Raw genomic sequence first — 57,671 nt, 5'->3', positions numbered from 1 at the left:
GCGAAAGACGGGTGAGAAACCCGTCCTCCGGAAGACCAAGGGTTCCAGGGTCAAGCTAATCTGCCCTGGGTAAGTCGGGACCTAAGGCGAGGCCGACAGGCGTAGTCGATGGACAACGGGTTGATATTCCCGTACCGGCGGTAAACCGTCAAAGACCTAACCAGTAGTGCTAAGCAAACCTAAGCCGGCCGGATCCTTCGGGTGATGGCTGGTGGTGGCTGCGAACCCGAACTGGGGTGGTGAGCGTGAGGTGTGACGCAGGAAGGTAGATGGTCCCGGGCGATGGTTGTCCCGGGCTAAGCATGTAGCCTGCGGGATAGGCAAATCCGTCCCGCGTGAAGGGTGAGATGCGATGGGGACCCGTATGGGGAAGTCATTGATCCTATGCTGCCGAGAAAAGCATCGACGTGAGGTTTGCTGTTGCCCGTACCCCAAACCGACTCAGGTGGTCAGGTAGAGAATACTCAGGAGATCGAGATAATCATGGTGAAGGAACTCGGCAAAATGCCCCCGTAACTTCGGGAGAAGGGGGGCCACCCGCTTATTAGGATTTACTCCGAAAGGGTGTGGTGGCCGCAGAGACCAGTGGGAAGCGACTGTTTACTAAAAACACAGGTCCGTGCCAACACGCAAGTGGATGTATACGGACTGACGCCTGCCCGGTGCTGGAAGGTTAAGAGGAGAGGTCAGACTTCGGTCGAAGCTTTGAATTTAAGCCCCAGTAAACGGCGGTGGTAACTATAACCATCCTAAGGTAGCGAAATTCCTTGTCGGGTAAGTTCCGACCTGCACGAATGGCGTAACGACTTCCCAGCTGTCTCCACCGTGAACTCGGCGAAATTGCAGTACGAGTAAAGATGCTCGTTACGCGCAGAAGGACGGAAAGACCCCGTGACCTTTACTACAGCTTGGTATTGGTGTTCGGTGTGGCTTGTGTAGGATAGGTGGGAGACTGTGAAGCAGGGACGCTAGTTCTTGTGGAGTCATTGTTGAAATACCACTCTGGTCATATTGGATATCTAACTACGGACCCTGATCGGGTTCTGGGACAGTGCCTGGTGGGTAGTTTAACTGGGGCGGTTGCCTCCCAAAAAGTAACGGAGGCGCCCAAAGGTTCCCTCAACCTGGTTGGCAATCAGGTGGCGAGTGTAAGTGCACAAGGGAGCTTGACTGTGAGACTGACAGGTCGAGCAGGGACGAAAGTCGGGACTAGTGATCCGGCAGTGGCTTGTGGAAGCGCTGTCGCTCAACGGATAAAAGGTACCTCGGGGATAACAGGCTGATCTTGCCCAAGAGTCCATATCGACGGCATGGTTTGGCACCTCGATGTCGGCTCGTCGCATCCTGGGGCTGGAGTTGGTCCCAAGGGTTGGGCTGTTCGCCCATTAAAGCGGTACGCGAGCTGGGTTTAGAACGTCGTGAGACAGTTCGGTCCCTATCCTCTGCGCGCGTTGGAGATTTGAGAGGATCTGACCCTAGTACGAGAGGACCGGGTTGGACGGACCTCTGGTGTGCCAGTTGTTCTGCCAAGGGCATGGCTGGTTGGCTACGTTCGGGATGGATAACCGCTGAAAGCATCTAAGCGGGAAGCCGGCCTCGAGATGAGATCTCCCTACACCTTTGAGTGTGTGAGGCTCCCAGTAGATGACTGGGTTGATAGGCCAGATGTGGAAGCACGGCAACGTGTGGAGCTGACTGGTACTAATAAGCCGACGACTTGATTTCCACCCCACCCACGTGTGGGGACATGAGTAGAGCAAATGTAACGATGATCGCGTCCACTTTGTGGTTCTTGACGTACGGCCACACCACACCCCCACACTTTTTTGGGGGCGGGGTGGCCACATGTTAATAGAGTTACGGCGGCCATAGCGTCAGGGAAACGCCCGGACACATTCCGAACCCGGAAGCTAAGACTGACTGCGCCGATGGTACTGCACTCGGGAGGGTGTGGGAGAGTAGGACACCGCCGGACACCTTTTCATCGAGGGTCGTACGAGACCGCCACAGCCGGCAGTCACGTACGACCCTCGACCCATTTCAGGAGGGTTTTCCTGCAGCCCGCTCCGTTCGGGGCAACGTTGTCAGGGGTCTCTCTGTAGAATGGACAGGGGCAAAAACCACCAGAACGACGACCAACTCAATGTGAAAGCGGGCCGCCTATGGGAGCGATGATGGGCATGCTGCTCGTCCTCGCTCTTGCTGCCTCCGTCGCTCACCCGGTCGTCAAACGGCTCGGCCGCCGCTCGTTCATCGGCCTCAGCCTGCTCATGGCCGCCACTTTCGTCGCGGTCCTCATTATCTCCCTTCCCGTGTTCACCGGGGAGATCATCGTCGAGCAGCTGCCCTGGATCCCCGAGCTAGGCCTCACGCTCACGCTGCGCCTCGACGCGCTCTCTGCCCTCTTCGCGTTGCTCGTCACGGGCGCGGGCTCGCTCGTGCTGCTCTACTGCACGAGCTACTTCGAGGACGACGACATCGGGCTGCCCCGCTTCGCCGGGGTATTCATGGGTTTCGCGGCCTCCATGCTCGGACTCGTGCTCGCCGACGACGTCTACCTCCTCTTCATCTTCTGGGAAGGAACGACGGTGTTCTCGTTCCTCCTCATCGGCCACGTCACCCGGCTCCGCACCGCGAACTCCGCTGCCCTGCAGGCCCTCATGGTCACCGTCTCGGGCGGCCTCGCCATGTTCGTCGGCTTCGTCCTGCTCGCACGTGCGGCGGGCACCCCGCTGCTGTCCGAGATCGTTGCCCACCCGCCGCAGGGCGCGCTCGGCGCCACCGCGGCGTTCCTCGTGCTCGCGGGCGCGCTCTCGAAGTCCGCGATCTTCCCCTTCCACTTCTGGCTCCCCGGCGCCATGGCCGCCCCCACGCCGGTCAGCGCATACCTGCACGCCGCAGCGATGGTGAAGGCCGGGATCTACCTGATCCTGCGCGTGATCCCCGCCTTCGGCGACGTGCCGGGCTTCCGCGAGACGATCGTCATCCTCGGCGCCATCACCATGATCAACGGGGGAGTGCGCGCCCTCAGGCAGTACGACATCAAACTCATCGTCGCCCATGGCACGGTCAGCCAGCTGGGCCTCCTCGCGATGGTCGTCGGCGTCGGCGACCCGCGAACGAGCTTCGCCGGCATCGTGCTGCTCTTCGCGCACGCCCTCGCCAAGGCCCCGCTCTTCCTCTCCGTCGGAATCATCGATCACGCCACGGGAACCCGCGACCTCCGCAAGCTCTGCGGTCTCGGCAGACGGCTCCCCGTCCTCGCGGTGCTCACCACGATCGCTGCGGCATCCATGGCGGGCGTCCCCCCGCTCGTCGGCTTCGTCGCGAAGGAAGCCGCGCTCATGGAGCTGATCGAGGTCGGCAACGCATCGGGGCTGGCCACGCTCGTGTTCTGGGTGACGCTCGCCGGAAGCGTCCTCACGGTCGGCTACATGGGCCGATTCCTGTGGGGTGCCTTCGGCATGAAGGCCGACACAGAGGTGTGCGCGGTCGTCCACCCGCCCGAAGGAAAGATCCTGATCGCGCCCGTCGTCTTCGTCGTGCTCACGGTCGTCGCCGGCGTCGGAGCCACCTTCTTCGACAGCCTCTTCCTCGCGACGATCGCGGAGGAGCCGGGCAGAGAGCCCGAGCATCTCGCGCTCTGGCACGGTGTCACGTCCGCGCTCATCGCCTCGCTCAGCGTACTCGTGCTCGGCACGCTGCTCGCGGTCGCGGCGTCGCGACTGCGGCCCCGCCTGCCCGTCATCTCGGAGCGCTGGTCGGCCTCCCACGCGTACTGGGTCCTCACCCACTGGATCGACGTGCTCGCCGTGCGACTCACCGCGCTCACCCAGCGCGGTTCGCTGCCGTTCTACCTCGCGGTGATCCTGATCGTGGTCGTCATCGCCCTGGGCGGCACCGTCCTCACCAACGACCTCTGGCCCGACGAATACGTCGTCGCCACCTCGCCGGTGCAGGTGCCGATCGCGCTCGTGATGATCCTCGCGACCGTGTTCTCGCTCCGCGCGAAGACGAGGTTCCAGGCTGTCGTCCTCGTCGGCATCACCGGGTACGGGATGGCTGCGCTCTTCGCGACGCACGGGGCACCCGATCTCGCGCTGACGCAGGTGCTCGTCGAAACGGTGACGCTGATCGCGTTCGTCCTCGTGATCCGACGCCTCCCGCAGCGCCTCGGCCGTCGCGCCACGCGGAAGGTGCGGTGGGCGCGACTCGCGATCGGCGCCGGTGTCGGGCTCGTCATGGGAGTCGTCGCCGTGATCGCGCTGGGCTCCCGCATCGCCGACCCCATCTCGCTGCAACTCCCCGAGCTCGCAGCGGCCGGGGGACACGGCAAGAACGTCGTCAACGTGATGCTCGTCGACATCCGAGGCTGGGACACCATGGGCGAGCTCTCGGTCATCCTCGCCGCGGCCACCGGCGTCGCCTCGCTCGTCTTCCTCAGCACCCGCGCAGACTTCCGGCCGAAGCTCACTCGACGCGACGCCCGCACCCAGGCCCGAGAGCACCTGCTCCGCGTCGCCGACCCGCAGGATCCCGCGACCCGGGTTTCGTGGCTGCTCGCCGGTCGCAGGCTCGATCCCGCGCGACGCTCCATCATGCTCGAGGTTGTCGTTCGGCTCGTGTTCCACGCGCTCATCATCCTGTCCCTGTATCTGCTGTTCACCGGCCACAATTCGCCGGGCGGCGGGTTCGCTGGCGGCCTCGTCGCCGGCCTCGCCCTCGTCGCGCGCTACCTCGCTGGCGGCCGGCACGAGCTCCGCGCAACGGTTCCGCTCGACGCGGGTCGGATCCTCGGCACCGGCCTGTCCATCGCGGTCACCATGGCCGTCCTCCCGCTGTTCTTCGGGCAGTCCGCGCTCAGCTCCGCGTGGGTCGACGCCGACCTCGGCATTTTCGGAACCCTGCCCCTCGTCACTTCGACGCTGTTCGACATCGGCGTCTACCTCGTCGTCTTCGGCCTGATCCTCGACGTGCTCCGCAGCCTCGGCGCGGAGATCGACGAGCACGAGGAGGCCGAGGTCGCCTCCTTCGAAGAGGAAGAGGTGAGCGCGCAGTGACTATGCCCCTCGTTCTCGTCGCCGTGATGGTCGTCATGTACGCCTGCGGCGTGTATCTCCTGCTCGATCGCACCCTCACGCGACTCCTGCTCGGCTTCCTCCTCGTGGGCAACGCGACCAACCTGCTCATCTTCCTGATGAGCGGCAGCTTTGGCGCGGCGCCGATCGTGGGCGATGCGGAACCGTCGGAGATGAGCGACCCGCTTCCGCAGGCGTTCATCCTCACCGCGATCGTCATCACCTTCGGCGTCTCGGCGTTCTTCCTGGCGCTCATTTACCGCACGTGGCGTCTCGCTCACGATCGCGACGACACGGTGCAGGACGACGAGGCGGATCTCGAGCTTGGGGCCACGGAGTCGCTCACGACCGAGGAGCTCACCGACCTCGACCTCGAGGACACCCCCGAAACTGGCGACGACAGCGACGTCGAGGCCCGACAGGGTGCCGAGGGGGAGTCCGACGACGAGGCCGACACCGACGGTGACGCCCGCGGGGGTGCTCGCGAGGACGGCCGCGCCGTGCTCGCAACCGCGGGCCTCCGGGCCGCAGCTCCCGGAGCCGCGGGACTCAGCGCCGCAGCTCTCCGTGCCGCAGCTCCCGGTACGGCAGACCTCGATTCCGCAGCTCCCGGTTCGGCTGGCCCCGGATCGGCGGTGCCCGGTACAGCAGGCCCGCGTGGAGCCGAGGGAAACCCGGACCCGGGCCGCCCCTCCTCTCGGGAAACCGGGGGCGCAGCGCCCGCGCCGCCGCCACCCAAGTCCACTGACGCACGAGACCACGAAGGGGGAGACCGATGATCTGGCTCGTTCCCCTCGTCGTCCTCGTCCCGCTCGTGGGCGCGGCCCTCGCGCTCGCGCTTCCCGGGCACCGGCGCGCCCAGCAGGGCATCACGCTCGTCGCGCTCGGGGGAGTCGTCGTACTGAGCCTGGTGCTGGTCTGGCTCGTCGACGCCGGCGGGCCGCTGATCATGGAGGTCGGCGGCTGGGGCGCCCCGTTCGGAATCGCGCTCGTCGTCGACCGCGTGTCGGCGCTGATGCTCACGGTGTCCTCGATCGTGCTGCTCGCGGTGTTCCTGTTCTCGATCGGCCAGGGCCTCGCCGACGGCGACGAGGACACCCCGGTCTCGATCTACTATCCGACCTACCTCGTACTCGGCGCCGGCGTGTTCAACGCGTTTATCGCAGGCGACCTCTTCAACCTTTACGTGGGCTTCGAGATCCTGCTCGTCGCGAGCTATGTGCTGATCACCCTCGGCGGGACCGCTGCGCGCATCCGGGCCGGCGTGACCTACGTCGTGGTTTCACTCGTCTCGTCGATTCTGTTCCTCGCAGCGATCGGCATGATCTACGGGGCGACGGGGACGGTCAACATGGCCCAGCTCACCGTGCGCATCGCCGAGCTCCCGCAGGACACGCAGTTGCTCCTGAACCTCGCCCTGCTCATCGCGTTCGGGATCAAGGCCGCCGTCTTCCCGCTGTCCTTCTGGCTCCCCGACTCGTATCCCACGGCGCCGGCGCCCGTCACCGCGGTGTTCGCGGGCCTGCTGACGAAGGTGGGCGTCTACGCGATCATTCGCACCCAGACCCAGCTGTTCCCCGACTCGAGCGTCGACACGCTCCTGCTGGTGATCGCCGGACTCACCATGCTGATCGGCATCCTGGGCGCCGTAGCCCAGCTCGACATCAAGCGATTGCTGTCGTTCACCCTGATCAGCCACATCGGCTACATGATCTTCGGCATCGGGATGGCGAACGCGGCCGGCTTCGCCGCCACGATCTACTACATCATGCACCACATCATCGTGCAGACGACGCTGTTCCTCGCGGTCGGTCTTCTCGAGCGACAGGGCGGCACGACCTCGCTCGCGAGCCTGCGCGGCATGCTCCGCGCCTCGCCCGTGATCGCGGTCCTCTTCTTCATCCCGATGCTCAACCTCGGCGGAATCCCGCCGTTCTCGGGATTCATCGGCAAGCTCGGGCTCTTCGTCACCGCCGCCGACGTCGGCGGTCCCGCCGCGTACTGGCTGATCGGGATCGGTGCGCTGACCTCGCTGCTCACGCTCTACGCGCTCGCCCGCGCGTGGGTGCTCGCCTTCTGGCGGGCGCGACCCCGCGCGGTCGCGCCCAAGCGCGCGGCACACGATCCCGAAGCCGGGAGGCTGGAGGCCACTGGCGCCCGTGACGCCGCGAGCGCGGCGGGGCCGGCGGACGCCGCGGGTGCGAGCGAGGCAACCGGCGTCCTGTCCGTGAGCGACCACCCGCCGACCACCGGCACCTTCGGAGGGGCTCCGGATCGGAACGGCCGCCCCGCACCGAGCACCGAGGCGCTGAAGCTGCGCGCCAGGGAAGAGGCGATGCTCGATCGGCTGCAGGACGCTCCCGACGCTCAGCCCACCCAGGAGCAGAAAGCGATTCCCGGGCTCATGACCGGTGCGACCGCGGGAATGGTGATCGTGAGTATCGCGCTGACCGTCTTCGCGGGGCCGCTCTACGCGTACGCCACCCGAGCCGGCGATGACCTCGCCAACTCCGGCAGGCTTGCGGCGCTCGTGCTCGGCGAGAGCCCAGGCGAGCTCCCGGGCGGGAGCGGAACGACGCGAACGGGGGCCGCCGAATGAGCGAGCGACTCGCGAACACCGGAACCGATGCTCCGCGCTCGGCCAGACGGCTCGAGTGGGGTGTCCGGTTGCACGAGATCCCGCTCCTGATCGGGCTCGTCATCCTGTGGATGATGCTGTGGCGCGAGGTGTCCGCCATGTCCGTCGTGAGCGGCGTGCTGATTGCCGTCGTCGTCATGCGTGTCTTCTACCTCCCGCCCGTTGAACTGGCCGGACGATTCAACCCGTGGTACGCGCTGCAGTACGTCGGCTCCTTCCTCTGGTGGCTCTCCGTCGCCTCGTGGCAGGTGGCCTGGATCGCCGTCAAGCCTGGCCGGCCGCCCACCTGCTCGATCATCGCGGTGCGCCTGCGCACCCGGTCGGACTTCATCATCACCCTTGTCGGGATCACGATCTCCCTGATCCCGGGGTCGCTCGTGGCCGAGATCGACCGCTTCGAATCGACGCTCTACCTCCACGTGCTCGACACCGAGACCCAGAAGGATCTCACGGCCATGCGCAGGCAGGTGCGGCGGATCGAGGAAATGCTGATCCGCGCCATCGGATCGAAGGACGAAGTGAGGAGCCTCGGATGAGCACGTTCACCACAGTCGCACTCATCGTGGCCGGCGTCGGGCTCTCCGTCGCGGCGCTCGCCGCGCTCGTTCGGATCGTGCGAGGGCCGACGATTCTCGACCGCATGGTCGCGTCCGACGTGCTCCTCACGACGCTCATGCTGGTCGTCGGGGCCGACATGATCCTCCGGCATCACACGGACACGATCCCGCTCATGACGGTGATCGCCGCTACCGCGACGCTCGCGACGATCGTCGTCGCGCGCTTCGTGAAACGCAAGGCGGAAGTCGCGGAGGGCGCCGCGACCGCCTCGCACGACGCAGCGACGAGAAGGGTGGCCGGGGATGTTTGAGCAGATCATGGATATCGCCGCGATCGTCTGCATCGTGCTCGCGGGGGTGCTCTCGGCCGCCGCCGGGATCGGCCTCCTGCGCTTCCCCGACGCCCTCAGCCGCCTGCACGCGGCCACGAAGCCGCAGATCTTCGGGCTCCTCCTGATCATCGCGGGAATCGCGCTCGAACAGCGCTCCTTCTCGACGCTCCTCGGGCTCGTGCCGGTCTTCATCTTCCAGGCGCTGACGGCGCCGATCGCCGCCCACATGGTCGGGCGAGCCGCCTATCGCACGGGTCAGCTCGACACCGACACCCTCCTCGTCGACGAGCTCGGTCCCGCGATCGACCGCAGCGACTCGCTGTACCGCTAGGGGAGCGCCACGGCGCGCGCCTCGAGGTTCGGCCCCGTGGGTCCGTGGAGCCGTGGGCCAGTGGACCCGTTGACCCGCTGACCGCGCCGGCCATGCAGGGGCGGTATGCCGCCGCCGATACACGCGGGGCGCACAGTGACGGGGCCCGGCCGCAGGAGAAGTGCGGCCGGGCCCCGTCAGTTCGAACGGTCCGGGTCGGAACCCGGATCCGGGTCAGGCATCCACGAGGTACCGGCTGTAGGCCGGGACCGTGAGGAAGGTCGGGAAGTCGTCGCCCAGCGCGACGTCCGCGAACAGCTCTGCGGCATCGTCGTAGCGATCCCCGTCGAAGCGGTCGAAACCGGCGAGCGCCTCGGCGACGAGCTCGGCAACCCACTGCTTCGTGATCCGGGTGCCCTCCGCGGTGGACTGATCCTGGTGGATCCACTGCCAGATCTGGGAGCGGCTGATCTCAGCCGTCGCGGCGTCCTCCATCAGGTTGTCGATGGCTACGGCGCCGTTCCCGCGCAGCCACGCCTCGATGTAGCGGAGCCCGATCGAGACGTTCTCCCGCACGCCAGCCTCGGTGATCTCGCGGCCGATGTGGACATTGAGCAGGTCGGCAGCGGTGACGGTGACGTCGTCGCGCTGGCGCTCGACCTGGTTCGGTCGATCGCCGAGCACCGCGTCGAACTCGGCCTGCGCCACGGGGATCAGGTCGGGGTGTGCGACCCAGGTGCCGTCGAAGCCGTCGTTCGCCTCGCGGTTCTTGTCGGCGCTGACCTTCTCCTCCGCCAGCCGGGTAACCTCGGGGTCGCGCCGGTTCGGGATGAACGCGCTCATGCCGCCGATCGCGTGCGCGCCGCGCTTGTGGCAGGTCTTCACGAGGAGTTCGGTGTAGGCCCGCATGAAGGGGACCGTCATCGTGACCTCGCTGCGGTCCGGGAGCACGAAGCGGGCGCCGCGGCCGCGGTAGTTCTTGATGATCGAGAAGATGTAGTCCCAGCGGCCGGCGTTGAGGCCCGCGATGTGATCCCGCATCACGTACAGGATCTCCTCCATCTCGAAGGCCGCGGGGAGGGTCTCGATGAGGACGGTCGCGCGGATCGTGCCGTGATCGAGGCCGAGCGCCTGCTCGGTGTAGGTGAAGACGTCGTCCCAGAGCTTCGCTTCCTCGCTCGACTCGAGCTTGGCGATGTAGAAGTAGGGGCCGCGGCCGCTGGCGACGAGCTCGCGTGCGTTGTGGAACGCGTAGAGGCCGAAGTCGACGAGGCTGCCGGAGGCCGCGCCGGACTGCCCGTGCGCGTCGACGAAGCGGATGTGCTTCTCGACAAGGTGCCAGCCGCGGGGCCGCATCACGATGGTCGGCGTGCGCTCGGCCGTGATCCGGTATTCCTTGCCCTCGGGGCTCGTGTACTCGAGCTGGCCTCGGATCGCGTCGAACAGGGACAGCTGGCCCTCGATGACGTTGTGCCAGGTGGGGCTCGTCGCGTCCTCCTGGTCGGCGAGCCAGACGCGGGCGCCTGAGTTCATCGCGTTGATCGTCATCTTGGGATCGGTGGGGCCGGTGATCTCCACGCGACGGTCCTCGAGACCGGGGCCCGCTCCGGCGACCTTCCACTCCGCGTCCTCGCGGATTGCACGCGTGTCCTCGCGGAAGCGGGGATCGCGGCCGTTGCCGATCTCGTACCGGCGGCGCTGCCGGTCGGCGAGGCGCTCGTGACGGCTGCTGGCGAAGCGATCGTGCAGTTCGGTGAGGAACTGGAGCGCCTCGGGCGTGAGGATCTCGTCGCTGCGGCCGAACGGGCGTCCGGTCACTTCGATGCGGGGGCCGAATGCGGGGGTGGCGGTCCGGATGCGCTGCGGTGCCGCCTGCGTGGTGGTCATGATCTGTTCCTTAGCTCCTGCCCGGGAGGGCGTCGGTTTCGGTGGTGTTTCCATCCTCAGGGGTCCCGAGGGGCCGATCCCGGCGTTTCGCGGGGTGAATTTCTGGGATTCTTCTGCTTGTCGGAAATTTCACGTTCTGGCACCATGGAGTCATGACGCTCCTCGAGACCATGCACACCCCGGGTCAGCACGGCGGGCCCGGCGATACCGACCCGGAGTCGGAGGGCGATGCCCTCACGCTCGGTCGTCGCATTCGCGAGCGGCGCGCCCAGCTCGGGCTCACGCTCGATCAGCTGGCGGCGGCGGTCGATCGCGCGCCATCCCAGCTGTCCGCGATCGAGAACGGCAAGCGTGAACCGCGTCTCCCGCTCCTGCGCGCGCTCGCGAGCGCGCTCGACGTGACGGTGGACGAACTGCTCCTCGACGAGGCCCCGAGCGAGCGGGCCGCCCTGGAGATCGCGGTCGAGCGCGCGCAGCGGGGCGCCGTGTTCCGCTCGCTCGGAATCCAGCCGATCCGCGTCTCGAAGGCCACGAACGACGAGACACTGAAGGCGATCCTCGGCCTGCACCAGGAGGTCGAGCGGCTGCACGGCGAGCGGGCGGCCACCCCGGAAGAGGCGCGCCGCGCGAACACCGAGCTGCGGGCCGAGATGCGCGTCGCCGGCAACTACTACCCGGAGCTCGAGCGGGCAGCGTCGCAGCTGCTCGAGAGCGTGGGGTATTCCGGCGGTCCGGTTTCCCAGCAGGCCATCGCGACCGTCGCCGAGAAGCTCGGCTTCTCGCTGCACTACGTCGCAAACCTCCCGCATTCGACCCGCTCGGTGATCGACCGCAGGAACGGACGGATCTACCTGAGCAGCAATCTGCCGTCGCGCGACGCCCGCGCCCCGATCCTGCGGGCGATCGCGAGCCTTGTGTGCGGTCACGAGGAGCCGCGCAACTACGGGGACTTCCTGCGCCAGCGCGTAGAGGCGAACTATCTTGCCGGAGCGGTTCTCCTTCCCGAGGAGTCCTCGGTCGAGCTGCTGTCCGCCGCCAAGAAGGAGCGGCAGATCTCGATGGAGGACCTGCGCGATGCGTTCGGCGTGTCCTACGAGATGGCGGCGCACCGCTTCACGAATCTCGCGACCGAACGGCTCGACCTCGTTGTTCACTTCATGAAGGCGCACGAGTCCGGGACGCTCATCAAGGCCTACGAAAACGACGGGGTGCGCTTCCCCTCGGACGCGCTCGGCAACTTCGAGGGCGCAATGGTCTGCCGCAATTGGACGGCACGAACCGTGTTCGCGCAGCCGGACCGGTTCAATCCCTGGTATCAGTACACGGACATGGCCGCGGGCGGCACCTACTGGTGCACCTCGCGCGTGGAGAAGGCCAAGGAGGGCCTGTACTCGGTGAGCGTTGGCGTGCGCTTCGAGGACGTGAAGTGGTTCCGGGGCAGGGAGACGCCGCACCGCACGAAGTCCTTCTGCCCGGACGATCGGTGCTGCCGTCGGGCCTCCAGCGATCTCACCAGGAAGTGGGAGTCCGCTGCGTGGCCGGAGGCCGCGACCCCCACGAGTCTGCTCGCCGCGCTTCCGACCGGCACCTTCCCCGGGGTGGACTCCCACGAGGTGTACGCCTTCCTCGAGGCCCAAGAACGTCTCGCCTGACCAGGGATTCTCCCTCTGGCGGGGGATCGGGAGTTGCGACGCGCCCGCCAGGGAGCCAACTCCGTTCCGGGGATGCACTCCCCAGGTGGTCTGCGATAGCGTAGATATGGATGGGTCAACCGGCCCGAAGACGCCCCGAGATTAGGAATGGTGAGGACGTGAACGCTGAGAATCATGCCCGTCGCGCCGACAACACCGAGGCGCGTGCCACGCAGCAGTTCCGTGAGGATCTGGGCGCCCTGATCCGCGCCCACGCGACCGACCTCTCCGTCGATGAGCTCGAAGCCGTCGAGGCGCTGCCCTCGGGCGCCGCGCTGCTCGTGGTGCGCAGGGGCCCCGATCTCGGTGCTCGCTTCCTGCTTGACCAGGATTCCACGGTTGCGGGGCGTCACCCGGCCGTCGACATCTTCCTCGACGACGTCACGGTTTCGCGTCGCCACGCCGAGTTCAAGCGCACGGGCACGCGCTTCTCGGTCGTCGACCTCGGCTCGCTGAACGGCACGTTCTGCGACGGCCAGCGCATCGACGGCGAGGTCGTGCTGGAGGACGGCACCGAGGTGCAGGTCGGAAAGTTCCGCTTTACCTTCTTCCCCTCGCGCTTCGATCTGGGCGAGGGAGCGTAGCGTGGCGGCCGAACCGGCCCGCCAGCAATCGAACGCCCTCCTCAGCATCGGACAGGTGCTCGCGCGGTTGCAGGATGACTTCGGCGACCTGACGCCGTCGAAGCTCCGCTTCCTGGAGGAGCAGGGTCTCGTGACCCCCGAGCGGACGAAGTCCGGCTACCGCAAGTTCTCGCAGGCCAACATCGAGCGCATCCGGCTCGTGCTGACCCTGCAGCGGGATCACTATCTGCCGCTGCGCGTCATCGCCGAGCTGCTCGAGGAGTTGGATCAGGGCAAAGACCCGATCATTCCCGGCGCATCGCCGCGGAGCGCGTCGAGCATTCTCGCGCCCCGGCGCGTGCTCAGCAGCGAGGAGCTGCGCCGCAGCACCGGCGCGAGCGCGCGCTTTCTCGGCGAGACGATCGCCGCGGGCCTGCTGCCGGCTGCCGAGGTGTTCCCGCACGACTGCGTTGCCCAGCTCACGGCCCTCATGAAGCTGGCTGAGCGCGGCATTACGCCGAGGCATCTGCGCGCGTTCCGCGTCGCGGCCGAGCGGGACGCCGAGCTCATCTCGCACGCGGTTTCGACGCGCGGGGTGAAGAGCACGACGCCGCACGGCGCAGAGGACTCGATGGAACTCGCCGGGTACCTCGAGACGGTTCGCTCCGGCGTGTTGCGTCGGCGCGTGTCGGGGGCCTGAACCGCCGGTTTTTTGGCGTGATTTCAACCTTAAAGTTCTACTAGAGGTCGACACGTTGAAAGTGGACCTCGTCGGTCGTTGCACGGGGGACTGGTGCTCGGTACCGTTGAGTGTGTTCGGCGCTCCGCGCCGTCGAGAAAGGGAGCCCGATGGAGAACGATCAGCGTCCGCACGATGAGGCGGGATCGGCTTCGATCGCTGACGATCTCCTGTTTGACGACGGCCTGCCGAAGCCCAACCAGGACGGCGGCTTCAAGGGCGCCACTGCGGCCCGCGCGGCGGGCATCAGCTACCGCCAGCTCGACTACTGGGCCCGCACCGGGCTCGTGGAGCCGACCGTGCGCGGGGCGAACGGCTCCGGCTCGCAGCGTCTCTATGGCTTCCGCGACATCCTGGTGCTGAAGCTCGTCAAGCGGCTCCTCGACACGGGCATCTCGCTGCAGCAGATCCGCACTGCGGTGGCGCAGCTCCACGAGGCGGGCGTCCACGACCTCTCCCAGACCACGCTCATGAGCGACGGCGCCGGCGTCTACCTGTGCACCTCGAGCGACGAGGTCATCGACCTCGTGAGCCGCGGCCAGGGTGTCTTCGGGATCGCCGTCGGCAAGGTGCTTCGCGAGGTCGAGACATCGCTCGTCGACATGGACGAGCATCGCATGGACGGTCAGGCCGAGAGCGGGCACGACGAGCTCGCAGCGCGCCGCAAGGGTCGCAAGAAGATCTCCTGATCGCTCACCGGCGCTGATCCCGCTCCCCGCTGGGGCGCTGGTCGGCCAAGAAGCGGGGCAGCGCAGCAACGCTGGATCGCCCGGCGTTCGTTGCGCCGACGCGCGCCGGAAACGCGAAACGGCCCGGCGCACCCAGAGGGTGGCCGGGCCGTTTCCCAGCGCGGGGCGCCGGAGTCTAGGCGTCCGCGACCGTGGCGCCGCGGGGCTTCGCGCCCTCTGCGCGCTCGGCGTCCATGCCCGCGGAGCGGAGCACGCGATCGAGCACGAGGTCGAAGTTCCCCGCCATCTCCTGCGAGGCCTCTCCCGGCCACATGTGCACGGGCTTCGCCGCGCCCTGCGCCTGCTGCAGCGAGGGGCGCTCGGGGAGCTGGGGGTTGAGGACGAGCGGGCCGAACATCTCGCGCAGCTCGCGCGTGCGGAACTGGTGCTCCATGGAGTTCGGCTGGGTGCGGTTGATGAGAATGCCGAGCGGCTGCAGGCGGGGGCTCACGCCGCGACGGATCTCCTCGATCGCGCGAAGCGCGCGGTCGGTCGCGGCGACGGCGAAGAGGCTCGGCTCCGAGACGACGAGGACGCGGTCACTCGCGGCCCAGGCCGTGCGGGTGAGCGCGTTGAGCGACGGCGCGCAGTCGATGAGCACGAGGTCGTACTCGGACTCGACCGTGGCGAGCGCTTCCTCGAGCTTCCAGATGTCACGGGTCGACGGGTGCGGGCCGTCGAAGTTGATGGCTGACGGGCTGCCCACGAGCAGGTCGATCGTGCCGCCCTCGTGATACTCGTTCCAGCCGCTATGGGCGATGGCCGAGCGCACCGTCTTCTCCTTGGGGCTCTCCAGGACGTCGGCGACGTTCGCGTAGCCCTCCGGATTCACTGCGAGGCCGGTCGAGACATCCGACTGGGGATCGAAGTCCACGACCAGGGTTCGCAGCCCGCGGGAGAATGCCGCGGATGCGAGGCCGAGCGTCACGGTCGTCTTGCCGACGCCGCCCTTGAGGGAACTCACACTCAATACATGCACGCCACGAGTTTAGTCGATTTCGCTATGTAAACGCTTGAAGTGAGTGGTTTGCCGCGGATAAATCGCCGATCCGGATGTTAATCCGAAACGGAGTCCAAGCCGAAGATGCTGCGGAATTCGGCGGGAATTCCGCGGGTGGGACTGCCGGTGAGACGTTTGGATGTATCTTGATATCGAATCACTTGACGGTCTGGGCAACCGCTGAAGTTCACGACGCAGAGAGGGTCACCCTATGTTCAAGAAGGTTCTGGTCGCGAATCGTGGTGAGATCGCGATCCGCGCGTTCCGCGCCGCGCACGAGCTCGGAGCGAAGACGGTCGCGGTCTTTCCCTATGAGGATCGCAATTCGCTGCACCGGCTCAAGGCCGACGAGGCGTATCTGATCGGCACCGAGGGACACCCCGTTCGCGCCTATCTCGACATCGCGGAGATCGTTCGCGTTGCGGTCGAGGCCGGCTGCGACGCCATCTATCCCGGCTACGGATTCCTTTCGGAGAATCCCGGCCTCGCCTCGGCCGCGGAGGCCGCAGGTATCCGCTTCATCGGCCCGGGGAAGCGGGCGCTCGAGATGGCGGGCAACAAGGTCGCAGCGAAGGAGCACGCGATCGCCGCGGGAGTTCCCGTGCTGAGGTCGACGCCGCCGTCGACGGATATCGACGCCCTGCTCTCCGGCGCCGACGAGATCGGCTTCCCGGTGTTCGCGAAAGCGGTTGCCGGCGGCGGCGGTCGCGGCATGCGTCGCGTCGAGCGCGCCGAGGATCTGCGGGAGGCGCTCGAGTCGGCCATGCGCGAGGCGGAGTCCGCGTTCGGCGATCCCACCATGTTCATCGAGCAGGCGGTGCTGCGGCCCCGTCACATCGAGGTGCAGGTTCTCGCGGACGCTGCTGGCGCGACGGTGCACCTCTTCGAGCGCGACTGCTCCGTGCAGCGCCGCCACCAGAAGGTCGTCGAGATCGCCCCGGCACCCAACCTCTCCCAGGAGAAGCGGGACGAGCTGACGCGCGACGCGATCGCGTTCGCGCGGTCCATCGGGTACGAGAACGCCGGCACGGTCGAGTTTCTGCTCGACACCGCGGGGGAGCGCGCGGGCGAGCACGTATTCATCGAGATGAACCCGCGGATCCAGGTCGAGCACACGGTGACGGAGGAGGTCACCGACGTCGATCTCGTGCGCGCGCAGATGATGATCGCGGCGGGCGCATCGCTCGCGGAGATCGGTCTCACGCAGGACGAGATCGTGCTGCGCGGCGCGGCACTGCAGTGCCGGATCACGACGGAGGATCCCGCGAACGGCTTCCGCCCCGACCTGGGCCGGATCACCGCGTACCGCTCGCCGGGCGGCGGCGGCGTGCGCCTCGACGGCGGCACGATCAACGCTGGCGCCCAGATCAGCCCGCACTTCGACTCGATGCTCGCGAAGCTGACCTGCCGCGGCCGCTCCTTCGAGGACGCCGTCGTGCGGGCGAGGCGCGCCCTCGCGGAGTTCCGGATCCGCGGCGTCGCGACGAACATCCCGTTCCTGCAGGCCGTGCTCGCCGACCCGGACTTCCAGGCCGGGGACGTGTCGACTGCCTTCATCGAGGAGCGGCCCGAGCTGCTCGAGATGAACAAGCCGAAGGATCGCGCGACGCGGATCCTGCAGCACGTCGCCAACGTCACGGTGAACCAGCCGAACGGGGAGCGCCCGAACCGCGCCGATCCCGCGCGGAAGCTTCCCACGGGAGTCGACCTCTCGGCGCCGGCCCCCGCCGGTCAGCGGCAGCGGCTGCTCGAGCTCGGCCCGGACGGATACGCGCGCGCCCTGCGCGAGCAGAAGGCCCTCGCGGTCACGGAGACCACGTTCCGCGACGCGCACCAGTCGCTGCTCGCGACGCGGGTGCGCACGAAGGACCTGGTCCGGATCGCGCCGTACGTTGCGCGGATGACGCCGGAGCTGTGGTCGGTCGAGGCCTGGGGCGGGGCGACCTACGACGTCGCGCTGCGCTTCCTCGGGGAGGACCCGTGGGAGCGGCTGGCGGCGCTGCGGGAGGCGATGCCGAACATCCCCATCCAGATGCTGCTCCGCGGACAGAACACGGTCGGGTACACGCCGTATCCGGCGCGCGTCGCCGAGGCGTTCGTTGCGGAGGCCGCTGCGACGGGCGTTGACGTGTTCCGCATCTTCGACGCGCTCAACGACGTCAAGCAGATGCGGGTCGCGATCGACGCGGTGCGCGCCTCGGGGACCGCGGTCGCCGAGGTCGCGATGTCGTACACCGGCAACCTGCTGTCGCCGGGCGAGGACAAGTACACGCTCGACTACTACCTGGGCCTCGCCGAGGAGATCGTCGACGCCGGCGCGCACGTGCTCGCGATCAAGGACATGGCGGGGCTCCTGCGCCCGGCCGCTGCGGCGAAGCTCGTCACCGCCCTGCGCGAGCGCTTCGACCTCCCCGTGCACCTGCACACGCACGACACCCCGGGCGGCCAGCTCGCGACGCTCCTCGCGGCCGCGCAGGCGGGCGTCGACGCGGTCGACGCGGCATCCGCCCCGATGTCGGGCACGACGAGCCAGCCCTCGCTCGGCGGACTCGTCGCCGCGCTCGCCGACACGGATCGCGACACCGGGCTCTCGCAGGACGCCGTGTTCGCGCTCGAACCGTACTGGGACGCCGTGCGCTCCGTGTACAAGCCCTTCGAGTCGGGGCTGCCGAGCCCGACCGGGCGCGTCTACGCGCACGAGATCCCCGGCGGGCAGCTGTCGAACCTGCGCCAGCAGGCGATCGCGCTCGGCCTCGCGGACGACTTCGAGAAGATCGAGGACATGTACGCGGCCGCCGACCGGATCCTCGGCCGGATCCCGAAGGTGACGCCGTCGTCGAAGGTCGTCGGCGATCTCGCGCTGCACCTCGCGGCCGTCGACGCCGATCCTGCCGATTTCGAGGCGAACCCGGGCAACTACGACATCCCGGATTCGGTCGTCGGCTTCCTCGCTGGCGAGCTCGGCGAGATTCCGGGTGGCTGGCCCGAGCCGTTCCGCAGCCGCGTCCTCGCGGGTCGTGCGCCCAACATCGCCGTCGCGCCCCTCGCGGACGCCGACGCCGAGCTCCTCTCGGAGCCTGGGCGCACCCGCCAGAACACGCTCAACCGCCTGCTCTTCCCTGAGCCGACCAGGGCATTCCTGGACGCGCGCGAGAAGTTCGGGGAGCTCTCCGTGCTCGACACCCCCGACTACCTGTACGGGCTCGAACCCGGCGCCGAGCACGCGATCGACCTCGCCAGGGGCGTCCGCATCTACGTGGGCCTCGAGGCGATCGGTGAGGCCGACGACAAGGGCGTGCGCACCGTGATGGTGCGGGTCAACGGCCAGCTCAGGCAGGTGTTCGTGAAGGACGCTTCGATCCAGGTCGATGCACCCCAGGCGGAGAAGGCCGACCGCACCAATCCCGGCCATGTCGCCGCGCCGTTCTCGGGCACGGTCACGATCAAGGCGGGTGCGGGAGACGTCGTCGACTCCGGCCAGCCCGTCGCCACGATCGAGGCGATGAAGATGGAGGCGGCGATCACCGCACCCGTGGCTGGTAAGGTCGAGCGCGTCGCGTTCACGGGGACCCGCTCGGTCGAAGCGGGAGACCTCATCGCAGTGATCGCGTGACGTCCTCGGTGCGGCCCGCGTCTCGGCGCGGACCGCACCGCTGCTCGCCGCACGGAAGGAACACTCATGGCGATTCGGGAGATCCGAGTCTTCGGCGACCCGGTGCTGCGCACCGTGTGCGATCCGATCGAGACCATCGACGATGGCGTGCGCGCGCTCGTCGCCGACCTCGTTGACACGGTGGCCTTCGACGGCCGTGCCGGGCTGGCCTCCACGCAGATCGGCTACACCCAGCGCGCCTTCAGTCTCCACATCGACGGCGCGGTGAGCTACATCCTGAACCCGGAGATCGTCGCGCTCGAGGGCGACCCCGTCCCCACGGGCGAGGGTTGCCTCTCCGTGCCCGATCTGTGGTTCGACGTCGATCGCTACCCGCGCGCGACGGTCCGCGGGATCGACCTCGACGGCAAGGAGATCGTGATCTCCGGCGAGGGCCTGCTCGCGCAGGCTCTGCAGCACGAGTGCGACCATCTCGACGGCAAGCTCTACATCTCGCGGCTCGACCGCGAGACCCGCGGCGAGGCGATGCGGGCGATCCGCACCTCCAGCTGGTTCTGATCGGGCGTTCCCGCTCGAAGAAACGGAACAGGCCCCTGGCTCAGTGCGAGCCGGGGGCCTGTTCCGTTGCGCCGCGGGTCGGCCGGAGCGGCTGGACTAGGGCGTCTGCAGCGCCTCCGTGCTGGGGTTCTCGCCGTAGATGGCGGCGATCTCGCCCGCGAAGTCGCGGAGGATGTTGTCGCGCTTGATGCTCATCTTCGGGGTCAGATGGCCGTTCGCCTCGAAGAAGTCGGTCGGGAGGATCACGAACTTGCGAATCGACTCGGCGCGGGAAACGTACTTGTTGCCCTCGTCGATCGCGCTCTGCACCTCGGCGAGCACCTTCGGATTCCGCGAGGCCTCTTCGATCGACATGTTGGGATCCTCGCCAGCGTTGTTCAACCAGGCGGGGAGCATCTCCGTGTCGAGCGTCACGAGTGCCGCGATGAACGGCTTCTGGTCGCCGACGACGACGACCTGGCTGATGATCGTGTTCGCGCGGATCGGGTCCTCGAGCGCGGCGGGGGAGACATTCTTGCCGCCGGCGGTGACGATGATCTCCTTCTTGCGGCCCGTGATCGTGAGGTAGCCGTCGGCGTCGAGGGATCCCAGATCGCCGGTCTTGAAGAAGCCGTCCTCGGTGAAGACGGCCTTCGTGGCCTCGGGGTTCTCCCAGTACTCCTTGAAGACGTCGATGCCCTTGACTTCGATCTCGCCGTCCTCGGCAATCCGGATCGTGTGGCCGGGGAGAGCCGGGCCCACGGTGCCGATCTTGAACTTGTCCGGCAGGTTGACGGACACGGGGGCCGTCGTCTCGGTGAGGCCGTAGCCCTCGAGGATCTTCACGCCCAGGCTGCGGTAGAAGTGGCCGAGGTAGTGGCTGAGCGGCGCCGACCCCGAGACCGCGTACTTCACGCGGCCGCCGAGCTTCTCACGGAGCTTCGCGTAGACGAGCTTGTCGAACAGCTTGAACTTGATCCCGAGCATGAACGGAACCTTGCCGGCGTCGAGCGCCTCGGAGTGCTGCACCGCGACCCGCGCTGCGGCGCGGAAGATCTTGCCCTTGCCATCGGCTTCGGTGGACTGCTCGGCCGAGTTGTAGACCTTCTCGAACACGCGCGGAACGGCGAGCAGGAAGGTCGGGCGGAAGGTGCCGAGCGCGGGGAGCAGCTGGGTCGTGTCGGCCTGGTGCCCGACGCGCACACCGGAGTGCACGGCGAGCACGGAGATGAAGCGCGCGAAGACGTGCGCGAGGGTGACGAACAGCAGGGTCGAGGAGCCGGGCTGCTGCACGACTTCGCTGAGCGCGCCCGCGGCGTTGCGGGCGAGGTCGACGAAGTTCGAGTGGGTGAGCACGCAGCCCTTGGGGCGGCCGGTCGAGCCGGAGGTGTAGATGAGCGTGGCGATGTCGGAGCCGACGGCGATGTTGCGGCGACGCTCGATCTCCTCGTCGCTGACGTCCGCGCCGAGGGCGCGCAGCTCGGCGAGCGCTCCCTCGTCCATGCGCCAGCTGAGCGTGACGTTCTTCGCCTCCTGGCGCAGCTCCTCAAAGCGATCAGCGTGATCCTTCGTCTCGGTGAGCATGGCGCGCGCGCCGGAGTTCTCGACGATCCAGTGGATCTGGAGCGGCGAGGAAGTCTCGTAGACGGGGACCATGACGGCGCCCGCGTAGTGGAGGGCAAAGTCCACGAGCGTCCACTCGTAGCTCGTCTTGCACATGAAGGCGACGCGCTCGCCCGGCTCGATTCCGGCGGCGGCGAAGCCCTTGGCGAGCTCGATCACCTGGCGGCGGAACTCCGTCGCGGTGATGTCGGCCCAGCCCTGGCCATCCGGGACCGCGAAGATCGCGCGATCGGGGGTGGCGGCGACGCGCTGCTCGAGCAGGTCGGTGATGTTGTCCTCGGGGACGGATGGAATGAGAACAGGGGTCTCAGTCTGTTGCACGGGAGCTCCTTTGATACCTCGTGTACCGGTCGCAATCTGCGCGCTGCAACGCGCGGCATATGAAATGAGCCTATCTGTATGCGTGTCACGGGGTGCTGAGCGGCTATTCTGGTTCCTCGTCGAGAGGAAAACGCCGACCGTGCTCTATTGGATCTTTAAACACCTGATCATCGGGCCGTTTTTGAAAACGTTGTACCGCCCGTGGGTGGAGGGTGCCGAGAACATTCCGGCTTCCGGACCGGTAATTATTGTCGGAAATCACCTTTCGGTCATCGATTCGTTCTTCATGCCCCTCATGGTGGACCGTCGCGTGTACTTCCTGGCGAAGAGCGACTACTTCACCGGAAAAGGCCTGAAGGGATGGCTGGTCAAGACCTTTATGACCGCCGTCGGACAGCTGCCGATCGACCGCTCAGGCGGAAAAGCCTCCGAGGCCTCGCTCAACACGGGCCTGAGCGTCCTCGATCGTGGGGATGTGCTGGGAATCTACCCGGAGGGCACGCGCAGCCCCGATGCGCGCCTGTACCGGGGCCGGACCGGCGTCGCTCGGCTCGTGCTCGAGTCGGGCGCTGTGGTCGTGCCGATCGTCATGATCGACACCGAGAAGGCGATGCCGATTGGCGCCAAGTTCCCGAAGCTCCGCCGCATCGGCACCGTGATCGGCAAGCCCCTCGACTTCTCCCGCTTCGCGGGGATGAGCGCCGACCGTTTCGTGCTGCGCAGCGTGACCGACGAGATCATGCTCGAGATTCAGAAGCTCAGCGGCCAGGAATACGTCGACGTCTACGCGTCGAGCGTGCGCGCCAAAGCCGCCTAGGCGGCCCGCGAGCCAGCGCCCGCGCCGGTTCGCGGAGCGCGGAACAGCGGCGTCTCCCGGCCTAGTAGGCTGGAAAGGTCGCGGCGCACCGCCGATCGACGCAGAAAACGACCCGAGGGATCGAAGATGACGAGCCAGATCGACGAGACAGCAGCAGCGCGCCTGATCGCCGAGCTCGATCGCTATCGCGAGCTGCCAGCGAAGCAGCAGCCGAGCTGGCCGGACGCCGCGGCCGTCGAGCGCGCAGGGGAGGACCTCGCACTGCAGCCGCCGCTCGTCTTCGCCGGCGAGGCGGACCAGCTCCGCGAGCGCCTGGCCTCCGCTGCGCGCGGTGAGGCTTTCCTGCTGCAGGGCGGCGACTGCGCCGAGACCTTCGAGGCGGCCACTGCGGACAAGATCCGCGACCGCGTGAAGACGCTGCTCCAGATGGCCGTCGTGCTCACGTACGGCGCATCGACCCCCGTGATCAAGGTGGGTCGCATGGCCGGGCAGTTCGCGAAGCCGCGCTCGAGCGACTCCGAGACCCGCGAGGGGGTCACGCTGCCGGCCTACCGCGGCGACCTCGTCAACGGCTACGACTTCACCGAGGAGTCCCGCACCGCCGATCCGTCGCGCCTCGTGCAGGGCTACCACGTCTCCGCCTCGACGCTGAACCTCATTCGCGCGTTCACGCAGGGCGGTTTCGCCGACCTGCGCCAGGTGCACGCGTGGAATCGCGGCTTCGTGTCGAACCCGGCCAACCAGCGCTACGAGTCGCTGGCCGCCGAGATCGATCGCGCCCTGAAGTTCATGGACGCCTGCGGGGTGGATCACACGGCACTCACGCAGACCGAGTTCTACGTCAGCCACGAGGCGCTGCTGCTCGACTACGAGCGCCCGCTCACCCGCATCGACTCGCGGACGGGCGAGCTCTACGACACCTCGGCGCACATGCTCTGGATCGGGGAGCGGACCCGCGATCTCGACGGGGCCCACGTGGAGTTCCTGTCGCACGTCCGCAACCCGATCGGGGTGAAGCTCGGCCCGACGGCGACCGTTGACGATGCGCTGCGGCTCATCGACAAGCTCGATCCCGAGCGCGAGCCGGGCCGCCTCACCTTCATCACTCGCATGGGTGCCGGCAAGATCCGCGACGTGCTGCCGGGGCTGCTCGAGGGCGTTCGCGATGCGGGGGCGACCCCGCTGTGGATCACCGATCCGATGCACGGCAACGGCATCACCACGGCGACGGGGTACAAGACGCGCCGCTTCGACGACGTGATGGACGAGCTCCTCGGGTTCTTCGAGTCGCACCGCGCCGCGGGCACCGTGCCCGGCGGGATCCACGTTGAGCTCACCGGCGACGACGTGACCGAGTGCCTCGGCGGCTCCGAGAACATCGACGAGGCCACGCTCGCGACCCGCTACGAGTCGGTCTGCGACCCGAGGCTCAACCACATGCAGTCGCTCGAGCTCGCGTTCCGGGTGGCCGAAGAACTCAAGCGTTTTTCCCGCTGATCAGGGGGAGTGAGGGGCGCCGCGCGGGTTCGCGCGGCGCCCCTGCGCGTTTCTCGCGCGTGAGCGGGCGCGACGCGCTTCGTTTTGCGCTGCCGGCTCCTGCGAGGACGGTGCGGCGCGGGGTCGGGAGATCCCGACGCTAGAGCGAGATCGTGCTCTTGACGCGGATCTCGGCGCCCTTCGGCGCGCGCTTGCCAGCACCGGGGTCCGTTCCGGTCGCCTTCGCGAAGTCCCTCAGCGCGTCGGGGACGAGCGTCGAAGGCTTGAACCCGGCGCCGGAGAGGATGTTCATCGCCTCCTGCAGCGGCTTTCCCGCGACATCGGGGATGTCGAACAGCTCGGGGCCGAGCGAGATCTGCAGGCCGACGGTGTCGCCCACCCGCACGGTCTCGGAGAGGGGCACGATGCCGATGACGGAGCCCTTCTTCACGGTGTCGCTGTAGGCCTCGGTGTTGTGTTCGGGGGCGTGCTCGAGGCCGGCCTCGCGCAGCTTCGAGGCCGCCTGCTCCGGAGAGCTGCCGGTGACGTCGGGGAACCCGCCGGCGGAGACGATGAGATCGATCCGCCCCTTCTCGGAGTAGGTCTCGCCGAGCCCGTTGCCGTCGGCGTCGAGCGCCGCCAGCACGGTGCCCTTCTGCTGATCGGAGAATCGCTCCTCGATGACCTTGCCGAAGGTGAAGCCCTGCGAGCCGATGAGCTCCTGCGCTTTCGGCTGCGCGAGCCCGACGATCGTGGGGACGGCGAGCTGGCGCGGGCCAGTGGACTTGCAGACGCGCACGGTCGCCCCGCGATCGAGGCGGGTGCCCTCGCCCGGCTCGGTGCGCACTGCCTTGCCCGCCGGGATCTCGAGGCTCGAGCACTCGAACACCTCTGGCACGAGCTGCTGCTCGTTGATCAGGGATTCAGCGGCCGCGAGGTCTTGCCCGGCCACGCCGGGAACGGCGACCTTCGAGCCGGGCCCCTGCCCGAACCACCAGCCGATTCCTCCCGCGACGACGACGAGCACGGCCACGATCAGCGCGGCCCAGACGCCCCGACGCCTGCGCTTCGCCGCGGAGGCGGCGGCGAGCTCGATCGGGCCAGCTGGGACGGGCGGGTCGGCCGCTGGCGTCTGCTCGGCGGTCCCCGCGAAGGAGCCGCCATCCGTGAACGCGCTGCCGGCGGCGAGAGCCTCCTGCTGCACCCGATCGAGGACCGTCGTGGACGGCGTCGGCGTGCCCCCCAGATCGCTCGGGAGGACCCGCGTGGCATTCTCCCCGGGTTCGCCGCGGCGAACGGCCGACAGGAAGTCGAGCGCCTCGCCGGCGTCGAGCGGACGCTGCTCCGGTTCGCGCTGCGTGGTCCAGAGCACGAGCTGGTCGAGCTCGGGTGAGGCCTCGGTGCTTCTCAGCGAGGGTGCGGGAACCTCGGAGTGAGCGTGCTGATAGGCGATCTGCATCGGTTGCTCGCCCGTGAACGGCTGCTCTCCCGTGAGCATTTCGTAGAGCATGATCCCGAAGGCGTACACGTCGCTGCGCGCATCCGCGACGCCGCGGGTGACGAGCTCCGGAGAGAGATACGCGATCGTGCCGAGCAGCGCCTGCCCCGTTGTCGTATTGGCGCTCACCGCGCGCGCGAGCCCGAAATCGCCGAGCTTGATCCTGCCGTCGTCCGCGAGCATCACATTCTCGGGCTTCAGATCACGATGCACGATTCCCGCACGGTGTGCCGCGGCGAGCCCCGCGAGCACCGCCTCGCCGATTTCCATCGACTGTTCGGCGGTCAGGCTCTTCTGCTGCTTCAGGAGCTCGCGGAGCGTGATGCTCGGGAGATACTCCATCACCAGGTACGTTCGGCCCAGATCGTGGCCCTGATCGAAGACGTTCACGAGGTTCGGATGCGAGAGCCGCGCCGCGCTTCTCGCCTCCTGCTCGAAGCGTCGCGTGAAGTTGTCGTCCTCCGCGAGGTGTTCGTGCATGACCTTGACGGCGACGCGGCGCTCCAGGCGGAGATCGTTCGCCAGATAGACCATCGCCATACCGCCGCGGGCGATACGCGAGCGAATCGCGTAGCGTCCGTCGAGCGTCTGCCCGATCATCGGGTCGGAGGGCGCAGGGGTCACGCCGGAATTCTACGGAATAAGAGATGCCGCTCGGTGGACGCGCGCCGGTCCGTGAGGAAACTGCGCGCCGTGACCGGGGCTGGGCGCGTCCGCGAGCGGCGCTGGGTGCGGCCGTCCGGGCGCGCCGCGGCGCATCGCTCGACGCCGCTGTTTGCGCGGGCGCGCTGTCGCTGGCAGAGTTGAAACGTGCCAGAGAATCACGGACCCGACACTCAGTACTTCACGATCCCGGACCTCGTCGAGCGATTCGGCCTGGTGCAGGGCAAGGTCCGCCGGCTCATCGAGGATCACCACCTGGCGGCGGTGCGCGTCGATGGCGTGCTCAAGGTTCCCGCGGAGTTCGTGGTCGATGATCACCCGCTGCCCCCGCTGCGCGGCACGCTGCTGGTGCTCCTCGACGCCGGCTTCTCGAACGACGAGGCCGTCGCGTGGATGCTCGAGGTGAACGACGAGCTGGGCGAGCGCCCCGTTGACTCGCTGCGCGCAGGCCGCAAGAGCGCGGTGCGCCGCGCAACGCAGTCGCTCGCGTTCTAGCCGGCGCGGGCCCCGGTCGATCGATCCATCGCGGCGGGCGATCGCGGACGGGGGCTCCGTAAAGCGGCGGTTCCCGCGCGTTTGGCCCCCTAACTAGGCGGTTCTGCGCGCCGCACGCTCCGCGAGCGTCGCCAGCATGCGCGCAGCGTTCTCCCGGATCGGGGCGCGCCCGATCGCGGTGGTCGCTCGGTCGACGTTGCGAGTGATCATCTCCTCGACCTGATCCACTGCGCCGCTCTCGCGGATGGTGCGCTGCATCATCGCGACCTGGTCGCCGTCGAGTTCGGTGCCGAGAAGGTCGTCGAAGATCCGTTGCTGGGTGCCGGGGAGATTCTCGCGCGCGAGCGTCACGAGGACGGTCCGCTTCCCCTCGACGAGATCGTCGCCGGCGGGCTTGCCCGTGACCTCGGCGTCGCCGAACACGCCGAGCAGATCGTCGCGGAGCTGGAAGGCGACGCCGACGGGGAGCCCGAACTCGGCGAGCGCGGCCTCCTGGTCCTCGTTGGCTCCGGCGAGGGCCGCTCCGATCAGGAGCGGGGCTTCGACGCTGTACTTGGCGGACTTGTAGACGAGCACGCGGGTGGAACGCTCGAGCTGGACGTCGTGCTCGGCGAACAGCGTGCGCTGCTCCTCGAGCACGTCGAGGTACTGGCCGAGCGCAACCTCGCTGCGCATGCGATTGAAGTGCTCGCGCGTGCGCAGGGCCCACCCGCGGTCGGGGGCCGCGTCGCAGGCCGCCTGCATGAGCTCGTCGGCCCAGGACTGCAGGAGATCGCCGAGGAGGATCGCGGAGGCGAGCCCGAAGTGATCGGCAGCGCCCTTCCAGCCGCCCCGCGAGTGGAGCGCGGAGAAGAGCCGATGGACGGAGAGCCGCCCCCTGCGCGTGTCCGAGCGGTCGATGACATCGTCGTGGATGAGCGCGGCCGCGTGGAACAACTCCAGGGCGCACGCCGCGTCGAGCACGGCGCCGAACTCCGCGTCGACCTCGCCGTCGATATCGAGGCCGCGCACCGCGCGGTACCCGAGGATGGCGAACTGGGCGCGGAAGCGCTTACCGCCCGACAGGAAGCCGATTGCTTCGTCGAGCAGGGGAGCGGTATCGGGGCCGAGCGGCTCGAGTCGCTCCCGATGCCGAGCAACGGTGTCGTTGATCCGCTCCTGAATAAGCCCTGCGAGTCGCGTCGTATCCTGCACGCAACTAGCCTAGTCGCGCGGGGCAGCGTAGACTCGTTTGAACAGGAAATCAATCGCCGAGGAGGGGTCGTCATGGCGCTGTCAGAGCACGAGCAGCGACTGCTTGACGAGATGGAGCGCGGCTTCTATCAGAGTGAGGCGGACGTCATGCAGACGGCCACCGGTGCTCGCCGCCGCGTGAATTATCGATCCCTGGTCCTGGGGATCGTCGTAGTGGTCGTCGGAATCGGAGTGCTGGTGGGCGGCGTCGCCGCGCAGCAGCTCTGGCTGGGTTTGATCGGGTTCGCCGTCATGATCGGCGGAGTGACCCTGATGCTCTCGAAGGGATCGACCGAAGAGGTCGTCGCCGGAGAGCACCCCGGCGGGCCGAAGCCGAAGGCGCACGCGCGCGAGTCCTTCAGCGAGCGCGCGGAGCGTCGCTGGGATGAGCGGATGGAGGGCGAGCGCTAGGCTCGCCAGCAGTTTTCAGGCCGGTGGCCGCGGGTGATCCCGCGGCCACCGGTTTTTTTGTGCCCGGATCGCGGGACCGGGCCCCGTTTGCGGCCGTCGATGGGCCGCGGGCTCCCCGGACGCTCCACTTTGCTCCACTCCGGGCTTCGTCCGCGTCCTGGAACGCGGAATCCCATAAGAATCGCTGATCTCGAGGGGGTCAGGGGCGCCACGCCGGAGCGAATTCGCTGCGGAAAGTTGCCGCCGGAGCGGTGAAATGCGGCCGTTCGCGGCGAACCGGGGCGGTGCAGTGGGTGAAATTTGAATTTTGGGGCATGAAGTGGAGGGAAGTGGAGTAATGTAGGGCTCACGTTCGAGTCGGTGAAGGGAGGCATCCGTGTTCCTCGGTACCTTCACGCCCCGGCTCGACGAAAAAGGACGCGTGATCCTGCCCGCCAAATTTCGCGACGAGCTCGCCGACGGGCTCGTGATCACCCGCGGCCAGGAGCACTGCCTCTACGTCTTCAGCGAGGCGGAGTTCGCCGAGATGCACCAGCGCGTGCGCCAGGCACCGCTCGCCTCCAAGCAGGCGCGCGATTACCTCCGCGTGTTCCTGTCGGGAGCCCACCCCGAGACCCCCGACAAGCAGCACCGCATCACGATCCCGCAGGGGCTTCGCGAGTACGCGGGGCTCGATCGGGAACTCGCAGTGATCGGGGCGGGATCCCGCGCCGAGATCTGGGACGCGGAGGCCTGGCAGAAGTACCTCACCGAGCAGGAGAGCGCATTCTCCGCGATCGAGGAGGAGGTGATCCCGGGCATGTTCTAGCCCGGATCCGCCATGACAGAAGCGCCCGAGACCCCCGAAACCTCCGCAGACCACCAGCCAGCCACCAGCATCGAGACCCCCGAACCCATGAGCCCAGACACCCGCGACGCGAGCGAGCTGCACGTCCCCGTGCTGCTCGAGCGCTGCCTCGCGCTTCTCGCGCCGGCCGCCGATCGTGACGGCGCCGTCATCGTCGACGCCACCCTGGGAATGGGCGGCCACACGGAGGCGATGCTCGACGCACATCCCGGGCTGACCGTGATCGGGCTCGACCGCGACACGGAAGCGCTCGAGCTCGCGGGCCGCCGGCTCGCCCGCTTCGGCGATCGCGTCATCCGCGTCCACGCCGTCTACGACGAAATCGGCCGCGCCGTTCGCGAAAGCGGCTTCGAGCGGATCGACGGCGTGCTCTTCGACCTCGGCGTCTCTTCGCTGCAACTCGACGACGCCGATCGCGGATTCGCCTACGCGAAGGACGCCCCGCTCGACATGCGCATGGATCAGAGCCGAGGCGAGACCGCGGCCGACATTCTCGCAACCGCCCCCGAGGGGCGCCTGCGGGCGATCTTCGAGCGCTACGGCGAGGAGCCCCTCGCCGGGCGCTACGCGCGCGCCATCATCGCCGCGCGGCAGAGCGAGCCGATCCTGCGGAGCGGCCAGCTCGTTGAGATCCTGCAGGAAGCCACCCCCGCGGCGGTCCGCGACCAGCGGCACCCGGCGAAGCGGGTCTTCCAGGCGCTCCGGATCGAGGTCAACGGCGAGCTCTCCGTCCTCGAACGCGCGATCCCGGCAGCGCTCGACCTCCTCAGTGTCGGCGGTCGCGCCGTGATCATGTCCTATCAGTCCCTGGAGGACCGCTTCGTGAAGCGTCTGCTCGCGAAGCGGAGCGCCTCGACCGCGCCCCAGGGGCTCCCAGTCGAGCTCCCCGAGCACAAGCCAGAGTTCCGCCTCCTCACCCGGGGTGCGGAGCTCGCCGACGACGACGAACGCGCGCGAAACCCGCGTGCGATCCCGGTGCGCCTCCGCGCCGCCGAACGAGTGAGGGATGAGCGATGAACAACACGGTCCCGGTCGATTTCGACCTCGACGCGCTTCGCGACCCGTCGCTCGGTGCTCCAGGAACCACACCGGCGCGCGAGCGCGAGGAGCGGCATCTCCGGATCGCCACTCCGGCTCCCGCTGGGGAGACCCGCCGCCGGCGCAGCCCGCTCATGGGCTCGCTCATCGCGGTCGGCGTGATCCTCGGCATCATGGGGGCTCAGCTCGGTCTCAGCATCGCCGTCTCGCAGGGCGCCTACGAGACGCGCGCGCTCGAGATCGAGCAGCGCGACCTCGCCCGCGTCGAGCGCGTGCTCTCGCAGAACGTAGACAAGCTGTCGTCCCCGCAGAACCTCGCGGAGAACGCGGCGGCCCTCGGCATGGTGCAGAACTCGCACCCCGCGACCCTGCGCCTGAGCAACGGCGCGGTGCTCGGAGCGCTCGAGTCCAAGACGACCGAGGCGCGCGAGAACCTCGTGCCGAACGCCACGCTCAAGAACATGCCCGTCGTTGACGCGAAGGGGCTGCTCGTTTCGCGAAGCTCGGGACAGGCCGCCGATGATCAGGTCGATCCGACGCAGGCACCGGTACGGTGGAAGGGCAAGCTGCCGGCACCTGAAACGCACTAGTCGGCGACGTTCAGGAGGAGCAGGATGCTGAGATTGCGGGGGAGTCGGGCGCGCCGGGCGATCGCTCTCGGGATCGTCATCGTCGCAGCGCTGCTCTTTCTCGTGCGGCTCGTCGACCTGCAGGTCGTCTCCGCCTCGGCGCTGTCCGAGGAAGCGAAGGACAAGCGGGCGGTTCCCGTCGCGATCCCCAGCGTTCGCGGCGATATCGTCGACCGCAACGGCGAGGTGCTCGCGACGACCGACGAGCGCTACGACGTGCAACTCTCGCCGAAGAATACGAAGCTCAACGGCGGAAAATTCTGGCGCGTCGATACCGATCGCGGTGTCGGAACGGTCGAGGTGACCGCTGCGCAGGCGTTCGAGGAGATCGGCGCGATCACCGGCCAGAAGGGCAGCGAGATCCAGAAGATCGTCGACGACGCCCTCAAGGAGAACAAGAAGTCGGACTTCGCCTACGTCAAGCGCTCCGTCGACCTCGGGCAGCTGAACGAGCTCAAGAAGCTCAAGATCCCGTGGCTGACCTTCGAGAGCCAGAACAAGCGCGCCTACCCGAACGGCGCGGTCGGCGGCAATCTGATCGGCTTCATCAGCTCCGACCAGCAGCCGCAGTCGGGGATCGAAGCCTCCCAGAACGAGTGCCTCACCGGATCGGACGGCTCGGAGACCTACGAGCGCGGCGCGGACGGCGTGGCGCTCCCCGGCAGTGTCGTCGTCGAGAAGAAGGCCAAGAATGGCGGAACGGTCGAGCTCACGATCGACCGCGACCTGCAGTGGGAGGCCCAGCAGGCCATCAACCAGCAGGTGGACAAGGTCGGCGCCGAGTGGGGATTGCTCGTCGTTATGAACGCGAAGACGGGCGAGCTCGTCGCCGTCGCGGAGGACGGCTCCGTCGACCCGAACGACGTCAGCGCCTCAGACCCCGAGAAGCGCGAGGCCCGCTCCTTCGTAGCCCCGTACGAGCCCGGCTCGACCTTCAAGATGATCACAGCGGCGTCGCTCGTCGACCAGGGCAAGGCGGACGCGAGCACGCGCAATCTCACCCCCGACTACCTCGAGCCGGAGCCGGGGGTCCGATTCGGCGACTCCTTCAACCACCCGCCGATGCAGTGGACCCTCGCCGGGATCCTGACCCAGTCCTCGAACGTGGGAACGTCGATGCTCGGTTCCCGTCTCAGCCCCGAGGTCCGCTACGACTACCTCAAGAAGTTCGGGATCGGCACGTCCACCGAGGCCGGCATGCCGCTCGAGGACTCCGGACGTCTCAACGACTATAAGGAGTGGGATCGCCAGACCTCGTACAACACGATGTTCGGCCAGGGCCTCTCCTCCACGATCGTGCAGACGGCCGGCGCCTATCAGGCGATCGCGAACGGGGGCGTCCGCGTGCCGCCGACGCTCGTGAAGTCGTGCACGGCGGACGACGGGAAGAAAACGACCCCGAAGCACGGCGATCCCGTCACCGCGGTGAAGAAGGAGACCTCGAAGGAGGTCATGGCGATGCTCGAGACGGTCGTCGCCTCCGGCTGGTTCAACGAGTTCGTCGACATCCCCGGCTACCGGATCGCGGGCAAGACCGGCACTGCGGAGCAGTCGGACGGGCAGGGCGGCTACCGCGCGGACTTCGTCCACAGCTTCGCCGGAATCTTCCCCGCCGACGATCCGCAGTACGTCGCGGTAGCATCGATCGCGTACCCGACCGCCGGTGATGGCGGCGTGGCAGCCATCACCGCGTTCCACGACGCGGCCGAGGCCACGATCAGGACTTTCCATATTCCTCCGTCCAGCGGAAAATTCACCCCGCTCAAGACTGAGTACTGAGACCAACCGCCCCAGGAGGCACAGCACGTGAGTACCGGAGATTCCCGGAGCATCAGGCCGAAGACGCCCGCACCCGCACCGCTCGAAGCGATCGCGGAACGGTTCGGCCTGTCGGGCGACCCCGCCGGGCTCGCCGCGACGGGGGTCACGCTGGATTCCCGGGACGTCCGCCCCGGTGACCTCTACATCGGCATGCCGGGGGCGAAACGCCACGGTGCGGAGTTCGCGGCGCAGGCGGCCGGCCTCGGAGCGGCCGCGATGCTGACCGACGCCGAGGGCGCGCGGCTCGCCGCCGAGGCGGGCGCGGATCTTCCCGTGCTCGTCACCGAGCAGCACCCGCGAGCGATCATGGGCGAGGTAGCCGCGGCCGTCTACGGCACCGCCGACTTCGGCGCCAAGCTCTTCGGTATCACCGGAACGAACGGAAAGACGAGCGTGGTCTACATGCTCGCCGAGCTGATCCGCGCGGCCGGGATGGTGCCCGGCCTGAGCTCCACCGCCGAGCGCAGAATCGGCGAGGAGGTCATCCAGTCGAACCTCACGAGTCCCGAGGCCTCGGAACTGCACGGCCTGCTCGCGCGCATGGTCGAGCGCGGCGTCGAGGCGGTCGCGGTCGAGGTCTCGGCGCAGGCGGTCGTGCGGCATCGACTCGACGGGGTGCACTTCGACGTCGTCGCGTTCAACAACTTCTCGCAGGACCACCTCGACGAGTTCGGCGACCTCGAGTCCTACTTCGCGGCCAAGCTCGCGCTGTTCACGCCCGAGCACGCCGAGCGCGGGGTCGTCGTGGTCGACGGTCCGTGGGGGCAGCGGATCGCGCGCGAATCGCAGATCCCGGTCACCCGCCTCGCCACCGAGTACGGCCAGGACGCCGACTGGCACCTCGCCATCACGCACCAGAGCCTCGACGGCGTGTCCTTCGTGCTGCAGGGGCCCGAGGGAGCGAGCTTCCGCGGAAGCGTGCCCGTGTTCGGCCGCTTCATGGCGGAGAACGCGGCCCTCGCCCTCATCATGCTGCACGAGGCAGGTATCCCGATCTCGCAGGTCGAGGCTGGCCTCGAGAGGGGTCGGATTCCGGTCTATATTCCCGGGCGACTCGAGGAGATCTCCGACCCCGCGAGCGGGGGGCCGCGCTTCTTCGCCGATTACGGCCACACGCCTGGCGCGTTCGAGGCGATGCTCGACGCACTCCGCGAGGTGGCTCCCGGCCGCGTGATCTTCATGTTCGGGGCCGACGGCGACCGCGACACGACGAAGCGCGAGGAGATGGGGCGGATCGCCGCTGCCGGCTCGGATATCACGATCATCTGCGATTATCACCCGCGTTCCGAACCGCCGGAGGCGATCCGTGCGCAGCTGCTCGAAGGAGCGCGCTCGGCGCAGCACGCCGAGGTCATCGAGGAGGGCGACCCGCGTCAGGCCGTTCGCCTCGCCATTTCCCTCGCCCAACCGGGTGACGTTATTCTGTATGCCGGTCCCGGACATGAGGACCACCAGGAAGTCGCCGGGCGCATGATCCCGTACTCGGCGAGGGACGAAGTACGCGGCGCACTCCGCGAGGCAGGACTGCTCAAGTGATCGACATGACGCTCGCCGAGATCGCGGAGGCCATGAGCGGAACGCTCGTTCTCGGCGCCGACGGCTCCACGGCGGAGACCATCGTCCGGGGAATCTCCCAGACCGATTCGCGCGAGGTGGGGCCGGGCCAGATCTTCTTCGCCCGCCGGGGCGAGGAGACCGACGGGCACCGGTTCGCTGCACAGGCCGTTGACGCCGGTGCCGCGCTGCTCGTGGTCGAGCGCGAGGTCGACGATCGCGTCCCGCAGATCGTCGTCGCGGAGGCCACCGACGCGCTCGGCGCCCTGGCCACCGAGGTCGTGCGCAGGGTGCGCGGGCGCGGGAACCTCACGATCGTCGGGATCACGGGATCCAACGGCAAGACGACCACGAAGAACCTGATCGGGGCAATGGCGGAGCGCGTCGGAGCGACCGTCGCCTCGGAGAAGTCGTTCAACAACGAGGTGGGCGGCCCGCTCACGATGCTGCGCGTCGACGACGACACGCGCACGCTCGTCGCCGAGATGGGGGCGAGCGCGAAGGGCGAGATCTCGCGTCTCACGGCCATGGCGCCTCCGCACATCGGCGTCGTGCTCACGGTCGGCCTCGCCCACGCCGGCGAGTTCGGCGGCATCGAGACGACGTTCCGCACGAAGAGCGAGATGGTGCAGGATCTCCCGGAGACCGCGGTCGCCGTGCTCAACCGCGACGACGCCTACGTCTCGAAGATGGCGGAGCTCACGAGCGCTCGCGTCCGCTGGTTCGGGCTGCATCCGGAGGCCGATGTGCGCGCCACGGACATCGAGTCGTCTGCGGAGGGCACCCGCTTCACCATTCACGCCGACGGTGAGTCGCTTCCGGTGTTCTTCCGCGTGCTCGGCGAGCACCACGTGACGAACGCGCTCGCTGCGGCCGCGGTGGGCCTGGAGCTGGGGCTCCCGCTCGCCGACGTCGTCGCATCGCTCGAGGGCGCAACGCGCGCAGCGCGCTGGCGTATGGAGGTCATGGGCGGCCGCGACCACATCACGATCATCAACGACGCCTACAACGCGAGCCCGGACTCGATGGCGGCCGGCCTGCGCACGCTCGCGCAGATCGCTCGCCCCGAGGGGCGCACGGTCGCGGTGCTCGGCGCGATGAGCGAGCTCGGCGAGTATTCGATCGAGGAGCACATCCGCATCGGCCTGCAGGCGGTGCGACTCCGGATCTCGGAGCTCGTCGTGGTCGGCGCGGAGGCCCGCCATCTGCACATCAGTGCCATCAACGAGGGATCCTGGGACGGCGAGAGCGTCTTCTTCGAGGACCAGGATTCCGCATTCGAATACCTGGAGCGCACGCTCCGTCCGGAGGATACCGTGCTGGTGAAGTCGTCGAATGCCGCGGGCCTTCGACTCCTCGGTGATCGACTCGGGGAGGCGTTCGCGTGATCGCGCTACTCATTGCCGGCGGCTTCTCGCTGCTGTACTCGCTCCTGCTCACGCCGCTGTTCGTGCGCGGGTTCCGGAAGCTCCACTGGGGGCAGTTCATTCGCGAGGACGGCCCTGAGTCGCACTACGCGAAGCGCGGCACGCCCACGATGGGCGGCCTGATCTTCATCTCGGGCGCCGTGATCGCGTACTTCCTCGGGAAGCTCGTGATGGGCGAGTCGCCGACGCCGTCGGCGCTGCTCGTGCTCCTCATGGCGGTCGGCGCGGGCGCTGTGGGCTTCATCGACGACTTCCTGAAGACGCGGAAGCAGCAGTCGCTGGGCCTCGGAGGCTGGGCGAAGATCGTCGGCCAGGTGGTCATCGCCGTGCTGTTCGCCCTGCTCGCGCTGCAGTTCGCGAATGAGGCCGGGCTCACCCCAGCCTCGACGCACATCTCGATCTTCCGCGATCTGCCGTTCGATTTCATGACCTTCGGCGTCATCTTCGGCACGGGCCTGTTCGTGCTCTGGGTGATGCTCATCACGACCGCCGCGACGAACGCGGTCAACGTGACCGACGGGCTCGACGGTCTCGCCGGTGGCGCCTCGCTGTTCGCGTTCGGCGCCTACCTCATCATCGGCTTCTGGCAGGCCGCGCAGGCCTGCGTTGCAACGGCGAACGAGCCCGGATGCTACGAGGTGCGCGATCCGATGGATCTCGCGGTCGTCGCAGCGGCATTCATGGGCGGCCTCGCCGGCTTCCTGTGGTGGAACACGAGTCCGGCCCACGTCTACATGGGCGATACCGGCTCGATGGGCCTGGGTGGGGCGATCGCCGCGTTCGCGATCCTGACCCGCACCGAGCTGCTCCTGATCCTGATCGGCGGCTTGTTCCTCGTCGAGACCGGCTCCGTGATCCTGCAGCGCCTCTACTTCAAGGTGACGAAGGGCAAACGCATCTTCCTGATGAGCCCGATCCACCACCACTTCGAGCTCAAGGGCTGGGCCGAGGTCACGGTCGTCGTCCGGTTCTGGATCGTCGCCGGACTGTTCGTGATCGCGGGCGTCGGCGCGTTCTACGGCGAATGGTTGCTGCAGCAGTGACGGAGGGCAACGTGAACGAGGCGAACATCTACGCGAAGCTCGTGGCCGAGCGGGTGGCCGGCCTCACGAGCTGGCACGACGACTGGCGCGGGCTGCGCGTCGCGGTCCTCGGCCTCGGCGTGACCGGGTTCTCGGTCGCGGACACGCTCGTCGAGCTGGGCGCGCGCGTGCGCGTCATCTACGGCGCCCCCGACGCGGATCGCGAGCGTCTGCTCGACGTGATCGGCTCCGAGCGCGCCTGCCTCGAAGGCGACGACGCGCAACTCGAGGATCTCGTCCGCTTCGACCCCGAACTCGTCGTCGTTTCGCCCGGCTACCGGCCGGACCATCCGCTCACCGAGTGGGCGACGGAGCGCGGGATCACCGTCTGGGGCGACATCGAGCTCGGCTGGCGACTGCGCGACAAGACCTCGCGGATCGCCGACTGGATCTGCATCACCGGCACCAACGGGAAGACGACGACCACCCAGCTCACCGCGCACATGCTGCAGGCCGGCGGGCTCCGCGTGACGCCGGCGGGCAACATCGGATCCCCGATCCTGGACGCGCTTCGCGACCCGCAGGGCTATGACGTGATCGTGGTCGAACTCTCGAGCTTCCAACTCGAGCGCATCGGGGAAATCTCCCCGTTCGCGAGCGTCTGCCTGAACTTCGCGGACGACCATCTTGACTGGCATGGCAGTGCCGAGGCCTACTGGGCCGCGAAGGCCCGCGTCTACGACAACACCCAGGTCGCGTGCGTCTACAACCGTGCCGACGCGGAGACCGAGCGGATGGTCGAGGAGGCGGACGTCGTCGAGGGCGCGCGCGCCATCAGCTTCGGCCTCGACACCCCGCCGCCGAGCGGCTTCGGGATCGTCGAGGGGCTGCTCGTCGATCGCGGCTTCCACGCCGAGCGGCGCAGCGAGGCCTACGAGATCCTCTCCGCCGAGGAACTGCAGGAGCGCGGGATCGGCCAGCCGCACATGGTGCAGAACATCCTCGCCGCGGCGGCGCTCGCGCGTTCGCGCGGGGTCGAGCCTGGCGAGATCGCGCAGGCCGTCCTCGCCTTCACGCCGGACCAGCATCGCGCGCAGCAGCTCGCCGAGATCCGCGGCGTGCACTGGATCGACGACTCGAAGGCAACGAACGCGCACGCCGCCGATGCCTCGCTCCGCGCGATGAACGATGTCGTGTGGATCCTCGGCGGCCTGCTCAAGGGCGTCGACATCGATGAGCTCGTCGCGAAGCACGCGAAGCGGCTCAGGGGCGCCGTCGTGATCGGCGTCGACCGCGCGCCCGTGCTTGCGGCGCTCCGGCGTCACCTGGGTGAGCGGCCGGTCGTCGAGATTGCCGAGGAGGACTCGGAGCGGGTCATGCCGGCAGCGGTCTCCGCTGCGGCCGAGATCGCCCAGCCGGGCGACACGGTGCTGCTCTCGCCCGCGGCGGCCTCGATGGACCAGTTCGAGAGCTACTCAGACCGCGGCCGTCGCTTCCAGGCGGCGGTGCGGGAGCTGGAGTAACCGGCATGGCTGAGCGGCAGGGAGCGCAGCGCGACGCCGCGGGCGCCCCCGGCCAGGCGCGAATCCGGCTCGGCTCGGCGTTCCGCGTGGGCACCGACTCGAACGTGATCGCGCTGTGGGCGATCACGATCCTCATGGTGGGCTTCGGCCTCATCATGGTGCTGTCTTCGTCCTCGATCACGTCCTACCTCGACAACCAGGGGTTCTTCGGCGGTTTCTGGCGCCAGGCGATGTTCGCCGTGATCGGTTTCCCGCTCATGATCCTCGCGTCGATGATGCCGATCTCCTTCTGGAAACGGTGGGCGTGGGTGCTGTTCGGCGTCGGAATCGGCCTGCAGCTGCTCGTGTTCACCCCGCTGGGCATCGAGGTCTACGGCAACCGCAACTGGATCCAGATCGGCTCGATCGGCGCGCAGCCGTCCGAGGCGCTGAAGCTCGCGCTGGTCGTCTGGGTGGGAACGGTGCTCCTGCGCAAGGAACCCCTGCTCGGGCAGATGAAGCACGAGCTCATTCCGGTGATTCTGCCTGGTGCGCTGCTCGCCCTCGGCGTCGTGCTGCTCGGCAAGGATCTCGGCACCGTGATGATCATGGCCGCGCTCGTCATCGGCGCGATGTTCTTCGGTGGTGTGAGCTGGAAGTCGCTCGGCGTTGTCGCGCTCGGCGGTCTGCTCGCCGTGTTCTTCTTCGTGGTGACGAGCCAGAACCGCCTGGACCGACTCTTCGGCCACGCGGGAGGAGACTCGGACTACAGCGGTCTCGGCTGGCAGCCCCTGCACGGCAAGTGGGCGCTCGCGGGAGGCGGGCTCTTCGGCGTGGGACTCGGCGGCTCGAAGGCGAAGTGGTCCTGGCTCCCCGCCGCCGACAACGACTACATCTTCGCGATCATCGGCGAGGAGCTGGGCCTGATCGGCGCGCTGCTCGTGATCCTGATGTTCGTCGCGCTCGCGGTGGTGCTGCTGCGCGTCATCACGAACGCCCGCGACCGCTTCGGCCGCGCCGTCACCGGCGGGGTGCTCGTCTGGATCGTGGGCCAGGCGTTCGTGAACATCGGCGTCGTGATCGGGATCCTTCCCGTGCTCGGCGTGCCCCTGCCGCTGATCAGCGCCGGCGGCACCGCGCTCATCGCGTGTCTGCTCGCCCTCGGCGTAGTCATATCCATCGCGCGCGACGGCGCGCAGTACCGCGCGGAGCTCGACGCGGAGAACGGAGGGAATCGGGGATGACCCGCTATCTGCTCGCCGGAGGCGGCACCGCCGGCCACGTGAACCCGCTGCTCGCACTCGCGGATCTCATCCGTGCCGAGGAACCCGATGCCGAGATCGTCGTGCTCGGCACGCGTGAGGGCCTCGAGGCCCGCCTCGTGCCCGAGCGCGGCTACGAGCTCGCGTTCATCGAGCGCCTGCCGTTCCCGCGCCGCCCGAATCTCGCGGCGCTGCGGTTTCCTGCCCGCTTCGCTCGCGCCGTGCGACAGGTGCGCCGGCTGATCCGCGATCGCAGGATCGATGTCGTCGTCGGTTTCGGCGGTTACGCCTCGGCACCCGCGTATCGCGCGGGCGCCAAGGAGGGGATCCCCGTCGTCATCCACGAGGCGAACGCGAAGCCCGGCATGGCGAACAAGCTGGGGGCGAGGAGCACCCCCTACGTTGGCGTCACATTCGCCGGGACGCCGATCCCGAACGCCCGCGTGACGGGGATGCCGCTGCGTCCCGAGGTCGTCGCCCTGGACCGGCCGGCGCTCCGCGCGGAAGCCCGCACACACTTCGGGCTCGACCCCGAGCGGCCGACGCTTCTCGTGACGGGCGGCTCGCTCGGGGCGCGGGCGATCAACGAGGGCATTTCCTCGTCGGCGCAGACGATTGTGGACTCCGGCGCGCAGGTACTGCACGTGTGGGGCGGGCTGACGGAGCTCGTCAATCCCGGTGTGCCCGGCTATCAGGTGATTCCGTACTGCGATCGGATGGATCTCGCGTTCGCCGCCTGCGATCTCGCGGTCTCTCGAGCGGGGTCGACGACCGTGAGCGAGCTTTCCGGGCTCGGGATCCCCGCCGTTTTCGTGCCCTACAGCGTGGGGAACGGGGAACAGCGATTCAACGCGGCAGGGGTGGTCGAGGCCGGGGGAGCGCTGCTCGTCGAGGACGCCGAGCTCACGCCATCGTGGGTGTCCTCGGTTCTTCTTCCCCTGCTCACGGACGAGAATCGGCTCGCGGAGATGTCGACGCGCGCGCGCAATGCCGGAACGCTGGACGGCACCGAGCGGCTCCTCGCGCTCGTGCGCGAGGCGCTCGCCGCGCGGTGACACCGGCGCGCGGCCGGTTCGCAGCCGCGGCAGGAACCTGGCGGTACGCTGGGGAGTTGAAATGTCCTGAGGAGGCACCCGCATGATCTATCCCGACCTCGATCTCCAGATCCCGGACGAGCTCGGCAACGTGCACTTCGTCGGAATCGGCGGGTCAGGCATGAGCGGCATCGCTCGCATGATGCACCGCGCCGGCGTCCGAGTGACCGGCTCGGATCGCTCCTCGAACTACTCGACCGTCGCGCTCGAGGAGCTCGGGATCCCCGTTGCGATCGGGCATGACGCCGAGAACGTCGGGGACGCGAACACGCTCGTCGTGACGGGCGCGCTGTGGCAGGACAATCCCGAGTACCAGCGGGCGCTCGCAGACGGCATCCCCGTGCTGCATCGCTCGCAGGCGCTCGCCTGGCTGGCACGCGGACGGCGTGTGGTCTCCGTCGCTGGTGCGCACGGGAAGACCACGTCGACCGGCATGATCGTCACCGGCCTGCTCGGCGTCGGGGCGGATCCCTCGTTCGTCAACGGCGGCATCATCGAGTCGCTCGGCGTGAGCGCCGCCCCGGGATCCGACGATCTGTTCGTCATCGAGGCCGACGAGTCCGACAAGTCGTTCCTGCTCTACGACACCTCCGTCGCGCTCGTCACGAACGTCGACCCCGAGCACCTCGACTTCTACGGCTCTCGCGAGGCGTTCATGAGCGCGTTCGTCGACTTCGCTCGCGGGGCGCGGGAGCTCGTGGTGATCTCCGCGGACGATCCGGGAGCACTGGAGGTGCTCGCGGAACTGCGCACGGGGGAGAGCGCCCCGATCAGGACTTTCGGAGAGGCCGCCGATGCCGATGTGCGGCTCGTCTCCGTCGACGACTCCGGCCCCGTGCGGTTCGCCGTCGAGATCGACGGTGTGCGGCACGAGGCGCAGCTCTCGGTGTTCGGGCGGCACAACGCGGTCAACGCGGTCGGCGCGCTCGCCGTGCTCACCGGGCTCGGCTTCGAAGCGGGTGCCGCGCTCGCGGCGATCGCGGAGTTCGGCGGGACGAAGCGCCGCTTCGAGTTCCACGCCGAGGTGGGCGGGGTGCGGGTCTACGACGACTACGCGCATCATCCCACCGAGGTCGAGGCACTGCTCGACTCCGCGCGGGCGGTCGTCGGCGAGGGCCGCCTGATCGCGATCCACCAGCCCCACCTGTTCAGCCGCACGAGCATGTTCCACCGGGAGTTCGCGAGCGTGCTCGAGCACGGCGCCGACCACACGGTCGTGCTGTCGGTCGACGGCGCGCGGGAGGATCCGGTTCCCGGCGTCACGGGAGCGCTCGTTGCCGACGACTTCGCCGATGCCTCGAAGGTCGCCTACGTGGATGATTGGCAGCGCGCTGCCGATTACCTCGCCGAGATCGCGCGCCCGGGCGACGTGATGGTGACGATGAGCTGCGGCACGGTCTATCGGATCATTCCCCAGGTCGTCGAGGCGCTGCGCGGTCGATTCGAGTCCGAGTCGCGGTGAAACGGCCGAGCGGATTCGACCCCGGCGCCGAGCCGCGCGGGCGAAAGCGGGATCGCGGGCGCGATCTCGACCTCGATGCCGATCTCGAATCCGGCCACTCTGTCGAGCCCGCGGAAGCGGGCCGCGAGGGCCGCGGCGCTGACGGCCGCGGTTCACGGGCCGGTTCGCTGTTCGGGAGGCGGCGTGACGCGCTGCGCGAGCGCGCCGTCGAGCGGGACGAGGCCGAGACGGTTTCTCCCGGGAGCGGCCCCGTGCCCGGCGCGTCAGCGGGATCTGCCACGGCGACTACGGGCGATGCCGGGGCGGACGCGAACCGCGACGTTCCTGGCGATGAGCAGCTGACCGAGGAGATCGCGCCGACGATCGACCTCGATTCGGTGCGGTCTCTCCGCGAGGACGGGGCTCATCGCGTTCCTGGAACCCAGGAGAACGCGGACCGATCGGGCGCTGCACCAGCGGGCGTGGCCGACGGATCCGCCTCGAGCGGGGCAGCAGCTCCCGGCTCAGTGCACGGGGAGGATCCCGACGAGCAGGCCACAACGGAACTCTCCGAACTGCGGCGCGGCAGCGTCGCGGGCGGTGCCCTCGCGCGCTTGCGAGAGGGTCGCGCCGAGCGCGCCGCCGATCCGGTGCGGGCCGCCGAGCGCCGCCTGCGCGAGGCCGGCAAGGCCAGGAAAGCGCGGTTCAAGCGAGAGCGCCGCCGCTTCTCCGCGGAGGCGCGTCGCAGGCGCCGGGCGTGGTTGATCGCGGGCGGAGCCGTGCTCGCGCTCGCGCTTTTCGTGCTGATCGGGGTATTCACGCCGCTGACCGCGGTCAAGGAGATCCGGATCGAGGGTGCCTCCGCGGTGCCGCAGGCGGAGGTGAACGATGCGCTGAAGCGCTTCGAGGGTGTCCCGCTCGCGCTCGTGAACGACGCCGAGGTGCACGGCGCGCTCGAGAAGTTCCCTCGGATTCAGCGCTATGCGGTGGAGCGGATCCCGCCGTCGACCCTCGTGGTTCGCATCGAGGAGCGGACTCCCGTCATGGGGATCAAGGAGGGGGGCTCCTTCGCCGTGGTGGATGCCGCTGGCGTGGTGCTCTCGACCTCCAAGGAGCCGCCGAAGGGCGTCCCGGTCGGCAGCGGATCGCTGGTGGATCGCAACTCGGTCGCGTTCAGGACCTCCGCGACGGCGCTGCGCGACATCCCCGCGAAGCTGCGCGAGCAGATCGCCACCGTGCACGCGACGAGCGGTCAGGATGTGACCTTCGGTCTCGCGAGCGGAGTGTCCGTGGTGTGGGGAGACGCGAGCGACTCCCGGTACAAGGCTCTCGTACTCGACACGACGATGAAGTCGCTCGCGCAGCAGAAGCGACCCGTTTCGAAGATCGATGTGTCCTCTCCGGGCGCCCCGGTCTTCCGCTAGCCGGTCGGGATTCCCGATCCGAACCGCGGATCCGCTGAAATCCTGTGGCGCGACTCGGCGTGTCTGCGCCGTGGCCGGCGAACGAGACCATAGCGTTGTGCGCAGGTAATGTATACGGCGATACTAACTTTCACGTTCAGCTAGAGGTTGAAGGTTAGGGGCGGAGGATCCAGGTGTCAGGCAACCAGAACTACCTCGCGGTGATCAAGGTCGTCGGAGTCGGCGGCGGCGGCGTCAACGCCGTCAACCGCATGATCGAGATCGGGCTCAAGGGCGTCGAGTTCATCGCGGTCAACACTGACGCGCAGGCGCTCCTGCTCAGCGACGCCGACGTCAAGCTCGACGTCGGACGCGAGCTCACGCGCGGCTTGGGCGCCGGAGCCGACCCCGAGGTCGGCCGCCGCGCGGCAGAGGACCACGCCGAGGAGATCGAAGAGGCCCTCGCCGGGGCCGACATGGTCTTCGTCACCGCTGGCGAGGGCGGTGGCACCGGCACCGGCGCCGCCCCGGTCGTCGCGCGCATCGCGAAGTCGATCGGCGCCCTCACGATCGGCGTCGTCACCCGCCCCTTCAGCTTCGAGGGCAAGCGCCGCGCCGGCCAGGCCGACGTTGGCGTCAGCACCCTCCGCGAGGCCGTCGACACGCTGATCGTCGTCCCCAACGACCGCCTGCTCGACATCAGCGAACCCGGCATCAGCATGATCGAGGCCTTCGCCGCGGCCGACCAGGTGCTGCTCGCCGGCGTCTCCGGCATCACCGACCTCATCACCACGCCCGGCCTCATCAACCTCGACTTCGCCGACGTCAAATCGGTGATGCAGGGTGCGGGAGCCGCGCTCATGGGCATCGGATCCGCCAGGGGTGCCGATAGAGCCATCAAGGCCGCCGAACTCGCGGTCGCGTCCCCGCTGCTCGAAGCGTCGGTCGAGGGCGCGCACGGCGTGCTGCTCTCGATCCAGGGCTCCTCGAACCTCGCGCTGAGCGAGATCTACGAGGCCTCGACGCTCGTGCAGGACGTCGTCCACCCCGAGGCGAACATCATCTTCGGAACCGTCATCGACGACACGCTCGGTGACGAGGTGCGCGTGACGGTCATCGCGGCCGGCTTCGACGACGAGACGCCGAGCCAGCCCGCGCAGCTCCCCGAGCGCGGCCGCCGCGGCAGCCACGTCGAGAGCCTCGAAGAAGCCTCGGATCGCAACGCGACCGGCTCGACCGGACGCCTCCCCGCCGGGGCAGGTGCCGCTGCCGGCGCCGGGGCATCCGCCACGGGCGAGGCGACCGGACTCGGCTACCCGGGCTTCAACGCGAACGTTGAGCGCGACACCGAGGCGAAGAACCCGCCCACCGGGCAGTTCGGCGAGGCGCTCTCGAACCCGCCGGTCGAGGCACAGCTCCCCGATCCCGCGTTCGACGGCGATGACGACGACGACCTCGATATCCCCGACTTCCTGAAGTAACCGAAGGAGCGACGATGAGCAACGAGCAGGCCGGGATCGCGGCGCTCGGCGAGCGGCTCGAGCGCGTCCGCGCCGGGATCGCAGACGCCGCTGGCGCCGCTGGCCGCTCCGCCGATGAGCTCACCCTCATCGTGGTCACCAAGTTCCACCCGGCGAGCCTCGTCCGCGACCTCGCCGAACTCGGCGTCCGCGACGTGGGCGAGAATCGCCACCAAGAGGCGCAGGAGAAGTCGGCAGAACTCGCCGATCTGGATCTGAACTGGCACTTCATCGGTCAGTTGCAGACCAAGAAGGCGCGTCAGGCCGCTCGCTACGCGCACGCGATCCACTCGATCGACCGCGAACGGCTCGTCGACGCCCTCGACGGCTTCGAGGATCCCGAGCGGCCCGACCGCACGATCGACGCGTTCCTGCAGATCAATCTGACCGACGATCCCGGGCGCGGCGGCGTTGCGCCCGACGGGATCGAGGGCCTCGCCGAACGAGTGCTCGCGTCGCCGCTGCTCCGCCTCCGCGGGGTCATGGCCGTCGCGCCGATCGAGGAGGAGGCCGCCAGCGCCTTCGCCCGCCTCGCCGGCTACTCGGACCGCGTCCGATCCCTCGCGCCGGAGGCAGATGCGATCTCGGCGGGCATGACACACGACTTCGCCGAGGCGATCGCCGCGGGTGCGACACACCTGCGGATCGGCAGCGCAATCACGGGTAACCGCCCCGATCCCCGTTAGTCTCGAAGCACCGCACGTTGGGAGAAAAGATGAGCAACCCCCTGAAGAAGACCATGGTTTTCCTGGGCCTCGCCGAAGAGGACCTCGAAGAGCAGAACGCGCAGCAGCAGCAGTCCGCAGCGCCCGCGCCCCGCCAGGCCTCCCAGCAGTCGCAGGCGCCCAAGGCCGAAACGCCCCGCCCGGCGCCGCAGCGTGCGTCGGTGACCCCGCTTCGCCGCGTCACCCCGACCCGTTCGCAGCAGGCCCAGCCGCTCAACGAGATCCTCACCCTCCGTCCCGCGAAGTACGGCGACGCGAAGGTCGTCGGCGAGAACTTCCGCGAGGGCATTCCCGTCATCATCAACCTCTCCGACATGGGCGACGCCGAGGCGAAGCGGCTCATCGACTTCGCGAGCGGCCTCGCCATGGGGCTCCGCGGCCGGATCGAGCGGGTGACGAGCAAGGTCTTCCTGCTGACCCCCGAGCACATCGAAACCGGCGGTGACGAGGACGCGCGTCAGGGCGACAGCGGTTCGTTCTTCGTCGCGCCCTCGGCGTAGTCCGTGGGGATCCTGCTTACAATCCTCACGGTGGTGCGGGTGCTCATCCGCATCTACACGCTGGTGCTGTGGGCGCGCTTCATCCTTGACTGGGTGATGGTGCTCAACCGAAACTTCCGCCCGCGCGGTTTTGTGGCGGTCCTCGTGGACTTCGTATTCACGGTAACTGATCCTCCCATCAGGATGTTCCGACGAATTCTCCCCCCTATCCGGCTCGGCCAGGTGCAACTTGACCTGGGTTGGATGCTGACACTGCTGGCATGCTGGATTCTTCTCGCACTGATTCCGGGCTCCCTGTAGTTCGACCGTGCGAGAACACCTTTTTCTTTGCTAGCGTTGACCCATGACCACGGCAGTGGTCCCGAAGCGAAAGAGACGTAACGATGGCCTTGACTCATGAAGACGTCGTGAATCAGAAGTTCACGATCACCAAGTTCCGCGACGGCTACGATCTGGATCAGGTCGATGACTTCCTCGACACGGTTGCTGAAGAGCTGAAGAAGTACGAGGAAGAGAACGCCTCGCTGCAGGAGCGCATCGCGGAGCTCGAGGCGAAGCTCGCCGAGGCCGAGTCGGGTCGTCCGGTCTCCGAGGAAGCGGTCTCCGAGCAGACGATCGTGGTCGACGCGCCCGCGCAGGCCGCCCCCGTGGTCGCCGCGCAGCCGGCCGACGCACCGGCCACCAGCGCCGTGCCGCAGCCCGACGCGATCAAGTCGAGCGCCATGCTGCAGCTCGCGCTCGAGCTGCACGACAAGCACGTCCAGGAGGGCGAGGCGACGCGCGACAAGCTCATCAGCGAGGCAGAGGCCAAGCGCGCCCAGATGATCGACGACGCCGAGCGCACCGCGAAGCAGCTTGTCGACGAGGCGCAGAAGCAGCGCACCGAGGAGCTCCGCGTGCTCGGCCAGGAGCGCGGCGATCTCCAGTTCAAGATCAAGGACCTGCGCCAGTTCGAGAGCGAGTACCGCTCGACGCTGCGCTCGTACATCCAGTCTCAGCTGAAGGGCCTCGACGGCTCGCCGGAGCCCTCCGGCGCACCCGACGGCCTGCGGTAGTCGCGGAGCGTGGTCGACGCATCAGAACCGACGCATGAGGCGGCCGGGGCAGTGAACGCCCCGGCCGCCTCATGGCGTCGATTCGTGCCCCTGTTCCTGCTGCTCATCGCCGGCGTGGTGTTCGCCGCGGACCAGCTGGTGAAGAACTGGGTGGTCACGCATCTCACCGAGGGGGAGACCGTCCCCGTGTTCGGCGAGTTCCTGCGCTGGCACTTCGTGCGCAATCCCGGCGCGGCGTTCTCCCTGGCGAGCGGTTCGACGTGGATCTTCACGACGCTCGCCGCCGTGGTCGTCGTGGTGATCCTGTGGCAGATCCGCCGGCTCCGCTCCCTGCCCTGGGCGCTGTTCCTTGGGCTGCTGCTCGGCGGCGTGCTCGGCAACCTCACGGATCGCCTCACGCGCGAGCCGGGGTTCCCCGAGGGGCACGTCATCGACTTCATCTCGACACCGTGGATGTGGCTCGGCTTCAACGAGGCGATCTACAACATCGCCGACATCGGCATCGTGACGGGCATGATCGTCTTCGTGCTCATCAACGTGCTCGGGCTCCCGATCGACGGCGGCCCGCGCCATCGTCGCGCCGATGAGCCCGATGCCGAGGACCATGACGGCGCCGGCGACGACTCCGGGTCCGGGAACGCTCCCGGTGCCGCGGACGCCGATCCCGGCGAGGAGCCGCCGTCAGGCGACGCGTCGCGGGGGGAGCGGGGCGAGCGTGGAACGCCGTAGCCTTCCGGTGCCCGACGGGCTCGCGGGCGAGCGCGTTGACGCCGCGATCGCGAAGCTGCTCGGCTTTTCACGGAGCTTCGCCGCGGACGTCGCCCAGTCCGGCGGCGTCACACTCGACGGTCGCGAGCTCGGGAAGTCGGACCGGCTGACCGCGGGCGGTTGGCTCGAGGTTTCGTGGGAGGAAAAGCGCGGCCCGGAGATCGTGCCGGTGCACCTCCCCGAGATGCGCATCGTGCATGACGATGACGACATCGTGGTCGTGGACAAGCCGGCGGGGGTTGCAGCGCATCCGTCGCTCGGATGGGAGGGGCCCACGGTGGTCGGCGCGCTCGCGGGCGCCGGTTTCCGCATCTCCACCTCCGGCCCCGCCGAGCGGCAGGGCGTCGTGCACCGGCTGGACGCGGGCACGAGCGGCCTGATGGTCGTGGCGAAGAGCGAGCGGGCTTACACGGAGCTGAAGCGGGCTTTCAAGGATCGTGAGGTGTCGAAGATCTACCACTCGGTAGTGCAGGGGCATCCCGATCCGCTCTCCGGAACGATTGAGGGACCGATCGGGCGTCACCCCGGCCACGACTGGAAGTTTGCCGTGACCAGGGATGGGAAGCCGTCCGTGACGCACTACACGACGCTCGAGGCGTTCCCGCACGCGAGCCTGCTCGAGATCGAACTCGAGACGGGCCGCACCCACCAGATCCGCGTGCACATGTCGGCCCAGCGGCACCCGTGCGTGGGCGACGGGATGTACGGCGCGGATCCGACCCTGTCGGCGAGGCTCGGACTGACCAGGCAGTGGCTGCACGCGATGCGGCTCGGCTTCCGGCACCCGGGAACGGGGGAACCGGTCGAGTTTGAGAGCGTCTATCCGGCGGACCTTCAGCACGCGCTCGACGTGCTCGACTCCTGATCCCGGCTCGATTCTCGTTTTTTCTGCACGCCGGTTCCTGCGCCTTGCGCCGGGAACGCCCGGACACGCCGTGGCTCGCCGGCTCGGTCCTTCGCCGTGAGCCGATTCCGGGACGCCTCGGAGCGAGTCGGGGTACCCTGGTTGGGTCTGCGAAAGGGGCTCTGATCCGTGGCTGAGAACGACGGTTTTGTCCATCTGCACACGCACAGCGAGTATTCGATGCTCGACGGTGCTGCCCGCGTGAAACCGCTGATCGCGGCCGCGGCGGAGCAGGGGATGCCCGCGATCGCCGTGACGGACCACGGAAACACCTTCGGCGCGTTCGACTTCTGGAAGACGGCCATGGACACCGGGGTGAAGCCGATCATCGGCATCGAGGCCTACCTCACGCCGGGCACGCACCGGAGCGATCGCACCCGTGTGAAGTGGGGCAACGGCGGCGGGGACGACGTCTCCGGTGGCGGCGCGTTCACCCACATGACGCTGCTCTCCGAGACCACGCCCGGCATGCACAATCTGTTCCGGCTCTCGAGCCTCGCCTCGATCGAGGGCTACTACTTCAAGCCCCGCATGGACCGGGAACTGCTCCATACGTACAGCAAAGGCCTGATCGCGACCACGGGCTGCCCCTCGGGTGAGATCCAGACCCGACTGCGCCTCGGGCAGATCGACGAGGCCCGCGCCGCGGCAGCGGAGTTCCAGGACATCTTCGGCAAGGAGAACTTCTTCTGCGAGATCATGGATCACGGCCTCGACATCGAGCGCCGCGTCCAGAAAGACCTGATCGCGCTTGCGAAGGACCTCGGGATCCCGCTCGTCGCGACGAACGATCTGCACTACGTGCACGAGGCGGATGCCGAATCGCACTCGGCACTGCTCTGCGTGCAGTCCGGGTCCCGCCTCGACGACCCGAACCGTTTCAAGTTCGACGGCTCCGGGTACTACCTGAAATCGGCAGCGGAGATGCGGCACATCTTCCGTGAGTTGCCGGAGGCGTGCGACAACACGCTGCGGATCGCCGAGCGCTGCTCCTCCGAGTTCAACACCTCCGCGAACTACATGCCGCGCTTTCCCGTCCCTGCGGGCGAGACGGAGGAGAGCTGGTTCGTCAAGGAGATCGAGCGTGGCCTCCACTACCGGTACCCGGACGGCATCCCCGATGACGTGCGGAGGCAGGCCGAATACGAGACCGGCGTCATCACCCAGATGGGCTTCCCTGGCTACTTCCTCGTGGTCGCGGACTTCATCAACTGGTCGAAGGACAACGGGATCCGCGTGGGTCCCGGCCGAGGTTCGGGTGCCGGTTCGATGGCCGCGTACGCCATGCGCATCACCGATCTCGACCCGCTCCAGCACGGCCTGATCTTCGAGCGATTCCTCAACCCTGATCGCGTCTCGATGCCCGACTTCGACGTCGACTTCGATGATCGCCGTCGCGGCGAGGTCATCAGGTACGTGACCGAGAAGTACGGCGACGAGCGCGTCGCGCAGATCGTGACGTACGGAACGATCAAGTCGAAGCAGGCCCTCAAGGACGCCTCGCGCGTGCTGGGCTTCCCGTTCGGCATGGGCGAGAAGCTGACGAAGGCGATGCCGCCCGCGGTCATGGCGAAGGACATCCCGCTGTCGGGCATCACCGATCCGGAGCATCCGCGCTACAAGGAGGCCTCCGAGTTCCGTGCGGTGCTGCAGGAAGACCCCGAGGCCAAGCAGGTGTACGAGACCGCGCTCGGTCTCGAGGGACTGAAGCGCCAGTGGGGCGTGCACGCGGCCGGCGTGATCATGTCGAGCGATCCGCTGCTCGACATCATCCCGATCATGAAGCGCGAGCAGGACGGCCAGATCGTCACCCAGTTCGACTACCCGACCTGCGAGGGCCTCGGCCTGATCAAGATGGACTTCCTGGGCCTGCGGAACCTGACGATCATCTCGGACGCGCTCGAGAACATCCGCCTGAACCGCGGCGAAGAGCTCGACCTGGAGCGCCTCGAACTCGACGACAAGGCCTCCTACGAGCTCCTCGCGCGAGGGGACACGCTCGGCGTCTTCCAGCTCGATGGCGGCCCGATGCGCGGCCTGCTCCGGCTCATGAAGCCCGATAACTTCGAGGACATCTCGGCGGTGCTCGCACTGTACCGGCCGGGCCCCATGGGAGCGGACTCGCACACGAACTACGCGCTTCGCAAGAACGGCCTGCAGGCGATCACGCCGATCCACCCGGAACTCGAGGAGCCACTCAAGGACATTCTCGAGACGACCTACGGCCTCATCATCTACCAGGAGCAGGTGATGTCGATCGCCCAGCGCGTGGCCGGCTTCTCGCTCGGCCAGGCGGACATCCTCCGCCGTGCCATGGGCAAGAAGAAGAAGGAAGAGCTCGACAAGCAGTACGCGGGCTTCTCCGGCGGTATGAAGGAGCGCGGATACTCGGAGGCCGCGATCAAGGCGCTGTGGGACATCCTGCTGCCGTTCTCGGACTACGCGTTCAACAAGGCCCACTCCGCGGCGTACGGCGTGGTGAGCTACTGGACCGCCTATCTGAAAGCGCACTACCCGGCCGAGTACATGGCCGCGCTGCTCACGAGCGTCGGCGACTCCAAGGACAAGCTCGCGCTGTACCTGAACGAGTGCCGTCACATGGGCATCAAGGTGCTTCCTCCCGCGGTGAACGACTCGTTCGCGAACTTCTCCGCGGTCGGCGACGATATCCGCTTCGGGCTGGGTGCGATCCGCAACGTCGGCGCGAACGTCGTTGAGGGGATCCGCGAGGCCCGTGAGGAGAGCGGCTCGTTCGAGAGCTTCCACGATTTCCTGAAGAAGTCGCCGCTCGTGGTGCTCAATAAGCGCACCGTGGAATCCCTGATCAAGGCCGGCGCGCTTGACGGCATGGGGGGAACGCGCCGGGCGCTGCTCGAGATCCACGAGTCCGCGGTCGAGAGCGCGGTGAAGGAGAAGCGCGACGCGGAGAACGGCAACGTCGGCTTCGACTTCGACAGCCTGTTCGCCGAGGCGGCGGAGGACGCCGGGCACGACTCGGGCGCGACCTCCCAGATTCCCGATCGACCGGAGTGGACGAAGAAGGACAAACTCACGTTCGAGCGCGAGATGCTCGGTCTGTACGTGTCCGATCACCCGCTGCGCGGCCTCGACGCCGCGCTCGCGAAGGAGTCGAGCACCACGGTCGAACAGGTGACGAACCCGGACGCGGTCACCGCCATGGACGGCGAGATCGTGACGATCGCCGGGCTGCTCACGAGCGTGCAGCATCGCACGGCGAAGTCGGGCAACCTCTACGGCATGGTGTCGATCGAAGACTTCACCGGAGAAATCCAGGCGCTCTTCATGGGGAAGTCCTACCAGGAGTTCGGCGCGCTGCTGCAGCCCGACTCGATCGTTGCGCTGCGCGGAAAACTCAATGCCCGCGACGACGGCATGTCGATGCACGCCTACGGTGTGAAGCCGATCGATGCCGCGGTGCAGGAGGACACGACCACGCTGTCGCTGACGCTGGGGGACACCCGCGCCACCGAGGAACTGATGGACGAGCTCAAGCGCACGCTCGAGCGGCACCCTGGCGAGAGCGAGGTGCGACTCAACCTCCTCACCTCGACGGCGGTCCGAGTGTTCGAGCTGCCGCTCAACGTGCGGATCTCCGCGGACCTCTTCGGCGAGCTCAAGGGCCTGCTCGGCCCCCGCTGCCTCCTCCCGGTCGAGGAAGCCATCGGCTAACCGGCCGCGCAGGTGCTGGGACGCCGAAGGCGAACTTCTCACCTTGTATTGCACCGGCCCGAATAGCATGGGGGCGTGAGCGAATTGCAGCGAGAGATCATCGAAGCCCTCGGCGTCGTCCCTGAGATCGACCCGGCCGCCGAGGTGGAGCGCCGAGTCGCATTCCTGGCGGAGTATCTCGAGGGGATCCCGTCGGCCCGCGGCTTCGTGCTCGGTATTTCCGGCGGGCAGGACTCCTCGCTCGGGGGAAAGCTCGCGCAGCTGGCGGTCGAGCGCCTGCGCGCGTCGGGCCGAGAGGCCGAGTTCATCGCCGTGAGACTGCCCCACGGCGTGCAGCAGGACGAGGACGACGCGCAGCTCGCGCTCTCCTTCATTCGGCCGGATCGGTCCATCACGATCAACATCGCCCCGGGGGTCGCGGCGCTCGCCGCGGAGGTCGCCGGTGCGCTCGGGCAGGACGAGCTCAGCGATTTCAACCGCGGTAACGTGAAGGCGCGAATGCGCATGGTTGCGCAGTACGCCATTGCGGGGGAGCGAGGGCTTGTCGTGATCGGCACGGATCATGCGGCTGAGGCGATCACGGGCTTCTACACGAAGTTCGGCGATGGCGCCGCCGATGTGCTGCCGCTCGCCGGTCTCACGAAGGGGCAGGGCGCCGCCATGCTGCGCGCGCTCGATGCTCCGAAGCGGCTGTGGGAGAAGGTTCCGACCGCCGACCTGCTCGACGGGCAGCCTGGCCAGACGGACGCCTCGAGCCTCGGGGTCGACTATCCGGTGATCGACGCGTATCTCCGTGGCGAGACGGTCGATCCCGCCGCCGCCGAGAACCTGGAGCGGCGCTACCGGGGGACGGCGCACAAGCGGCACCTTCCCGTCGGGCCGAACGATACGTGGTGGAGGAAGTGACTCATGGCTGAACAGACCTTCGTGCTCGCGGGCGGCTGCTTCTGGTGCCTCGACGCTGCCTACCGTCAGTTGCGCGGCGTGAGCGAGGTGCTGTCCTGCTACACGGGCGGGAGCACCCCGCACCCCACCTACGAGCAGGTGTGCACGGGACGGACGGGCCACGCCGAGGCGGTCGCCGTGACCTTCGACGACGCGGTCATTCCGGCGCGGGTGATCCTCGACGCCTTTTTCACCATGCACGATCCCACCCAGCTCAACCGGCAGGGCCACGATGTCGGGACGCAGTATCGCTCGGCGATGTTCCCGGCGGACGCGGCCCAGCGCGCCGAGTTCGAGGGGGCCGCGCTCCGCGCCGCGGAGTGGTGGCCGGGGGAGATCGTGACAACGATCGAACCGCTCGGGGAAATCACCCCGGCCGAGGAGGCCCATCAGGACTTCTTCGCGAAGAACCCGACGCAGGGCTACTGCCTCGCGGTGGCGGTTCCCAAGGTGAACAAGGTGCGAGCGGCGTTCGCCGACTACCTGCGTTAGGTCGGTGCGGACGCCCCCGCGCGCCGACTCGCGGGCGCGGGAGCGCACGCGGGCGCTCATGCCGCCGACGGGATGAACCCGTCCGAGGTCGTCTCGTCCTGCTGCGTGTCCGATCCGTTGGTCGGAGCGGAGGGAGTGCCCGACGACTCGGCGAGGGATGCGAACCCGGGTTCGATTGCCCGTGCCGTCTCCGGCGCGCTCGCCGGGGTGCGTTCCTCCGCCGGTTCCGAAGCGACGGCGAGCCTTGCGGGTTGCCGGACGAACGTCGTGGTGCCGAAACGGAGATCGTGTCCGAGACCGTCCGCTTCGATCTCCACGGCCGTCCCCGATTTCTCTTCGGCCTCCCAGCGGCGCACGCGGAGTCTTCCGTGCACGATCACCCGGTCGCCCTTCGCGAACGAGGCGTGCGCGTGCTCGGCGAGCCCGCGGAAGGCGATGATCGTGAACCAGTTCACATCCGCGTCGACCCACTGCCCGCTTTCGCGGTCGTAGCGCCGATCATGGGAGGCGATCCGGAAGCTGCAGTAGGCGGTGCGCGATCCGGCGCGGGCGAACCGGGGATCGGTCGCGATGGTGCCGATAACGCTGAGTGGGATGGTCATTCCGGTGCTCCATTCGATCCTGGGCCTGACGCGTGCGCGCCCGGCGCGGTGTGACTGAGCGGGGACCGTGTCGCCCGCACTCACGACAATGCCGGGTCTGCGCCCGCGCGATCCGTCCGGGCGCTCGATCGGTGGAGAACTCCTCGGCCTGGACTGGTTGCGACAAGGTGTGGACGACGGTCGCTCTGAGGAGTTTCCCGAGATGACGCTTGGCGGGGCCCATAGACTGGGGCAATGCCCGATCTCCCTCGCACCCGCCGCGGAATCCGCGCGACCGGCGCAGTCTCGGCTCTGATCCTCTCGATGGCGCTGCTTTCCGGCTGCGCGCTGCTCGAGGGACCCACACCCGAAACCCCGAAGCGCACGGAGATGCCGGCGCCGGAGAAGCCGGCGGCCCTGGTTCCCGGCGGATCTGCCGCGGACAACCTCCCGTTCTTCACCGCGACGCTGCAAGAGTTCTCGAAGGGCAAGCAGCCCGTCCAGGCACAGCCGGTCAGCACGGCGCTCATTGACGCCGGCTTCGATAAGTCGCTCATGCAGGTGAGCTTCGACAAGACCAAAACCAATCTCGACGCGGACAACATCTTCGTCTCGGTCCGCTACGGTCAGGACTGCCTGATCGGGCAGGTCGTGACGGCGGATCGGAGCGTCACGACGAAGAATATGCCCGCGCTCGGTCCCAACCAGGACACGTGCCTGATCGGCAACACCAACCCCATCACCTGGTAGTCGAACGGGGCGGTCCATGATCGCCGCGGACGGCTACAGTAGAGGGTGATTGCAACCCACCGACTTTTCAAGGGAGTTCGGGGCGCCCAGTGCGCCCGACAGAGCATATGGCTGAGTACATTTACCAGATGGTGCGCGCACGCAAGGCGCACGGCGACAAGGTGATCCTCGACGACGTCACGATGGCGTTCCTGCCGGGCGCCAAGATCGGCGTCGTCGGCCCGAACGGCGCGGGCAAGTCCACGATCCTGAAGATCATGGCCGGCCTCGACACCCCCTCGAATGGCGAGGCGATCCTCACCCCGGGCTACTCCGTCGGCATCCTCATGCAGGAGCCCGAGCTCGACGAGGACAAGACCGTGCTCGAGAACGTCCAGCAGGGCGTCAAGGAGATCAAGGCGAAGCTCGACCGCTTCAACGAGATCTCGGCCGAGATGGCGAACCCCGACGCCGACTACGACACGCTCCTCCCCGAAATGGGCGAGCTGCAGGAGGCCATCGACCACGTCGACGGCTGGGATCTCGACAACCAGCTCGAGCAGGCGATGGACGCGCTCCGCTGCCCGCCCGCCGACGCGATCGTCTCGAACCTCTCCGGCGGCGAGAAGCGCCGTGTGGCGCTCTGCAAGCTCCTCCTCGAGAAGCCCGACCTGCTCCTCCTCGACGAGCCCACGAACCACCTCGACGCCGAGAGCGTGCTGTGGCTCGAGCAGCACCTCGCGAAGTACCCGGGCGCCGTCATGGCGGTCACCCACGACCGGTACTTCCTCGACCACGTCGCCACCTGGATCTGCGAGGTCGACCGCGGCCGCCTCTACCCCTACGAGGGCAACTACTCGACCTACCTCGAGCAGAAGGCCGCCCGCCTCGAAGTGCAGGGCAAGAAGGACGCCAAGCTGCAGAAGCGCCTCAAGGAGGAGCTCGAGTGGGTGCGCTCGAACGCGAAGGGCCGCCAGGCCAAGTCGAAGGCGCGTCTCGCCCGCTACGAGGAGATGGCCGCCGAAGCGGAGCGGACGCGGAAGCTCGACTTCGAGGAAATCCAGATCCCGGCCGGTCCGCGACTCGGCAACCTGGTGCTCGAGGCGAAGGATCTCAACAAGGGCTTCGACGGCCGCACCCTCATCGACGGCCTCTCGTTCTCGCTGCCCCGCAACGGCATCGTCGGCATCATCGGCCCGAACGGCGTCGGCAAGACGACCCTGTTCAAGACGATCGTCGGTATCGAGCCGCTCGACGGCGGCGAGCTGAAGATCGGCGACACGGTCAAGCTCAGCTACGTGGACCAGACCCGCGGCGGCATCGACCCGAAGAAGACGGTGTGGGAGGTGGTCTCCGACGGCCTCGACTACATCCAGGTCGGAAACACCGAGATCCCGTCGCGCGCCTACGTGTCGACGTTCGGGTTCAAGGGCCCGGATCAGCAGAAGCCCTCGGGCGTGCTGTCGGGCGGTGAACGCAACCGTCTGAACCTCGCGCTCACACTCAAGCAGGGCGGCAACCTGCTGCTGCTTGACGAGCCGACGAACGACCTCGACGTCGAGACCCTCACGAGCCTCGAGAACGCGCTGCTCGAGTTCCCCGGCTGCGCCGTGGTGATCACGCACGATCGGTGGTTCCTCGACCGCATCGCCACCCACATCCTGGCCTACGAGGGCACCGAGGAGAACCCCGCGAACTGGTACTGGTTCGAGGGCAACTTCGAGGCCTACGAGGCGAACAAGATCGAGCGCCTGGGTGCCGAGGCGGCCAAGCCGTCGCGCGTCACCTACCGCAAGCTCACGCGCGACTAATTTCGCGAGTTTCGCGAGAATTGCGCCGCGAATGCCCCGCTGACCGGGCATGAACGCGCCGAAGCCCCCGACGGATCGGGATCCGGATCAGGATCGCCGCCGTTGGGGGCTTTGTCGTTTCGCGCGTCGCGCGCATGTGCGCTTCGGGGTTGTAGGGTCGAATCGGCGCGGAACCGATCCGGTCCGCGGCCGTGCACTTCGCGGAAGGGGCCGACGCATGGCGCGTACTCATATCGATATGGAGCTTCGCTGGGGCGATCAGGACGCCTACGGGCACGTCAACAACGTCGCTTTCGCGCGGTTCCTCGAGGAGGCGCGCGTGCGCACCTTCTGGCTCGGGACCGGGCGCGAGAAGACCGGGATGGAGCGGCATTTCCGCGGCGACGATCCCGAGGGGCCGAAGATGCTGGTGGCGAGCCAGCAGATCGAGTTCACGCGCGTGCTCGAATACTCGGAGGCCCCGATCACCGTGGACTTGTGGATCGGCAAACTGGGCGGATCGAGCCTTGAGGTGCACTACGAGATCGTCGACGGTGCGGCGCCGGAGCGCTCGGTCGTGGCGCGCGCCGTGTCGCACATCGTGATCGTTGACGGCGCGACCATGCGGCCGATCCGCCTCTCCGATGAGGGACGCGCCTCGGTGTCGGAGTGGATGGACGAGCCGATCGTGTTCCGGCGCGGCTGAGGGGCCCTACGCTCGC

The 57,671-nt window shown here is 68.1% G+C and carries 48 protein-coding genes and 2 rRNA genes (2 of these 50 cut by a window edge); 43 read left to right on the top strand and 7 right to left on the bottom strand.

What is annotated here, in order from left to right:
• From JD292_RS05565 to mnhG, 8 genes are all read left to right on the top strand, one after another.
• A 23S ribosomal RNA gene (locus JD292_RS05565) occupies positions 1 to 1,725 on the top strand; it begins 1,380 nt to the left of the window's first position.
• 133 nt (positions 1,726 to 1,858) lie between these two features.
• Positions 1,859 to 1,975, top strand: a 5S ribosomal RNA gene (rrf, locus tag JD292_RS05560).
• A 187-nt stretch (positions 1,976 to 2,162) separates the two neighbouring features.
• Complete coding sequence (locus tag JD292_RS05555) at positions 2,163 to 5,060, top strand: Na+/H+ antiporter subunit A (RefSeq protein ID WP_200131743.1); 2,898 nt, start codon at positions 2,163 to 2,165, stop codon at positions 5,058 to 5,060.
• Between the two features lie 2 nt (positions 5,061 to 5,062).
• Positions 5,063 to 5,857 (top strand): Na(+)/H(+) antiporter subunit C, encoded by a 795-nt coding sequence (locus JD292_RS12130; protein ID WP_233613652.1) that lies wholly within the window; start codon positions 5,063 to 5,065, stop codon positions 5,855 to 5,857.
• Positions 5,854 to 7,677, top strand: coding sequence for a Na+/H+ antiporter subunit D (locus tag JD292_RS05545; RefSeq protein WP_200131742.1), 1,824 nt, complete (start codon positions 5,854 to 5,856; stop codon positions 7,675 to 7,677). The genes JD292_RS12130 and JD292_RS05545 overlap by 4 nt, the downstream gene beginning before the upstream one ends.
• Positions 7,674 to 8,252 (top strand): Na+/H+ antiporter subunit E, encoded by a 579-nt coding sequence (locus tag JD292_RS05540; RefSeq protein WP_200131741.1) that lies wholly within the window; start codon positions 7,674 to 7,676, stop codon positions 8,250 to 8,252. The genes JD292_RS05545 and JD292_RS05540 overlap by 4 nt, the downstream gene beginning before the upstream one ends.
• A complete protein-coding gene (locus JD292_RS05535; protein ID WP_200131740.1) occupies positions 8,249 to 8,584 on the top strand; it encodes an MrpF/PhaF family protein in 336 nt (111 codons plus the stop codon). Before JD292_RS05540 ends, JD292_RS05535 begins: the two co-directional genes overlap by 4 nt.
• Positions 8,577 to 8,936, top strand: coding sequence for a monovalent cation/H(+) antiporter subunit G (gene mnhG, locus JD292_RS05530; protein ID WP_200131739.1), 360 nt, complete (start codon positions 8,577 to 8,579; stop codon positions 8,934 to 8,936). Before JD292_RS05535 ends, mnhG begins: the two co-directional genes overlap by 8 nt.
• Positions 8,937 to 9,149: 213 nt before the next feature.
• On the opposite strand, the gene aceB is transcribed toward mnhG, so the two are convergent.
• Positions 9,150 to 10,802, bottom strand: coding sequence for a malate synthase A (gene aceB / locus JD292_RS05525; RefSeq protein WP_200131738.1), 1,653 nt, complete (start codon positions 10,800 to 10,802; stop codon positions 9,150 to 9,152).
• A 170-nt stretch (positions 10,803 to 10,972) separates the two neighbouring features.
• Here aceB and JD292_RS05520 point away from each other — a divergent pair, with 170 nt between their 5' ends.
• From JD292_RS05520 to JD292_RS05505, 4 genes are all read left to right on the top strand, one after another.
• Positions 10,973 to 12,454, top strand: a complete 1,482-nt coding sequence (locus tag JD292_RS05520; protein WP_200131754.1) for a helix-turn-helix transcriptional regulator — start codon at positions 10,973 to 10,975, stop codon at positions 12,452 to 12,454.
• A gap of 158 nt (positions 12,455 to 12,612) precedes the next feature.
• Entirely contained in the window at positions 12,613 to 13,077 is a 465-nt protein-coding gene (locus JD292_RS05515; protein ID WP_369411158.1) for an FHA domain-containing protein, read from the top strand.
• Position 13,078: 1 nt separating this feature from the next.
• Complete coding sequence (gene ftsR, locus JD292_RS05510; protein ID WP_200131736.1) at positions 13,079 to 13,756, top strand: transcriptional regulator FtsR; 678 nt, start codon at positions 13,079 to 13,081, stop codon at positions 13,754 to 13,756.
• 149 nt (positions 13,757 to 13,905) lie between these two features.
• Positions 13,906 to 14,484: a MerR family transcriptional regulator gene (locus JD292_RS05505; RefSeq protein WP_200131735.1), complete on the top strand. Its 579-nt coding sequence runs from the start codon at positions 13,906 to 13,908 to the stop codon at positions 14,482 to 14,484.
• Positions 14,485 to 14,659: 175 nt separating this feature from the next.
• Here the strand turns inward: JD292_RS05505 and JD292_RS05500 are convergent, their stop codons facing one another.
• The gene (locus tag JD292_RS05500; RefSeq protein WP_200131734.1) at positions 14,660 to 15,502 is read right to left on the bottom strand and encodes a ParA family protein; all 843 of its coding nucleotides are present in this window, start codon (positions 15,500 to 15,502) and stop codon (positions 14,660 to 14,662) included.
• Between the two features lie 232 nt (positions 15,503 to 15,734).
• Between JD292_RS05500 and JD292_RS05495 the strand changes: the two genes are divergently transcribed.
• On the top strand, positions 15,735 to 19,136 hold the full coding sequence (locus JD292_RS05495) for a pyruvate carboxylase (RefSeq protein WP_200131733.1): 3,402 nt from the start codon (positions 15,735 to 15,737) through the stop codon (positions 19,134 to 19,136).
• A 66-nt stretch (positions 19,137 to 19,202) separates the two neighbouring features.
• On the top strand, positions 19,203 to 19,694 hold the full coding sequence (def, locus tag JD292_RS05490; protein WP_200131732.1) for a peptide deformylase: 492 nt from the start codon (positions 19,203 to 19,205) through the stop codon (positions 19,692 to 19,694).
• A 96-nt stretch (positions 19,695 to 19,790) separates the two neighbouring features.
• Here the strand turns inward: def and JD292_RS05485 are convergent, their stop codons facing one another.
• The gene (locus JD292_RS05485; protein WP_200131731.1) at positions 19,791 to 21,617 is read right to left on the bottom strand and encodes an AMP-dependent synthetase/ligase; all 1,827 of its coding nucleotides are present in this window, start codon (positions 21,615 to 21,617) and stop codon (positions 19,791 to 19,793) included.
• A gap of 139 nt (positions 21,618 to 21,756) precedes the next feature.
• On the opposite strand from JD292_RS05485, the gene JD292_RS05480 reads away from it, so the two are divergent.
• Together JD292_RS05480 and JD292_RS05475 are read left to right on the top strand one after the other, a co-directional pair.
• Positions 21,757 to 22,434, top strand: a complete 678-nt coding sequence (locus JD292_RS05480; RefSeq protein WP_200131730.1) for a lysophospholipid acyltransferase family protein — start codon at positions 21,757 to 21,759, stop codon at positions 22,432 to 22,434.
• A 126-nt stretch (positions 22,435 to 22,560) separates the two neighbouring features.
• Positions 22,561 to 23,931, top strand: a complete 1,371-nt coding sequence (locus JD292_RS05475) for a class II 3-deoxy-7-phosphoheptulonate synthase (protein ID WP_200131729.1) — start codon at positions 22,561 to 22,563, stop codon at positions 23,929 to 23,931.
• 139 nt (positions 23,932 to 24,070) lie between these two features.
• Here JD292_RS05475 and pknB read toward each other — a convergent pair whose 3' ends face one another.
• The gene (pknB, locus tag JD292_RS05470; RefSeq protein ID WP_200131753.1) at positions 24,071 to 26,008 is read right to left on the bottom strand and encodes a Stk1 family PASTA domain-containing Ser/Thr kinase; all 1,938 of its coding nucleotides are present in this window, start codon (positions 26,006 to 26,008) and stop codon (positions 24,071 to 24,073) included.
• Between the two features lie 210 nt (positions 26,009 to 26,218).
• Here pknB and JD292_RS05465 point away from each other — a divergent pair, with 210 nt between their 5' ends.
• Complete coding sequence (locus JD292_RS05465) at positions 26,219 to 26,566, top strand: Rv2175c family DNA-binding protein (RefSeq protein ID WP_200131728.1); 348 nt, start codon at positions 26,219 to 26,221, stop codon at positions 26,564 to 26,566.
• 93 nt (positions 26,567 to 26,659) lie between these two features.
• On the opposite strand, the gene JD292_RS05460 is transcribed toward JD292_RS05465, so the two are convergent.
• Entirely contained in the window at positions 26,660 to 27,760 is a 1,101-nt protein-coding gene (locus tag JD292_RS05460; protein ID WP_200131727.1) for a polyprenyl synthetase family protein, read from the bottom strand.
• 72 nt (positions 27,761 to 27,832) lie between these two features.
• On the opposite strand from JD292_RS05460, the gene JD292_RS05455 reads away from it, so the two are divergent.
• The 23 genes from JD292_RS05455 to msrA all read left to right on the top strand — a co-directional run bounded on the left by JD292_RS05455 (position 27,833) and on the right by msrA (position 53,849).
• On the top strand, positions 27,833 to 28,210 hold the full coding sequence (locus tag JD292_RS05455; RefSeq protein WP_200131726.1) for a DUF3040 domain-containing protein: 378 nt from the start codon (positions 27,833 to 27,835) through the stop codon (positions 28,208 to 28,210).
• 376 nt (positions 28,211 to 28,586) lie between these two features.
• Positions 28,587 to 29,018, top strand: a complete 432-nt coding sequence (mraZ, locus tag JD292_RS05450) for a division/cell wall cluster transcriptional repressor MraZ (protein ID WP_200131725.1) — start codon at positions 28,587 to 28,589, stop codon at positions 29,016 to 29,018.
• A gap of 87 nt (positions 29,019 to 29,105) precedes the next feature.
• Positions 29,106 to 30,074: a 16S rRNA (cytosine(1402)-N(4))-methyltransferase RsmH gene (gene rsmH, locus JD292_RS05445; protein ID WP_200131752.1), complete on the top strand. Its 969-nt coding sequence runs from the start codon at positions 29,106 to 29,108 to the stop codon at positions 30,072 to 30,074.
• Positions 30,071 to 30,685, top strand: a complete 615-nt coding sequence (ftsL, locus tag JD292_RS05440) for a cell division protein FtsL (RefSeq protein ID WP_200131724.1) — start codon at positions 30,071 to 30,073, stop codon at positions 30,683 to 30,685. The genes rsmH and ftsL overlap by 4 nt, the downstream gene beginning before the upstream one ends.
• 24 nt (positions 30,686 to 30,709) lie before the next feature.
• Positions 30,710 to 32,503: a peptidoglycan D,D-transpeptidase FtsI family protein gene (locus JD292_RS05435; RefSeq protein WP_200131723.1), complete on the top strand. Its 1,794-nt coding sequence runs from the start codon at positions 30,710 to 30,712 to the stop codon at positions 32,501 to 32,503.
• Between the two features lie 27 nt (positions 32,504 to 32,530).
• Positions 32,531 to 34,081, top strand: coding sequence for a Mur ligase family protein (locus JD292_RS05430; RefSeq protein ID WP_200131722.1), 1,551 nt, complete (start codon positions 32,531 to 32,533; stop codon positions 34,079 to 34,081).
• Positions 34,078 to 35,487: a UDP-N-acetylmuramoyl-tripeptide--D-alanyl-D-alanine ligase gene (locus tag JD292_RS05425; RefSeq protein WP_200131721.1), complete on the top strand. Its 1,410-nt coding sequence runs from the start codon at positions 34,078 to 34,080 to the stop codon at positions 35,485 to 35,487. Before JD292_RS05430 ends, JD292_RS05425 begins: the two co-directional genes overlap by 4 nt.
• Positions 35,484 to 36,569 (top strand): phospho-N-acetylmuramoyl-pentapeptide-transferase, encoded by a 1,086-nt coding sequence (gene mraY, locus JD292_RS05420; protein WP_200131720.1) that lies wholly within the window; start codon positions 35,484 to 35,486, stop codon positions 36,567 to 36,569. Before JD292_RS05425 ends, mraY begins: the two co-directional genes overlap by 4 nt.
• On the top strand, positions 36,551 to 38,071 hold the full coding sequence (murD, locus tag JD292_RS05415) for a UDP-N-acetylmuramoyl-L-alanine--D-glutamate ligase (RefSeq protein WP_200131719.1): 1,521 nt from the start codon (positions 36,551 to 36,553) through the stop codon (positions 38,069 to 38,071). Before mraY ends, murD begins: the two co-directional genes overlap by 19 nt.
• Before the next feature lie 5 nt (positions 38,072 to 38,076).
• Entirely contained in the window at positions 38,077 to 39,294 is a 1,218-nt protein-coding gene (locus JD292_RS05410) for an FtsW/RodA/SpoVE family cell cycle protein (protein WP_200131718.1), read from the top strand.
• Entirely contained in the window at positions 39,291 to 40,367 is a 1,077-nt protein-coding gene (locus tag JD292_RS05405) for a UDP-N-acetylglucosamine--N-acetylmuramyl-(pentapeptide) pyrophosphoryl-undecaprenol N-acetylglucosamine transferase (RefSeq protein WP_200131717.1), read from the top strand. Before JD292_RS05410 ends, JD292_RS05405 begins: the two co-directional genes overlap by 4 nt.
• A gap of 82 nt (positions 40,368 to 40,449) precedes the next feature.
• Complete coding sequence (gene murC / locus JD292_RS05400) at positions 40,450 to 41,868, top strand: UDP-N-acetylmuramate--L-alanine ligase (protein WP_200131716.1); 1,419 nt, start codon at positions 40,450 to 40,452, stop codon at positions 41,866 to 41,868.
• On the top strand, positions 41,865 to 43,271 hold the full coding sequence (locus tag JD292_RS12435) for a cell division protein FtsQ/DivIB (protein WP_200131715.1): 1,407 nt from the start codon (positions 41,865 to 41,867) through the stop codon (positions 43,269 to 43,271). Before murC ends, JD292_RS12435 begins: the two co-directional genes overlap by 4 nt.
• Before the next feature lie 173 nt (positions 43,272 to 43,444).
• Positions 43,445 to 44,731: a cell division protein FtsZ gene (gene ftsZ, locus JD292_RS05390; protein ID WP_200131714.1), complete on the top strand. Its 1,287-nt coding sequence runs from the start codon at positions 43,445 to 43,447 to the stop codon at positions 44,729 to 44,731.
• A 14-nt stretch (positions 44,732 to 44,745) separates the two neighbouring features.
• The gene (locus tag JD292_RS05385) at positions 44,746 to 45,456 is read left to right on the top strand and encodes a YggS family pyridoxal phosphate-dependent enzyme (protein ID WP_200131713.1); all 711 of its coding nucleotides are present in this window, start codon (positions 44,746 to 44,748) and stop codon (positions 45,454 to 45,456) included.
• Positions 45,457 to 45,485: 29 nt separating this feature from the next.
• Positions 45,486 to 45,995 carry a cell division protein SepF gene (locus JD292_RS05380; protein ID WP_200131712.1) on the top strand — a complete coding sequence of 170 codons (510 nt, stop codon included), beginning with the start codon at positions 45,486 to 45,488 and terminating at the stop codon, positions 45,993 to 45,995.
• Positions 45,996 to 46,025: 30 nt separating this feature from the next.
• Complete coding sequence (locus JD292_RS05375; protein ID WP_369411156.1) at positions 46,026 to 46,295, top strand: YggT family protein; 270 nt, start codon at positions 46,026 to 46,028, stop codon at positions 46,293 to 46,295.
• Between the two features lie 83 nt (positions 46,296 to 46,378).
• Positions 46,379 to 47,050 (top strand): DivIVA domain-containing protein, encoded by a 672-nt coding sequence (locus JD292_RS05370; RefSeq protein WP_200131710.1) that lies wholly within the window; start codon positions 46,379 to 46,381, stop codon positions 47,048 to 47,050.
• A 9-nt stretch (positions 47,051 to 47,059) separates the two neighbouring features.
• Positions 47,060 to 47,779 (top strand): signal peptidase II, encoded by a 720-nt coding sequence (gene lspA / locus JD292_RS05365; protein ID WP_369411155.1) that lies wholly within the window; start codon positions 47,060 to 47,062, stop codon positions 47,777 to 47,779.
• Positions 47,766 to 48,683 carry an RluA family pseudouridine synthase gene (locus tag JD292_RS05360; RefSeq protein WP_200131709.1) on the top strand — a complete coding sequence of 306 codons (918 nt, stop codon included), beginning with the start codon at positions 47,766 to 47,768 and terminating at the stop codon, positions 48,681 to 48,683. Before lspA ends, JD292_RS05360 begins: the two co-directional genes overlap by 14 nt.
• A 219-nt stretch (positions 48,684 to 48,902) precedes the next feature.
• Positions 48,903 to 52,412, top strand: coding sequence for a DNA polymerase III subunit alpha (gene dnaE / locus JD292_RS05355; RefSeq protein ID WP_233613624.1), 3,510 nt, complete (start codon positions 48,903 to 48,905; stop codon positions 52,410 to 52,412).
• Positions 52,413 to 52,487: 75 nt separating this feature from the next.
• Entirely contained in the window at positions 52,488 to 53,318 is an 831-nt protein-coding gene (nadE, locus tag JD292_RS05350; RefSeq protein ID WP_200131707.1) for an NAD(+) synthase, read from the top strand.
• Between the two features lie 3 nt (positions 53,319 to 53,321).
• Positions 53,322 to 53,849, top strand: a complete 528-nt coding sequence (gene msrA / locus JD292_RS05345; protein WP_200131706.1) for a peptide-methionine (S)-S-oxide reductase MsrA — start codon at positions 53,322 to 53,324, stop codon at positions 53,847 to 53,849.
• A 56-nt stretch (positions 53,850 to 53,905) separates the two neighbouring features.
• Here the strand turns inward: msrA and JD292_RS05340 are convergent, their stop codons facing one another.
• Positions 53,906 to 54,451, bottom strand: coding sequence for a single-stranded DNA-binding protein (locus JD292_RS05340; protein ID WP_200131705.1), 546 nt, complete (start codon positions 54,449 to 54,451; stop codon positions 53,906 to 53,908).
• Between the two features lie 234 nt (positions 54,452 to 54,685).
• On the opposite strand from JD292_RS05340, the gene JD292_RS05335 reads away from it, so the two are divergent.
• From JD292_RS05335 to JD292_RS05325, 3 genes are all read left to right on the top strand, one after another.
• Positions 54,686 to 55,180, top strand: coding sequence for a DUF6993 domain-containing protein (locus JD292_RS05335; RefSeq protein ID WP_200131704.1), 495 nt, complete (start codon positions 54,686 to 54,688; stop codon positions 55,178 to 55,180).
• 107 nt (positions 55,181 to 55,287) lie between these two features.
• Positions 55,288 to 56,970 carry an energy-dependent translational throttle protein EttA gene (ettA, locus tag JD292_RS05330; protein ID WP_200131703.1) on the top strand — a complete coding sequence of 561 codons (1,683 nt, stop codon included), beginning with the start codon at positions 55,288 to 55,290 and terminating at the stop codon, positions 56,968 to 56,970.
• 217 nt (positions 56,971 to 57,187) lie between these two features.
• Positions 57,188 to 57,655, top strand: coding sequence for an acyl-CoA thioesterase (locus JD292_RS05325; protein WP_200131702.1), 468 nt, complete (start codon positions 57,188 to 57,190; stop codon positions 57,653 to 57,655).
• A gap of 6 nt (positions 57,656 to 57,661) precedes the next feature.
• Here the strand turns inward: JD292_RS05325 and JD292_RS05320 are convergent, their stop codons facing one another.
• Positions 57,662 to 57,671 carry the 3' portion of an acyl-CoA thioesterase gene (locus JD292_RS05320; protein ID WP_200131701.1) on the bottom strand. Its footprint extends 860 nt past the window's final position, so the window shows 10 of its 870 coding nt (coding positions 861-870); the start codon falls outside the window, past its right edge; it ends in the stop codon at positions 57,662 to 57,664.

It is taken from the genome of Leucobacter edaphi, from assembly GCF_016522535.1.
Classification (GTDB): Bacteria; Actinomycetota; Actinomycetes; order Actinomycetales; family Microbacteriaceae; genus Leucobacter; species Leucobacter edaphi.
This window is presented reverse-complemented; position numbering and strand designations above follow the sequence as displayed.

Coding starts and splice junctions, on each gene's coding strand:
- JD292_RS05555 (WP_200131743.1), top strand. CDS start 2,163: ATGGGAGCGATGATGGGCATGCTGCTCGTCCTCGCTCTTGCTGCCTCC.
- JD292_RS12130 (WP_233613652.1), top strand. CDS start 5,063: ATGCCCCTCGTTCTCGTCGCCGTGATGGTCGTCATGTACGCCTGCGGC.
- JD292_RS05545 (WP_200131742.1), top strand. CDS start 5,854: ATGATCTGGCTCGTTCCCCTCGTCGTCCTCGTCCCGCTCGTGGGCGCG.
- JD292_RS05540 (WP_200131741.1), top strand. CDS start 7,674: ATGAGCGAGCGACTCGCGAACACCGGAACCGATGCTCCGCGCTCGGCC.
- JD292_RS05535 (WP_200131740.1), top strand. CDS start 8,249: ATGAGCACGTTCACCACAGTCGCACTCATCGTGGCCGGCGTCGGGCTC.
- mnhG (WP_200131739.1), top strand. CDS start 8,577: ATGTTTGAGCAGATCATGGATATCGCCGCGATCGTCTGCATCGTGCTC.
- aceB (WP_200131738.1), bottom strand. CDS start 10,802: ATGACCACCACGCAGGCGGCACCGCAGCGCATCCGGACCGCCACCCCC.
- JD292_RS05520 (WP_200131754.1), top strand. CDS start 10,973: ATGCACACCCCGGGTCAGCACGGCGGGCCCGGCGATACCGACCCGGAG.
- JD292_RS05505 (WP_200131735.1), top strand. CDS start 13,906: ATGGAGAACGATCAGCGTCCGCACGATGAGGCGGGATCGGCTTCGATC.
- JD292_RS05495 (WP_200131733.1), top strand. CDS start 15,735: ATGTTCAAGAAGGTTCTGGTCGCGAATCGTGGTGAGATCGCGATCCGC.
- def (WP_200131732.1), top strand. CDS start 19,203: ATGGCGATTCGGGAGATCCGAGTCTTCGGCGACCCGGTGCTGCGCACC.
- JD292_RS05475 (WP_200131729.1), top strand. CDS start 22,561: ATGACGAGCCAGATCGACGAGACAGCAGCAGCGCGCCTGATCGCCGAG.
- pknB (WP_200131753.1), bottom strand. CDS start 26,008: ATGATCGGGCAGACGCTCGACGGACGCTACGCGATTCGCTCGCGTATC.
- JD292_RS05455 (WP_200131726.1), top strand. CDS start 27,833: ATGGCGCTGTCAGAGCACGAGCAGCGACTGCTTGACGAGATGGAGCGC.
- rsmH (WP_200131752.1), top strand. CDS start 29,106: ATGAGCCCAGACACCCGCGACGCGAGCGAGCTGCACGTCCCCGTGCTG.
- ftsL (WP_200131724.1), top strand. CDS start 30,071: ATGAACAACACGGTCCCGGTCGATTTCGACCTCGACGCGCTTCGCGAC.
- JD292_RS05435 (WP_200131723.1), top strand. CDS start 30,710: ATGCTGAGATTGCGGGGGAGTCGGGCGCGCCGGGCGATCGCTCTCGGG.
- murD (WP_200131719.1), top strand. CDS start 36,551: ATGGTTGCTGCAGCAGTGACGGAGGGCAACGTGAACGAGGCGAACATC.
- JD292_RS05410 (WP_200131718.1), top strand. CDS start 38,077: ATGGCTGAGCGGCAGGGAGCGCAGCGCGACGCCGCGGGCGCCCCCGGC.
- JD292_RS05405 (WP_200131717.1), top strand. CDS start 39,291: ATGACCCGCTATCTGCTCGCCGGAGGCGGCACCGCCGGCCACGTGAAC.
- murC (WP_200131716.1), top strand. CDS start 40,450: ATGATCTATCCCGACCTCGATCTCCAGATCCCGGACGAGCTCGGCAAC.
- JD292_RS05385 (WP_200131713.1), top strand. CDS start 44,746: ATGAGCAACGAGCAGGCCGGGATCGCGGCGCTCGGCGAGCGGCTCGAG.
- JD292_RS05380 (WP_200131712.1), top strand. CDS start 45,486: ATGAGCAACCCCCTGAAGAAGACCATGGTTTTCCTGGGCCTCGCCGAA.
- JD292_RS05370 (WP_200131710.1), top strand. CDS start 46,379: ATGGCCTTGACTCATGAAGACGTCGTGAATCAGAAGTTCACGATCACC.
- dnaE (WP_233613624.1), top strand. CDS start 48,903: ATGCTCGACGGTGCTGCCCGCGTGAAACCGCTGATCGCGGCCGCGGCG.
- msrA (WP_200131706.1), top strand. CDS start 53,322: ATGGCTGAACAGACCTTCGTGCTCGCGGGCGGCTGCTTCTGGTGCCTC.
- JD292_RS05340 (WP_200131705.1), bottom strand. CDS start 54,451: ATGACCATCCCACTCAGCGTTATCGGCACCATCGCGACCGATCCCCGG.
- JD292_RS05335 (WP_200131704.1), top strand. CDS start 54,686: ATGCCCGATCTCCCTCGCACCCGCCGCGGAATCCGCGCGACCGGCGCA.
- ettA (WP_200131703.1), top strand. CDS start 55,288: ATGGCTGAGTACATTTACCAGATGGTGCGCGCACGCAAGGCGCACGGC.
- JD292_RS05325 (WP_200131702.1), top strand. CDS start 57,188: ATGGCGCGTACTCATATCGATATGGAGCTTCGCTGGGGCGATCAGGAC.